This is a genomic window from Kribbella sp. VKM Ac-2566 (genome assembly GCF_004366005.1).
GTDB lineage: Bacteria > Actinomycetota > Actinomycetes > Propionibacteriales > Kribbellaceae > Kribbella > Kribbella pratensis.
Genome location: NZ_SODT01000015.1, coordinates 503,659 through 553,514 on the forward strand (window position 1 = coordinate 503,659; position 49,856 = coordinate 553,514).

Annotated in this window: 47 protein-coding genes and 1 riboswitch (1 of these 48 running past the window's edge); of the genes, 24 read left to right on the top strand and 23 right to left on the bottom strand. The window is 69.1% G+C overall.

From position 1 onward, the window contains the following. Positions 1-305, bottom strand: partial view of a TetR/AcrR family transcriptional regulator C-terminal domain-containing protein gene (locus EV647_RS39565; RefSeq protein ID WP_134012380.1) — the 5' portion only. Its footprint begins 400 nt before the window's first position; 305 of the gene's 705 nt are visible here — the first part of the coding sequence; it begins with the start codon at positions 303-305; the stop codon falls past the left edge of the window. Positions 306-611: 306 nt separating this feature from the next. On the opposite strand from EV647_RS39565, the gene EV647_RS39570 reads away from it, so the two are divergent. Together EV647_RS39570 and EV647_RS39575 are read left to right on the top strand one after the other, a co-directional pair. After that, positions 612-1,577: a hypothetical protein gene (locus tag EV647_RS39570; protein WP_134012381.1), complete on the top strand. Its 966-nt coding sequence runs from the start codon at positions 612-614 to the stop codon at positions 1,575-1,577. Positions 1,578-1,623: 46 nt separating this feature from the next. Continuing rightward, entirely contained in the window at positions 1,624-2,313 is a 690-nt protein-coding gene (locus tag EV647_RS39575; protein WP_238177623.1) for a class F sortase, read from the top strand. Positions 2,314-2,330: 17 nt separating this feature from the next. Here the strand turns inward: EV647_RS39575 and EV647_RS39580 are convergent, their stop codons facing one another. Then, positions 2,331-3,515 (bottom strand): MFS transporter, encoded by a 1,185-nt coding sequence (locus EV647_RS39580; RefSeq protein WP_134012383.1) that lies wholly within the window; start codon positions 3,513-3,515, stop codon positions 2,331-2,333. A gap of 117 nt (positions 3,516-3,632) precedes the next feature. Between EV647_RS39580 and EV647_RS39585 the strand changes: the two genes are divergently transcribed. Both EV647_RS39585 and EV647_RS39590 read left to right on the top strand, forming a co-directional pair. Beyond that, positions 3,633-4,082: a MarR family winged helix-turn-helix transcriptional regulator gene (locus EV647_RS39585; RefSeq protein WP_133785872.1), complete on the top strand. Its 450-nt coding sequence runs from the start codon at positions 3,633-3,635 to the stop codon at positions 4,080-4,082. Between the two features lies 1 nt (position 4,083). Next, positions 4,084-4,272 (top strand): DUF3099 domain-containing protein, encoded by a 189-nt coding sequence (locus tag EV647_RS39590; protein ID WP_134012385.1) that lies wholly within the window; start codon positions 4,084-4,086, stop codon positions 4,270-4,272. Here the strand turns inward: EV647_RS39590 and EV647_RS39595 are convergent. Together EV647_RS39595 and EV647_RS39600 are read right to left on the bottom strand one after the other, a co-directional pair. Beyond that, positions 4,257-5,189 carry a cation diffusion facilitator family transporter gene (locus EV647_RS39595; protein ID WP_134012387.1) on the bottom strand — a complete coding sequence of 311 codons (933 nt, stop codon included), beginning with the start codon at positions 5,187-5,189 and terminating at the stop codon, positions 4,257-4,259. The genes EV647_RS39590 and EV647_RS39595 overlap by 16 nt on opposite strands. After that, a complete protein-coding gene (locus tag EV647_RS39600) occupies positions 5,182-6,075 on the bottom strand; it encodes a LysR family transcriptional regulator (protein ID WP_134012389.1) in 894 nt (297 codons plus the stop codon). The genes EV647_RS39595 and EV647_RS39600 overlap by 8 nt, the downstream gene beginning before the upstream one ends. A 71-nt stretch (positions 6,076-6,146) precedes the next feature. Between EV647_RS39600 and EV647_RS39605 the strand changes: the two genes are divergently transcribed. After that, complete coding sequence (locus EV647_RS39605) at positions 6,147-7,199, top strand: SDR family oxidoreductase (RefSeq protein ID WP_134012391.1); 1,053 nt, start codon at positions 6,147-6,149, stop codon at positions 7,197-7,199. Here EV647_RS39605 and EV647_RS39610 read toward each other — a convergent pair whose 3' ends face one another. Then, positions 7,200-8,039, bottom strand: coding sequence for a hypothetical protein (locus tag EV647_RS39610; RefSeq protein WP_166680544.1), 840 nt, complete (start codon positions 8,037-8,039; stop codon positions 7,200-7,202). A gap of 114 nt (positions 8,040-8,153) precedes the next feature. On the opposite strand from EV647_RS39610, the gene EV647_RS39615 reads away from it, so the two are divergent. The 5 genes from EV647_RS39615 to EV647_RS39635 all read left to right on the top strand — a co-directional run bounded on the left by EV647_RS39615 (position 8,154) and on the right by EV647_RS39635 (position 13,831). Beyond that, a complete protein-coding gene (locus EV647_RS39615) occupies positions 8,154-8,759 on the top strand; it encodes a helix-turn-helix domain-containing protein (protein WP_134012395.1) in 606 nt (201 codons plus the stop codon). 110 nt (positions 8,760-8,869) lie between these two features. Continuing rightward, positions 8,870-10,030 (top strand): FAD-binding oxidoreductase, encoded by a 1,161-nt coding sequence (locus EV647_RS39620; RefSeq protein ID WP_134012397.1) that lies wholly within the window; start codon positions 8,870-8,872, stop codon positions 10,028-10,030. After that, entirely contained in the window at positions 10,027-11,934 is a 1,908-nt protein-coding gene (locus EV647_RS39625; protein WP_134012399.1) for a 2Fe-2S iron-sulfur cluster-binding protein, read from the top strand. Before EV647_RS39620 ends, EV647_RS39625 begins: the two co-directional genes overlap by 4 nt. Next, positions 11,931-12,833 carry a dihydrodipicolinate synthase family protein gene (locus tag EV647_RS39630; RefSeq protein WP_134012401.1) on the top strand — a complete coding sequence of 301 codons (903 nt, stop codon included), beginning with the start codon at positions 11,931-11,933 and terminating at the stop codon, positions 12,831-12,833. Before EV647_RS39625 ends, EV647_RS39630 begins: the two co-directional genes overlap by 4 nt. Continuing rightward, positions 12,830-13,831, top strand: a complete 1,002-nt coding sequence (locus EV647_RS39635; RefSeq protein ID WP_134012403.1) for a proline racemase family protein — start codon at positions 12,830-12,832, stop codon at positions 13,829-13,831. The genes EV647_RS39630 and EV647_RS39635 overlap by 4 nt, the downstream gene beginning before the upstream one ends. Positions 13,832-13,847: 16 nt before the next feature. Here the strand turns inward: EV647_RS39635 and EV647_RS39640 are convergent, their stop codons facing one another. Next, a complete protein-coding gene (locus tag EV647_RS39640) occupies positions 13,848-14,201 on the bottom strand; it encodes a UBP-type zinc finger domain-containing protein (RefSeq protein WP_134012405.1) in 354 nt (117 codons plus the stop codon). A gap of 49 nt (positions 14,202-14,250) precedes the next feature. After that, complete coding sequence (locus tag EV647_RS39645; protein ID WP_134012407.1) at positions 14,251-14,883, bottom strand: HD domain-containing protein; 633 nt, start codon at positions 14,881-14,883, stop codon at positions 14,251-14,253. A 70-nt stretch (positions 14,884-14,953) separates the two neighbouring features. Here EV647_RS39645 and EV647_RS39650 point away from each other — a divergent pair, with 70 nt between their 5' ends. After that, positions 14,954-15,931 (top strand): GlxA family transcriptional regulator, encoded by a 978-nt coding sequence (locus EV647_RS39650; protein WP_134012409.1) that lies wholly within the window; start codon positions 14,954-14,956, stop codon positions 15,929-15,931. A gap of 37 nt (positions 15,932-15,968) precedes the next feature. Continuing rightward, entirely contained in the window at positions 15,969-16,469 is a 501-nt protein-coding gene (locus EV647_RS39655; RefSeq protein WP_134012411.1) for a VOC family protein, read from the top strand. On the opposite strand, the gene EV647_RS39660 is transcribed toward EV647_RS39655, so the two are convergent. From EV647_RS39660 to EV647_RS39670, 3 genes are read right to left on the bottom strand one after another with little or no spacing between them, the layout of a single operon-like run. Next, positions 16,459-17,298, bottom strand: a complete 840-nt coding sequence (locus tag EV647_RS39660) for a biotin-dependent carboxyltransferase family protein (protein WP_134012413.1) — start codon at positions 17,296-17,298, stop codon at positions 16,459-16,461. The two genes, EV647_RS39655 and EV647_RS39660, sit on opposite strands and share 11 nt — an antisense overlap. Beyond that, positions 17,295-17,900, bottom strand: coding sequence for an allophanate hydrolase subunit 1 (locus EV647_RS39665; protein ID WP_134012415.1), 606 nt, complete (start codon positions 17,898-17,900; stop codon positions 17,295-17,297). Before EV647_RS39665 ends, EV647_RS39660 begins: the two co-directional genes overlap by 4 nt. Next, positions 17,900-18,652 (bottom strand): LamB/YcsF family protein, encoded by a 753-nt coding sequence (locus EV647_RS39670; protein WP_134012417.1) that lies wholly within the window; start codon positions 18,650-18,652, stop codon positions 17,900-17,902. The genes EV647_RS39665 and EV647_RS39670 overlap by 1 nt, the downstream gene beginning before the upstream one ends. Positions 18,653-18,743: 91 nt before the next feature. Here EV647_RS39670 and EV647_RS39675 point away from each other — a divergent pair, with 91 nt between their 5' ends. From EV647_RS39675 to EV647_RS39685, 3 genes are all read left to right on the top strand, one after another. Further along, positions 18,744-19,505 carry a GntR family transcriptional regulator gene (locus EV647_RS39675; RefSeq protein WP_134012419.1) on the top strand — a complete coding sequence of 254 codons (762 nt, stop codon included), beginning with the start codon at positions 18,744-18,746 and terminating at the stop codon, positions 19,503-19,505. A gap of 43 nt (positions 19,506-19,548) precedes the next feature. Then, the gene (locus tag EV647_RS39680; RefSeq protein ID WP_134012421.1) at positions 19,549-20,979 is read left to right on the top strand and encodes an aminopeptidase P family protein; all 1,431 of its coding nucleotides are present in this window, start codon (positions 19,549-19,551) and stop codon (positions 20,977-20,979) included. Positions 20,980-21,159: 180 nt separating this feature from the next. Beyond that, on the top strand, positions 21,160-21,387 hold the full coding sequence (locus EV647_RS39685; RefSeq protein WP_133785853.1) for a hypothetical protein: 228 nt from the start codon (positions 21,160-21,162) through the stop codon (positions 21,385-21,387). A gap of 4 nt (positions 21,388-21,391) precedes the next feature. On the opposite strand, the gene EV647_RS39690 is transcribed toward EV647_RS39685, so the two are convergent. Next, complete coding sequence (locus EV647_RS39690; protein WP_134012423.1) at positions 21,392-22,807, bottom strand: alpha/beta fold hydrolase; 1,416 nt, start codon at positions 22,805-22,807, stop codon at positions 21,392-21,394. A gap of 97 nt (positions 22,808-22,904) precedes the next feature. Here EV647_RS39690 and EV647_RS39695 point away from each other — a divergent pair, with 97 nt between their 5' ends. From EV647_RS39695 to EV647_RS39705, 3 genes are all read left to right on the top strand, one after another. Then, on the top strand, positions 22,905-23,258 hold the full coding sequence (locus EV647_RS39695; protein ID WP_134012425.1) for a DUF3817 domain-containing protein: 354 nt from the start codon (positions 22,905-22,907) through the stop codon (positions 23,256-23,258). Next, positions 23,256-23,348: riboswitch (glycine riboswitch) on the top strand. (Overlaps the previous gene by 3 nt.) Before the next feature lie 79 nt (positions 23,349-23,427). Next, positions 23,428-24,801, top strand: coding sequence for an L-serine ammonia-lyase (locus EV647_RS39700; protein ID WP_134012427.1), 1,374 nt, complete (start codon positions 23,428-23,430; stop codon positions 24,799-24,801). Between the two features lie 49 nt (positions 24,802-24,850). Next, positions 24,851-25,681: a helix-turn-helix transcriptional regulator gene (locus EV647_RS39705; RefSeq protein WP_134012429.1), complete on the top strand. Its 831-nt coding sequence runs from the start codon at positions 24,851-24,853 to the stop codon at positions 25,679-25,681. Here the strand turns inward: EV647_RS39705 and EV647_RS39710 are convergent. Continuing rightward, a complete protein-coding gene (locus EV647_RS39710) occupies positions 25,674-26,354 on the bottom strand; it encodes an alpha/beta fold hydrolase (RefSeq protein WP_134012431.1) in 681 nt (226 codons plus the stop codon). The genes EV647_RS39705 and EV647_RS39710 overlap by 8 nt on opposite strands. Before the next feature lie 188 nt (positions 26,355-26,542). Here EV647_RS39710 and EV647_RS39715 point away from each other — a divergent pair, with 188 nt between their 5' ends. Then, complete coding sequence (locus EV647_RS39715; protein ID WP_134012433.1) at positions 26,543-27,166, top strand: hypothetical protein; 624 nt, start codon at positions 26,543-26,545, stop codon at positions 27,164-27,166. On the opposite strand, the gene EV647_RS39720 is transcribed toward EV647_RS39715, so the two are convergent. Together EV647_RS39720 and lysX are read right to left on the bottom strand one after the other, a co-directional pair. Beyond that, positions 27,163-27,975 carry a hypothetical protein gene (locus tag EV647_RS39720; RefSeq protein WP_134012435.1) on the bottom strand — a complete coding sequence of 271 codons (813 nt, stop codon included), beginning with the start codon at positions 27,973-27,975 and terminating at the stop codon, positions 27,163-27,165. The genes EV647_RS39715 and EV647_RS39720 overlap by 4 nt on opposite strands. Positions 27,976-28,126: 151 nt before the next feature. Then, positions 28,127-31,483, bottom strand: coding sequence for a bifunctional lysylphosphatidylglycerol synthetase/lysine--tRNA ligase LysX (lysX, locus tag EV647_RS39725; RefSeq protein ID WP_134012437.1), 3,357 nt, complete (start codon positions 31,481-31,483; stop codon positions 28,127-28,129). Between the two features lie 109 nt (positions 31,484-31,592). Between lysX and EV647_RS39730 the strand changes: the two genes are divergently transcribed. From EV647_RS39730 to EV647_RS42365, 3 genes are all read left to right on the top strand, one after another. Next, positions 31,593-32,267 carry a DUF998 domain-containing protein gene (locus EV647_RS39730; protein ID WP_134012439.1) on the top strand — a complete coding sequence of 225 codons (675 nt, stop codon included), beginning with the start codon at positions 31,593-31,595 and terminating at the stop codon, positions 32,265-32,267. Further along, the gene (locus EV647_RS39735; RefSeq protein WP_134012441.1) at positions 32,264-33,013 is read left to right on the top strand and encodes an alpha/beta fold hydrolase; all 750 of its coding nucleotides are present in this window, start codon (positions 32,264-32,266) and stop codon (positions 33,011-33,013) included. The genes EV647_RS39730 and EV647_RS39735 overlap by 4 nt, the downstream gene beginning before the upstream one ends. 103 nt (positions 33,014-33,116) lie before the next feature. After that, positions 33,117-33,293, top strand: a complete 177-nt coding sequence (locus tag EV647_RS42365) for a hypothetical protein (protein ID WP_166680062.1) — start codon at positions 33,117-33,119, stop codon at positions 33,291-33,293. Here EV647_RS42365 and EV647_RS39740 read toward each other — a convergent pair. The 4 genes from EV647_RS39740 to EV647_RS39755 all read right to left on the bottom strand — a co-directional run bounded on the left by EV647_RS39740 (position 33,286) and on the right by EV647_RS39755 (position 40,863). Then, on the bottom strand, positions 33,286-34,515 hold the full coding sequence (locus EV647_RS39740; protein WP_238175675.1) for an ROK family transcriptional regulator: 1,230 nt from the start codon (positions 34,513-34,515) through the stop codon (positions 33,286-33,288). The two genes, EV647_RS42365 and EV647_RS39740, sit on opposite strands and share 8 nt — an antisense overlap. Positions 34,516-34,619: 104 nt before the next feature. After that, on the bottom strand, positions 34,620-37,544 hold the full coding sequence (locus tag EV647_RS39745; protein WP_134012445.1) for an AAA family ATPase: 2,925 nt from the start codon (positions 37,542-37,544) through the stop codon (positions 34,620-34,622). A gap of 126 nt (positions 37,545-37,670) precedes the next feature. Then, positions 37,671-37,880, bottom strand: a complete 210-nt coding sequence (locus EV647_RS39750; RefSeq protein WP_134012446.1) for a hypothetical protein — start codon at positions 37,878-37,880, stop codon at positions 37,671-37,673. Positions 37,881-37,893: 13 nt separating this feature from the next. Then, positions 37,894-40,863: a type 2 lanthipeptide synthetase LanM family protein gene (locus tag EV647_RS39755; RefSeq protein WP_134012448.1), complete on the bottom strand. Its 2,970-nt coding sequence runs from the start codon at positions 40,861-40,863 to the stop codon at positions 37,894-37,896. Positions 40,864-41,168: 305 nt separating this feature from the next. Between EV647_RS39755 and EV647_RS39760 the strand changes: the two genes are divergently transcribed. Together EV647_RS39760 and EV647_RS39765 are read left to right on the top strand one after the other, a co-directional pair. Beyond that, complete coding sequence (locus tag EV647_RS39760) at positions 41,169-42,197, top strand: MsnO8 family LLM class oxidoreductase (RefSeq protein WP_238177624.1); 1,029 nt, start codon at positions 41,169-41,171, stop codon at positions 42,195-42,197. A gap of 34 nt (positions 42,198-42,231) precedes the next feature. Beyond that, on the top strand, positions 42,232-43,692 hold the full coding sequence (locus tag EV647_RS39765) for an NAD-dependent succinate-semialdehyde dehydrogenase (RefSeq protein ID WP_134012451.1): 1,461 nt from the start codon (positions 42,232-42,234) through the stop codon (positions 43,690-43,692). Here the strand turns inward: EV647_RS39765 and EV647_RS39770 are convergent. The 5 genes from EV647_RS39770 to EV647_RS39790 form a co-directional block, all read right to left on the bottom strand. Next, the gene (locus tag EV647_RS39770; RefSeq protein WP_134012453.1) at positions 43,679-44,350 is read right to left on the bottom strand and encodes a polysaccharide deacetylase family protein; all 672 of its coding nucleotides are present in this window, start codon (positions 44,348-44,350) and stop codon (positions 43,679-43,681) included. The two genes, EV647_RS39765 and EV647_RS39770, sit on opposite strands and share 14 nt — an antisense overlap. Before the next feature lie 201 nt (positions 44,351-44,551). After that, complete coding sequence (locus EV647_RS39775) at positions 44,552-46,987, bottom strand: glycoside hydrolase family 2 protein (protein WP_134012455.1); 2,436 nt, start codon at positions 46,985-46,987, stop codon at positions 44,552-44,554. Between the two features lie 72 nt (positions 46,988-47,059). Beyond that, positions 47,060-47,680: an SGNH/GDSL hydrolase family protein gene (locus tag EV647_RS39780; RefSeq protein WP_134012457.1), complete on the bottom strand. Its 621-nt coding sequence runs from the start codon at positions 47,678-47,680 to the stop codon at positions 47,060-47,062. Beyond that, positions 47,677-48,774 (bottom strand): Gfo/Idh/MocA family protein, encoded by a 1,098-nt coding sequence (locus tag EV647_RS39785; RefSeq protein ID WP_134012459.1) that lies wholly within the window; start codon positions 48,772-48,774, stop codon positions 47,677-47,679. Before EV647_RS39785 ends, EV647_RS39780 begins: the two co-directional genes overlap by 4 nt. Continuing rightward, positions 48,771-49,520, bottom strand: a complete 750-nt coding sequence (locus EV647_RS39790; protein ID WP_134012461.1) for a sugar phosphate isomerase/epimerase — start codon at positions 49,518-49,520, stop codon at positions 48,771-48,773. Before EV647_RS39790 ends, EV647_RS39785 begins: the two co-directional genes overlap by 4 nt. Positions 49,521-49,856 lie beyond the last annotated feature (336 nt).

Below are 49,856 nucleotides of genomic sequence, written 5' to 3' on the forward strand. Positions count from 1 at the left end.
ACAGCAGTCACCTGCTCGCGCCAGTCGCCCTCCGCCGGGATCAGTGCTTCCCCGAGCACCGTGTCGACGACGAGCTCGAGCAGGTCGTTCTTGGTCGCGATCCGCCAGTACAGCGCGGACGTCGCGGCGGTCCCCAACTCGGTCGCCATCACCCGCATCGAGAACGTGTCCAGACCTTCGCGGTCCAGCACCTTGATCGCCGTCAGGACGATGTCCTCCCGGCTCAGCCGCGCCCGCGTCGGAGGTGGTTCCTCGCGCAGCCACACCGATCCCAGGGCGGTCTTCCGATCCGCTTCGCGCGCCATCCGGCGGAGCATAGCGAATACGCCGTATCAGATCCTAAAACGGTGTTTTAGTAGCGATCGGCAACTACTCCTCGTCCACAGCGGCCACGGTGCGTCGCGAAACGTAAGGAACACGGCGAGTCGTGGCGATGAGACTTGCGTGCGGTGATCCGAATCACCACAATCGCGAAGGTCGACTTCTGTCGGGGGACCGGTTCGACCGGATCGAGAACGACGACGGACCGCCTGATTCAGCCCTGGGGACAACGCCCGGGGTTACCGGCGCGCTGCTGGTCGCGAGAGACCGGCATCAACCTAGGGGAGACTGTGAAAGACACATCGGTAGGCGCCAACGGGCGCCTCAAGAACTCACGCGTGGTCGCATTGCTCGGCGGCGCCGGCGCAGTAGCGCTCGCCCTGGGTGGCGTCACCCTCGCCCTGGCCCCCTCGGCCTCGGCGGACGGCATCGTGAAGCCCGGCAACCCGACTTGCGCCGAACTTGTGCCGGGCTCGACCGAGATCAAGTTCGACCCGCCGAACTCGGGCGAGAAGACCGCTGACGGCGTAACGGTGAAGTGGCAAAAGCGCAATCTGGCGGTCGACGACCCCGCGCACGACGGGGACCAGACCGGTAATGAGGTTGCGGACTTCACCGCGACCGGCGGCACCGTGCTCGGTGTCATCGTCAAGGGTGGCAATCAAGGCGCCAACTTCTACGACTACGCTCCGGCCGGGACCGTGGCCGGCATCGGCCTCCACACGCCGGTCAACGAGAAGAACCAGAAGTTCCAGGACATCAGCCACATCACGTTCTGCGTGACCAAACTGGTGATCACGTCGACCCCCTCGGTGACGCCGTCTGAGACTCCGTCGACGACGCCTTCCGAGACGCCGTCCACGACACCGTCCGAGACGCCTTCGGAGACGCCCTCGACGACACCGTCCGAGACGCCTTCCGAGACCCCGTCGACGACGCCTTCGGAGACCCCCTCGGAGACTCCGTCGACGACGCCTTCTGAGACGCCGTCCACAACGCCGTCCGAGAGCCCGACTGTGACTGTGACGGCGACGCCGTCGGAGTCGCCGACCGTCAGCCCGACCAGCACGACCAGCAGCGCTCCGGTCGGGGTTCCGACCGATGTCGACGCTGGTCTGTCCGGTGGGATGAAGAACGCGTCCGCGACCACCAGCAGTCAGAGCGCCTGGGGTATCGCGTTGCTGACCCTCGGCGGTCTGCTCGTGTTCGCCGGTGTTCTGAAGGCTCGGCAGCGTCGCGGGCAGCACTCTGCCTGAGGTATCCGGCAAGCGCCGTCGCCAGGGTCGTGCCAGGTCGTCGTGGTTGACGATCTCGGCCCTGGCGGTCGGCGTCGTACTCCTCCTGGTCGGCGGTTACGTCCAGCTCAGGATGAACAACTCTGACGAGGGTCGGCAGCAAACCACTGCCGGCCCGACGCAGCGGCCCGGCACGACATCCGTCGTACCGGGCCGGACGTCGTCCGGTACCACCTCGCAGCAGGCCACAGAACCGACCACACAACCGACCACGCCGCAGGAAACACCTCCGGCGGAGGTCCTGAGCACGGCCCCGGTCCGGCCGGGGGACCCGATCTCGCTGTCGGTGCCCAGCCTCGGAGTGTCCGCGCGCGTGCTGGCGATCCGCGCCCGTGGTGGTTCGCTCATCCCGCCGTCGAACCCGCGGTTGGTTGGCTGGTGGTCCGACGGCGCCCGGCCTGGGGCGACCACAGGATCCGCGGTCATCACCGGTCACACAGTGCACACCGGTGGAGGAGCGTTCGACGATCTGGACCGGCTGGGCGCGGGCGACAAGGTCTCCGTGACGACTCGGCACGGGACGATCAAGTACGTCGTAACGTCGGTGGCCATCTATCGCAAGAAGACCCTGGCCAAGCGGGCCCAGCAGCTCTTCAGCCAGGGTGTCCCCGGGCGACTCGTACTCGTCACCTGCGAGGACTGGGACGGCACGGGCTACCTCAGCAACGCCGTAGTGATCGCAGTCCCCACAACGTAGCGAAACGGGATCCCGGATCAGTGGCTTCCTTCAAGTACTAGTGCGGGGGCCTGGCTGCTGTGGCGGCGGTCCAGTAGTCCGGAGGCGAGGGCGACGAGCAGACCGGCAACAGCCAGTGCAGCGCCGACCCAGTTGGGGGCGGTGTAGCCGAGGCCGTGCTCGATGGTGAGTCCACCGAGGTATGCGCCGGCAGCGTTGCCCAGGTTGAACGCGGCGATGTTGGCCGCGGACGCCAGCGCCGGAGCGCCCTTCGCCTTGTCCATCACCCGCTTCTGTAGCGGAGCGACCGTGGCGAACCCAGCAGCACCGAAGAGCGCGATCGTCACGGCAGAGCCGACCTTGGCGTGCGCCGTGAAGACGAAGACGACCAGTACGGCGGCCAGTAGCGCGAGGATCACGTACAGACTCGGCATCAGCGAGCGGTCCGCTGCTCTACCGCCCAGCAGGTTGCCCACTACGAGCCCACCGCCGAACAGCACGAGCAGCCAGGTCACCGCACCAGCGGAGAAGCCCGCGACCTCGGTCATCATCGGTGCGATGTAGGTGAACGACGCGAACACCCCAGCGAAGCCCAGTGCGGTCATCGCCAACGCCAGCCACACCTGCAGGCTCTTGAACACCGCCAGTTCGCTCCGCAGTCCAGGACCTTCCGCCGTGTCCTGCCGCGGCACCAGGAACACGATGCCGAGCAGTCCGATCACACCAAGCGCAGTCACCGCCCAGAACGTCGACCGCCAGCCGAACTGCTGACCGAGCGCGGTCCCACCCGGTACGCCGAGCACGTTGGCGACCGTCAGCCCGGTGAACATCAACGCGATCGCACTCGCCTGCTTCGCCTTCGGGACCAGCGAGGCCGCGACCACGGACCCGACGCCGAAGAACGCGCCGTGGGACAGCGCCGCCACGATCCGTCCGGTCATCAGAACGCCGTACGACGGAGCGACCGCGGAGACCAGGTTGCCGGCGATGAAGACGCCCATCAGCGCGATCAGCACCGTCTTGCGGGAGACCTTGGAGCCGATCGCGGTGAGCAGCGGGGCACCGACCACGACGCCCAGCGCGTAGCCGGAGATGAGCAGTCCCGCGGACGGGATGCTGACACCGAAGTCGGTGGCGACCTCGGGCAGCAGTCCCATGATGACGAACTCGGTGGTGCCGATCCCGAACGCACCGATCGCGAGTGCGAGCAGAGCCGCTGGCATAACGCTCCTTCGATGTAAGCTGAAGACTATTACCGGCGTGCGCGATAGTTGCACACGCGGACTATTGCACAAGCGCCATGATTGCGCATACAAGCGTGATGTTCAAGTGGAGGTGTCGTGGGACTACCGGATGACGCCGCGGAGGCGCGGGCTCAGGGGTGGCGAACTCTGGCGGCGCTGCACGCCCGGATCGAGGACGAGCTGGAGCGAGCGCTGCAGAAGCAGCACGGGCTGTCCGTGAGTGAGTACAGCGTCCTTGACGTGCTGGCCCGGCAGGACGACTACCACCTGCGGATGAACCAGCTGTCGAACGCGGTGGTGCTCAGCCAGTCCGCCACTACCCGTCTGGTGAACCGGTTGGAGGACCGCAAGCTGCTGCAGCGGTACCTGTGCCCGACGGACCGGCGTGGCATCTACACAGAGGTCACAGAGGCAGGCCGCGACCTGCTCGACCAGGCGCAGCCGACCCACGACGCCGTACTGACGTCTGCGTTGGAGCGTGCCGCTGAGCTACCTGAGCTGTCCCCGCTGGTCACCGCGCTGGGGAAGCTCCCGCTGACGGTGTGACATGGCCCGCCGGTACGACAATCGCAAGCTCTACTACTGGCTGATGGGCAGCTGCCTCGCCCTCATCGGCATGGCATGGTTCGTCGTGCGCCTGTTCTCGATCCCGGCAGCGGTCGGGATGAGCGCGGTCGCCGCCGTACTCCCTCCGATCGCCGTCATCGTCGCGAACTGGGGTCACGACAAACGTTGACGCACGTCCGCGGGGGTCGGGTCGAGATAGAGGTGCCGCACCATCGGGAACGCCTCGCGCACCTTCTTGTCGATCCGTTCGGCAAGCTGCTCGACGGCGGCACCGGTGGTCTCGGAATCATCCAGGTCGACGGTCGCGACCACCAGGACCTGCTCCGGTGCGAGCCGCAGGCTGAGCAGGTCGGGTACCTCGTCGATCCCAGGCTCGCCGGCGATGATCGCGCGGATCTCGCGCTGTACGTCGGGCGGTAGGGCGCGCCCGATCAGCATCGCCTTGTTGTCGCGGCCGAGGACGACTGCGACAACGATCAGCAGCAGGCCGATCGCGATCGACGCGGCGCCGTCCCAGAGGTGCTCGCCGGTGACGACTGCCATGGTCACCCCGATCGCGGCGATCAGCAGGCCGATCAGTGCGGCGGAGTCCTCGAGCGCCACGGTCTTGACGGCAGGTTCGGCGCCGCGGAACTGCTGCAGGAACGGTACGCCGGCCTCCCGGGCCTCGCGGCGGAGCTGGAGCATCGCGCGCAGCCAGGAGGCGCCTTCGAACAGGAACGAGACTCCGAGCACCGGGTAGATCACGGCGAGGGCCGCGATCGGCTCGGGGGAGAGGATCGAGCGCAGCCCTTCCGTGATCGAGAAGCCGGCGCCGAGCACGAGGATGCCGACCGCGGCGAGCAGCGACCAGAAGTAGCGCTCCATCCCGTAGCCGAAGGGATGCCGTGTATCGGCCGGCTTGCGGCTGCGATGCAGCGCGGTCAGCAGGAACGCCTGATTCAGCGTGTCGGCGACGGAGTGCGCCGCCTCGGCCAGCAGCGCGGTCGAGCCGGAGAGCAGTCCGGCGACGATCTTCGCGATCGCGATCGCGAGATTCGCCGTACCGGCCAGGAGGACTGTGGCGTCCGACTCTTCGTCAGGCATCACCTTCGCGTGCCCGGATGCCTGCGGATCGAAACAGTACGTCGATGAAGGTGGCGGCCAGCGGATCCGGTTCGCCGCGCGTGTACGCCGTGAGCGTCCGGCGTACTGCTGGTTCCGGGTGCAGGATGTGGCCGTCGAAGTCCTTCGGCAGAATGTTGTCGGGGACCAAGGCGGGGCCGAGACCTGCCGCGGCCAGCGCGGGCGCGGCGGCAGTCTGTTCCGTCCGTACGGCGATGCGCGGCTCGAATCCTGCTTGTGCACAAGCGTTGTCGAGGACGTCGGCGAGGCCGTGACCTGGTGCGTAGTGGACCCAGGAGCGGTCCGCCAGGTCCTGCAGTTTGACGTTGTCCCCGGCCGCGGCGGGATCGTCAGCGGCGACCACAACGACGAGTTCCTCGGTGCCCAGCACACGCGTGACGCCGGGCCAGTGCGGCGGCTCCGGGCCGACGGCGAGGTCTGCTTCGCCGGCGTTCATCGCGTCGACGAGCTCGTCGGTGTGCCGGTGCTCGAAGAGGCGGATGCCGACGTTCGGGCAAGTCCGTCGCCACTCGCGGAGCGCGGCAGGCAGCACGCCCAAGGTGATCGAGTAGAGCGTCGCGATCTGCAGCTCGCCGACCTCGAGTCCGGCGGCTTGCCGGGCGGCGCAGCGAGCCCGTTCCGCGTCGGCCAGGGCGGCGCGCGCGTGCGGAACCATCGCGCGACCGGTCGGCGTGAGGCGGACGGCGCGGGGGAGCCGCTCGAGCAGCGGTCCGCCGGCCGAACGCTCGAGGGTGCGGATCTGGTGGGAGAGCGCGGGCTGGGTGACGTGCAGGAGCTCGGCGGCCTTCGTGAACGAGCCCTGGTCGACCACGGTGACGAGGTACTCGAGCTGCCTGAGCGTTGCCATGTCCTCAGCTTATGGCTTCGGTGAAAACTATGCCTTGGTTTTATCTCCGCAGGTCAGCGAGGCTGTTGGGCATGGAGAACGTTGCGTTGGTCGTTGGTTCCCGAGGCGTCATCGGGACAAATCTGGTCGAGCATCTGGCGTCGCTGCACGACTGGCGGGTGATCGGGCTGTCGCGTCGCGGCGGTACGGACATCCCTGGGCGGGTTCGGCAGGTCGCCGTCGATCTGCTGGACCCGGACGACACCCGGGACAAGCTGTCCGGGCTGACCGACGTGACGCACGTCTTCTACGTCGCCTACCAGGACCGGCCGACCTGGGCGGAGCTCGTCGCGCCGAACCTCGCGATGCTGGTCAACGTCGTCGACGCGATCGAACCAGTCGCCCGCGGACTGCGGCATGTCAGCCTGATGCAGGGCTACAAGGTGTACGGCGCGCATCTCGGGCCGTTCAAGACACCCGCCCGGGAGGACGATCCGCCGCATCTGCCGCCGGAGTTCAACGTCGATCAGCAGCGCTTCCTGGAGGAACGTCAGCAGGGTAAGACGTGGACGTGGTCGGCGCTGCGGCCGTCCGTGGTAGGCGGGTCCGCGCTCGGCAACCCGATGAACCTCGCGGTCGCGATCGCCGTGTACGCGTCGATGTCGAAGGAACTCGGCGTACCGCTGCGCTTCCCCGGCAAGCCCGGTGCGTACCACTCGTTGCTCGAACTGACCGACGCCGGATTGTTGGCGAAGGCAACGGTCTGGGCGGCGACCGCGCCGGCTGCGGCGAACCAGGCGTTCAACATCACGAACGGCGACCTGTTCCGCTGGAGCGAGTTGTGGCCCAAGCTCGGCGCGTGGTTCGGGCTGGAGGTCGCGCCGCCGCTGCAGCTGTCACTGCAGGACGTGATGGCGGACAAGGAGCCGGTCTGGAAGCAGTTGCAAGTGGCGCACGGCCTGACCTCGACGTCGTTCGCCGAGGTGTCGTCCTGGCCGTTCGCCGACTTCGTGTTCGGGTGGGACTACGACTTCTTCGCCGACGCCTCGAAATCACGCCGGGCCGGCTTCCACGAGTACGTCGACACCGAGCAGATGTTCTACGGAATCTTCGCCGACCTCCGCAGCCGCCGCATCATCCCGTGATCACTCGCCGCGCAGATAGGTGCCGTGGGTGCGGAGGAAGTAGATCGGGTCCGTGTAGGTGCCGGGGAGCTTGCCCAGCAGTTTGATGACCGTCGACGGGCCGTTCGCGTGGCTCATGGCGTACAGATAGGCAGTGCCCGTGTCCTTGTCGATCGCTGTCAGGAGAGTGCTCACCTGCCCGCATCGCTGGGCGATCAGGTAATCGAACGCCTGCCAGGTCCGCGACCGGACCTGCTTGACGACCGGCGTCATCGTCCTGGTCAGTGGCAGCCGGATCGTGTACAGCGCGCCCCCACGGGTCGTGGCCAGGAACGTGTCGTACGTCGTGGACTGGCCGAGCAACGCCCACGTCTTGACGGCGCTGAAGCCACCGGTCTGCCCGGTTGGGGTCCACCCGAACGAGTTGATGACCCAGCGGCGCACCGTCCCGTTGCTGAGCCCGTAGAACTGGTTCCGCGCCGTACGACGGTCATCGTCGACGGAGAGCCCGATGGCCGAGTACCCGCCCCAGCCGGCGCTGATCTGGGTGAACGTCGGGTCCGCCGGCTCGGCGGTGTTGGAGTTGTACGACGCCTGTCCGATGACACCTGTGTTCTTGACCACGATGCCGGACTCCAGCGACGGCAGGTTGCTGCTCCAGTTCCAGATCGTGCTCAGGCGGGCCTCGCCGGGGCTGAAGACCTTGACCTGCCGCTGGACCGCGGAAACGGACAGGGGCTGGGTGGCGGTCACGGTGCGGTACTGGACGACGCCTTGGCTGGTCACGGAGCCGAGGTCCATCGTGCAGGCGGTCGCCGTCGGCGCGGCCGTCGCAGGGCCCGGAGTCACTAGGAGGGACAAGGGCAAAGCGAGCGCCGGGAGGCCTCGCAGAAGCTTCGGGTAAATCATCGTCACCATTCCTCTCACTGAGGGTTGATGCGCGCAACGGATCCGAAGTTACTGCCTCGATGTGGCATGCTCCGGGCTGTGACGGCGATGGGTGCGGGAAAACTTCTCGGGACGAACCTGCGGGCGCGGCGGGACGAACAGGGCATCTCGCTGTCCGAGCTCGCCCGGCGGTCCGGGATCGCGAAGGGCACGCTGTCGCAGCTCGAGTCCGGCGCGGGCAACCCGACGATCGAGACAGTGTTCAGTTTGTCGAACGCTCTCGGCGTGCCGGTGTCGGCGCTGCTGGCCGATACGCCGGCCTCCGACGTGGTGCTGGTGCGGTCCGCGGACGTCGACGTACTGTCCGGCGACGCGATCGACCTGCGGATGCTGCGGCGGCTGGAGCACCCGGGCGGGCTGTTCGAGATCTACAACCAGGAGATCCGGCCGGACGCGGTCCAGCAGTCCGACGGTCATCCGGGGACCGAGCACCACATCGTCCTGTCCGGATGCCTGCGGATCAACGCCCACGGGCAGATCGAGGAACTCGGTCCGGGTGACTACCTGGCGTTCCGGGCGGCCGGACCGCACTCGTACGAGGCCGTGGAGGGGCCGGTGCGGTCGGTGCTGCTGCTCGAGTACCCGCCGGACGTGTACCCGACGGCGGCGGGCGGGCCGCACCTGCCGGGATAGTTCCGGGAAAGGTCCGGATGAGGTCCGGTTGCGTGCATTGACCGGCCGCCGGGAGCACGCGTACGCTCGGTATCGTTCATTTTAGCGAACGCCTGCCGAGGAGGCCCGCCATGCACCGGTCCGCGACACCCGACGTGGTGGTGGTCGGCGCGGGCATGGTCGGGGCCGCGTGCGCGGAGGCGCTGTCGGCGGCCGGCGTGCGGGTGCTGGTGATCGACCGCGACGGCCCGGCCGCGGGCACGACGGCGTCCGGCGAGGGCAACGTGCTGGTGTCGGACAAGGAGCCGGGGCCGGAGCTGGAGCTCGCCGTCGCGTCCCGGGCCGAGTGGGAGACGGTCCGCGGCCGGCTGCCCGAGTGGGTCGCCGACGTGGAGTGGGAGGCGAAGGGCGGCGTCGTGGTCGCGACCGGTGACCCGGAGCCGTTGACCGCGTTCGCTGCAAAGCAGCGCGCGGCCGGGGTCATTGCGCGGGTGATCACGCCCGCGGAGGTCTTCGACCTCGAGCCGTTGGTGACGCCACGGGTCACGGTCGGGGTGCACTACCCGGATGACGCGCAGGTGCAGCCGGTGCTGGCGGCAACGGCGTTGCTGGCAGCAGTTCGCGAGCGCGGCGGCGAGGTGAGATCGGGGGTCACCGCGCTCGGGATCCGGCAGTCGCGTGGTCGCGTTGTCGGTGTGGACACCTCGGACGGCGACATCGCCTGCGGTGCGGTGCTCAACGCGTGCGGGCCGTGGGCCGGCGCGTTCAGTGCGGCGGCCGGTGCGCCGATCGAGGTGCTGCCGCGGCGCGGCATGATCCTCGTGACGGCGCCGCTGCCGGAGTGTGTGCGTCACAAGGTGTACGACGCGGACTACGTCGGCGCGGTCGGCAGCGGGGACGCCGACCTGCAGACATCCACCGTGGTCGAGTCGACGCGGGCCGGGACGGTGTTGATCGGATCGAGCCGGGAGCGGATCGGGTTCGACGAGGCTGTCCGCGTCCGGGTGCTGCGGGAGTTGGCGCGGAAGGCGGTCGGATTGTTTCCGTTCCTCGGCGACGTGCCGGTGATGCGGACGTACGGCGGGTTTCGCCCGTATGCACCGGATCACTTGCCGGTGATCGGCGCGGATCCGCGTGTGCTGGGGCTGTGGCACGCGACGGGACATGAGGGTGCGGGGATCGGTCTGGCTCCTTCGACCGGCCGTCTCATCACGGAACAGTTCCTGGGCCTCACGCCGCACGTTGACCCATCCCCGTTCCGCGTCGACCGGCGGGCGGTGATCGCCGCATGAGCGCATACCTTCGCCCGCGGGCGGATGATCCGGCGGAGGTCGGTACGCCGACGGCAGTGGACGTGACGGTCGACGGGCAGCCGGTCGTGGCTCAGGCGGGTCAGACGGTGGCCGCCGTACTGCTGGCCAACGGTCGTGACACCTGGCGGACCACCCGCGTGCACGACCGCCCCCGAGGCATCTTCTGCGGAATCGGCGCCTGCCAGGACTGCCTCGTCACAGTCAACGGCCTCCCCGACGTCCGCGCCTGCCAACGCACCATCACCCCCAACGACACGATCACAACCCAACCGGGCGCAGTCCTCCCCACTACCTCCTCCACCGCAGGCTCGGAGGATGCAGGAGCGGACGTTGTGCAGGATGCGGGGGCTGCGAGGGACGCTGGACCCGTGGCGGGGCGGGGGCGCCGGGTCGCGGAGGTTGTTGTGGTTGGCGGTGGGCCGGCCGGGGTTGCGGCTGCGCTAGCGGCGGGGGATGCGGGGGCGCAGGTGCTGGTCGTGGATAGCGGGCGGGCGGTTGGGGGGCAGTACAACCGGCAGTTGCCGGAGGAGTTTGCTGCTCGGCGGCCGGATCGGCTGCAGCATGAGTGGAAGGCGTTCGCCGAACAGCGGGACCGGCTCTCAAGCCATCCGCGGATCACGTATCTGCCGGACACCTCGGTGTGGGCAATCGAAGGCCTCCGGGTCTGGGCTCAGACCGGTCCGGCCGACGCCAGCGGGCGGCAACCGTTCGCCATCGACGCACGGTCTGTCGTGCTGGCCGCCGGTGCCTACGATCGCGTGCTTCCCTTTCCTGGTTGGGATCTCCCGGGCGTCTACACCGCCGGTGCCGCACAGGCGCTCGCCAAGGGGCAGCGGATCGCGGTCGGCCGTCGCGTCCTGGTCGCCGGCACAGGCCCGTTCCTGCTGCCGGTCGCCGAATCGTTGGTCGGCGTCGGTGCACATGTCGTCGCGCTCCTCGAAGCCAACACACTGACGACCGTCCGCAAGGGCTGGTCCAGTGATCCATTGGTTGCCCCGAGCAAGCTCCGCGAGGCCGTCGGGTACGGCGCGTTGCTCGCCCGTCATCGCATCCCGCTCCGCCACGGGTGGACCGTGATCGCCGCGCACGGCTCCGACCACATCGAGGCAGCCACGATCGCGCGCCTGGACAGTGATTGGCGTCCGATCCGTGGCAGCGAACGCCGGGTGGACGTCGACGCCATCTGCGTTGGCTTCGGTTTCACCGCGAACCTCGAGCTCGCCGTCTCCGCCGGCTGCACGATCACCACCGGCCCCGACGGCGGCCCAGCTGTCGCCGTCGACGCCAACCAGCAGACCAGCACCCCCGGTGTCTTCGCAGCCGGGGAACTCACCGGCATCGGCGGCGCCGCCCTCTCCACCGCCGAAGGGACCCTCGCCGGCACGACCGCAGCCCACCACGCCCTCACCACGGCAGCCGACCAGACCCTCGAGACGGTGCCCCATCGCGCCCCTACTGGATCTGGAGTGGATGGGGTTGCCGGTGTTCGGCGGGCAGTTGAGCGGGGGCGGCGGTTTGCGGTGGCGTTGGGGCGGGCTTATCCCGTGCGGGACGGGTGGAAGAGTTGGAGCAGTGCGGACACGCTCGTCTGCCGCTGTGAGGAAGTGACCCGCGGACAGATCGAAGCCGCCGCGCAGCAGCGTGGGCTCGACGACGGGCGGGCGATGAAGCTGAGCAGCCGCGCAGGGCTCGGGATGTGCCAGGGGCGGGTGTGTTCGCGCACCGTCGCAGCCTTGCTGGCCGCGCCGGGCGACGTACCGGAACCAAGCATGAAACGACCGATCGCCGTACCAGTGAGGCTGCGGGATCTGGCGGACGCCGAGGTCGCGGAATCACCAGAAACCGTGCCGGACACCATGCCGGACACCATGGAGGAACAATGAGCGAGAAGCTGGACGGCGTGATCGTCGCGACCGCGCTGCCGTACGCCGAGGACGCGTCGGCGCCGGCGGGATTGCGCCCCGACCTGGACAAGTACGCCGAGCACTGCCGCTGGCTGGTCGACAACGGCTGCCGTGGCGTCGGGCCGAACGGGTCGCTCGGTGAGTACTCGTCGCTCTCCGACGACGAGCGCCGCGCCGTCGCGAAGACCGCGATCGAGGCTGTCGGTGACGACGGTGTCGTGGTCGTCGGTGTTCACGGGGTCGGCTCCCACCAGGCCCGCGCCTGGGCGGAGAAGGCGGCCGAGGACGGCGCGGACGGTGTCCTCTGCCTGCCGCCGACCATGTACCGCGCGAACCGCGGCGAGGTGATCGCGCACTTCACCGAGGTCGCGAAGGCCGGCCTGCCCGTGATGGTCTACAACAACCCGCTCGACACGAAGGTCGACCTGACCCCGGACCTGCTCGCGGAGATCGCGCAGATCGAGAACATCGTCGCGGTGAAGGAGTTCTCCGGCGACGTACGGCGGATCCTGGAGATCCGCGAACTGGCGCCGGATCTGGCCGTGATCGCCGGCGCCGACGACCTGACCCTCGAAGCGCTGCTGATGGGTGCGACCGGCTGGTTCGCCGGCTTCCCGAACGTGTTCCCGAAGGAATCCGTTCGGTTGTTCGAGCTCGCCACGCAGGGCAAGCTGGAGGAGGCCCGCGCGTTGTACGAGCCGTTGGTCGCCGCGTTCCGGTGGGACTCGCGGACCGAGTTCGTCCAGGCGATCAAGTACGGCATGGACTACGTCGGGCGGTTCGGTGGACCGTGCCGGCCGCCGCGCGGACCGCTGGTTCCCGAGCACGTCGCGCAGCTGGAGCAGGACATGAAGAAAGCAGTGGAGTCACTGGTATGAGGTCCGTCCGGACGATCAGTGCCATCGATTCGCACACCGAGGGTATGCCGACCCGCGTCGTCACCGGCGGGGTCGGTGTGGTCCCCGGTGCGACGATGGCCGAGCGGCGCGAGTACTTCATCAAGCACCTGGACGATCTGCGGTTGTTCCTGATGAACGAGCCGCGCGGTCATGCGGCGATGAGCGGCGCGATCCTGCAGCCGCCGACGCGGGCCGACGCGGACTGGGGCGTGCTGTACATCGAGGTCTCCGGCCTGCTGCCGATGTGCGGGCACGGCACGATCGGGGTCGCGACCGTGCTGGTCGAGTCCGGCATGGTCGAGGTGACCGAGCCGGTGACCGAGGTCCGGCTGGACACGCCGGCCGGCCTCGTCGTCGTGGACGTTGCCGTGAGCAACGGTCGCGCCGAGCACGTGACGTTGCGCAACGTTCCGGCGTACTCGCATGCTCTGGACGCGTCGGTCGAGGTGCCCGGGCTGGGCCGCGTCACCTATGACATGGCCTACGGCGGGAACTTCTACGCGATCCTGCCGCTGGAGCAGCTCGGGATCCCGTTCGATCGGGCCGAGAAGGATCGCATCCTGAAGGCCGGGCTGGACATCATGGACGCGATCAACGCCACCGACCGTCCGGTGCATCCGCTCGATCCCGGCATCAACGGCTGCAAGCACGTGCAGTTCACCGCACCCGGTCTCGACGGTGCCGATTCCCGGAACGCGATGGCGATCCACCCCGGCTGGTTCGACCGTTCGCCGTGCGGCACCGGTACGTCGGCACGGATGGCGCAGCTCCACGCCCGCGGCGAGCTCGCCCTCGACACTGACTTCGTCAACGAGTCCTTCATCGGCACCCGCTTCACCGGTCGCCTGATCGAAGAAACCACAGTCGGCCCCCACGCGGCCGTGGTCCCCACAGTCACCGGCCGAGCCTGGATCACCGGCACCGCCAACTACCTCCTCGACCCCGACGACCCCTTCCCCACCGGCTTCGTCCTCTAGGCCCAGCTCGCGCGGGTCAGCGGTGGAGTTGGGATTGCCAGTTGGTGGGGACGTTGCCGCCGGGGACGGGCTGGGATTCGGGGCGGGAGAGTGGTGGGGCGAGGGTGGGGCCGTCGTAGTACTGGGACTCGCCGTAGTGCCAGAACCAGTCCTCGCCGGGCTCGAAGCTGCGAACGATCTGGTGGCCCGTCTCGCTCGCGTGGGCGGAGGCGTGCTGGGCGGGTGACGAGTCGCAGCAGCCGATGTGACCGCACTGCGCGCACCGGCGGAGGTGGAACCACCAGCCGTCGGCCTGCAGACACTCAACGCATCCGGTGCCGCTCGGGGGAACTGTGCTGTCGATGCCTGGCGTTCCAGAACTCTCCGTCATACCGCCCATCCTGTCCCGTCCCCGGGCCCTTGGACAAGGAGCCCGCCGGCTACTCGGGCCAGGACGAGTTCTTGATGACGTCCACGAAATCGGTGCGGTGGAAGCCGGGGACGAAGTGCTCCAGCACGTCCGCCTTGACGTTGCCGAAGGTCGTCGCCGGGCGGTCCTGGATACCCTCGGTGAACGCCGCGAGGATGCGGTTCTTGAAGTCGGGCCGTGGGTGGGCGGCGGTTACGGCGGTGCGTTGCGCTTCGGTGACGGCGTCGTACCCGATGCCGAGTACGTCGAGTTCGACGCCGCGGGTGACGAGGGCGATCTCGGCGGGCAGGTGCAGCGGGATCTCCGGGGTGGTGTGCAGCGCGATGGCCGTCCACACGCGGTCGGCGGCGTCGCCGGTGATGCCGTGCCGCTGCAGGAACCGGCGGGCCTCGTCGGCGCCGTCGATCTCGAAGCGCTGGTCGGTACGGCGGTAGCGCTCGGTCAGACCGAGGTCGTGGAACATCGCGCCGACGTACAGCAACTCAGCGTCGTACGCGAGTCCTTGGCCGCGGAGGGATCCGAACAAGAAGACGCGGCGGGAGTGGTCGAAGAGCAGCGGTGACGCGGCCTCGCGGACGAGCTCGGTCGCCTCGCGGGCGAGTGTGCTGTCGGGGATCCGGATGCCGGCAATCTCCTCGGTCATGGTGGTCCTTTCACATCGGCAACGGTGGGATCAGTGGTCTCAGGTTCGCCGGGATCGCTATGCTGACGCCATGTCCTTATCGCCACATGAACCACAGATTCGGACACGCCAGGTCGCGTTCGTCGTGTACGACGGCGTGACGCTGCTCGACGTCACCGGGCCCGTGGAGGTGCTCCACCAGGCAAACCAGGTCGGGAGCGGGCAGTACGAGACGGTGCTTGTATCTGCGGCGGGTGGGCAGGTGACTGCTGCGTCGGGGCTGGTGCTGGCGGGCACGATCACTCCCAACGAGGCAGGGACGGTTGACACGGTGGTCGTGGCTGGGGCCGATCACTTGGTCGATGGGGTGCCGAGCGAGGTGCTGAACGTGACGGCGGCGTTGGCGGCGAACGCCCCGCGGGTGGCGTCGGTCTGTAGTGGCGCGTTCGTCCTGGCGGCGCTCGGTTTGCTGGACGGGCGGCGAGCGACGACGCACTGGCGGCACGCGGCGGCGATGGCTCGGCAGTACCCGAAGGTGGAGGTCGTGCCGGACGCGTTGCACATCACCGACGGGCGGTACGTGACCTCGGCCGGGATCAGCGCCGGCATCGACCTCACACTCGCCCTCGTCGAAGCGGACCACGGCGCCGACACCGCCAGGGCTGTCGCGCGCGAGCTCGTGGTGTTCATGCAACGACCGGGCGGCCAGTCACAGTTCTCGACCGCGATGGCGACCCCGCCGGCGCGGACCGAACTGATGCGCACGATCACCGACACAGTCGTCGCAGACCCAGCCGGCGATCACACTCTGCCGAAGCTTGCTGCCACGGCCGCCGTCAGCCCGCGTCACCTGACCCGCCTGTTCCAGAACGAGTTCCGCATCACGCCGGGCCGCTGGGTCGAACGCGTACGGCTGGACCGTGCGCAGCAGCTCCTGCTCGACGGGCACAGCATCACCACGGCCGCCCGTCTCAGCGGGCTCGGAAGCGACGAGACCCTGCGCCGCGCGTTCGCCCGTCACCTCGGCGCGACGCCAACGGAGTACCTTCGCCGGTTCAAAACCATATAGGACAGAACCTGTCCGCTACCTCGTCCAGACTGAAAGCATGACAACACAGCAGATCCCCGGCGGTAAGTCGACCATCACGCCGTACGTCGCGGTGAAGGGCGCCGACAAGTTCCTCGACTTCGTGGAGCAGACGTTCGAGGTCCGGACGAGTGGACGGTTCCCGAACCAGGACGGCACGATCGGCCACGCCGAGATCACCGTCGGCGAATCGGTCCTGATGACGTTCGACGCGGCACCGGACTGGCCGGACACCCCGAGCTTCCTGAGCGTGTACGTCGACGACGTGGAGCGGACCTACCAGCGGGCAATCGACGCCGGCGCGGCCGTCGTGACCGAGCTGATGTACTCCGGGATCACCGGCGACCGCGGTTGCCGGGTGAGGGATCCGCTGGGCAACATCTGGTGGCTGCAGACCCACGTCGAAGACGTCGACCCGAGCACGATCCCGGCCCTGTTCGCGGACCCCGAAGAGGCCGCCAAGATGCGCCACGCCCAGGACACTTTCGCCGACGAGATGCGCAGGCGCATCAAGAACTGAGCAGTCGCACCGGCTGGCCGGGGCGGACCTGGGCGCACGCGTCGAGGTCCGCCGAGGCGACGTACGCGATGACCGGGTACCCGCCGGTCACGGGATGGTCCGCGAGGAAGACGACCGGCGTGCCGGACGGTGGGATCTGGATGGCGCCGCGTGCCATGCCTTCGCTGGCGAGTTCGCCAGTGCGGGCGCGTTCGAGTGGTTCCCCGTCGAGCCGAACGCCGACGCGGTTGCTGTTGCTGCTCACCTCATAAACCTGCGACACGAGCGACGCCCACCCGGCGTCGGTGAACCAATCGCGGCGCGGTCCCGGCGTAACCCGCAGTACGACGGTCCCGTCGGCCGGATGCGCGACGGGAGCGAGGTCCACACCGGGCATCGGTTCGACCGATGACCCGACCGGCAGCGTCTGATTCGCGACGAGCGGCGCCGGCCCGAGACCGGACAACAAGTCGGTGGAGCGGGAGCCGAGCACTGCGGGTACGTCGATCCCGCCGCGGACGGCGACGTACGTCCGTAGTCCGCTCGCCGGTGCTCCAAGACGCAGTACCTGACCCGCGCGCAGCATGGTCGGAGCGTTGAGCGGTACGCCGGTGCATGGCGCGCCGGTGATCGCGACAACAAGATCCCCATCCGCATGCAGCACCAGACCGCCGTACGTCACCTCGACAGCGGCTGCACCGACCGGGTTGCCGACGAGCCGGTTGGCCAGCGAGTAAGAGGCTCGGTCGCAGGCTCCAGACGCCGGTACGCCGAGCGCCGCCTGGCCGGATCGTCCGCGGTCCTGGATCGTTGCCAAGGGCCCCGGTTCGAGAACGGTCAGGCTGCTCATCCACGACCCGCGTCGACGAACCGGACCCGGCGCCCGGGGTGGAACAGCGCGGCGGGTTCGCGCGAGGAGTCGAAGATCCGCACCGACGTCCGGCCGATCAACTGCCACCCGCCCGGCGACTCACGGGGATACACACCGCTGAATTCTCCCGCAAGCGCGACGGCGCCCGTCGGCACCTTCGTCCGCGGCGACTCCCGCCGCGGGATGTCCCACGAGCCGGCAGACGTCAGGTAACCGAACCCCGGCGCGAACCCGCAGAACGCCACCGTCCACTCGTCCCCGGTATGACGCTCGACAACCTCGGCCGTCGAGCACCCGAGCACCTCCGCCACGTCCGGCAGGTCCTCGCCGTCGTAGACGACCGGGATCTCGATCAGGTCCCCCGCCGTCCGCGCCCCGGCGATCGGGGTGACCGCGCGCAGAGTTCGTGACAGTACGTCGAGACTGCCCGACGTCGTGACCAGCACGGTGCGCGCGGCCGGTACGACGTCGACGACATCCGCCGGCGGATCCGCGGTCAGTGCGGTGTAGTACCCGAGCACCTCGTCGAGATCGTCGAGCTCGACCAGCAACGCCCGATCACCCGACGGGAGTAGACGCATCAGCCGGTGAACGGGCGCAGCGTCACGCCCGCTCCCTCCACCGCGGCACGCACCCGGCGGGCGATCTCCACAGCTCCCGGAGTGTCGCCGTGTACACAGATCGACGCCGCGTCGACCACCAGCGAGCCACCCTCGATGTCACGGATCGGCTCCCCGGTCGCCATCGCCGTACACCGCAAGGCGATCTCGTCCGCGTCGTGCAGAACCGCACCGGACGAGCGTCGCGACACCAAGGTGCCGGCCGGCGTGTATGCGCGATCAGCAAAGGCCTCATGTACTGGGGTCAGACCGGCCTCCGCAGCGAGCCGGAGCCACTCTGAGCCAGGAGGTCCCAGCACCGGAAGGGTCTTGTCGTACTCCGCAACAGCCGCGACGACTGCGGCGGCCTGCTCCGTGTGGTGGCCGATCGTGTTGTACAGCGCCCCATGCGGCTTCACGTATCTGACCCGATCGCCCGCGATCCTGGCGAACGCGTCCAGCGCACCGATCTGGTACACCACCTCGTCGCGCAGCGCGGCCGGCTCGATGTCCACGAACCGGCGCCCGAAGCCGGCCTTGTCGGCGTACCCGACATGCGCGCCGATCGCGACGCCGCGCTCGACCGCCTCGGCCGTCACCTGGCGCATGATCGACGGGTCGCCGGCGTGGAAGCCGCAGGCCACGTTCGCACTCGTCACGACGTCGAGCAGCGCCGAGTCGTCACCCATCGACCAGGAGCCGAATCCTTCACCCATGTCCGCGTTGAGGTCCATCTGCCACCTCCTGGCCCCGAGCGTAGGGATTGTTGAACAATCCTGCAAGAGGCTTGTTCCACTTTTCCGTGCCACCTGGGATGATGCGGGCATGAGTACGGGTGGGGCCGAGGGGACGGCATCGGACACTGGTCGGCAGGCGTGGTTGCGGACCGTCGCCGCCGACGTCGCGCGGCTGGACCGGAGCAGTTCGGCCGAGCGCGCCGCGGACATCCTGCGCCGCAGTATTACCGAAGGTGCGCTGCCGCCCGGCGCCCAGCTCTCCGAGGTCGAGCTGACCGAGGTCCTGGAGGTCAGCCGGAACACGCTGCGCGAGGCGTTCCGGCTGCTGACCCACGAGGGCCTGCTCGTCTACAAACTGCACCGTGGTGTCTTCGTGCCGGAGCTGGACGAGCACGACGTGATCGACCTGTACCGGCTCCGGCGGGTCCTCGAAGTGGACGTCGTACGCGGCCTGGCTGACCGTGATCCGGAGCTCCCCGCCGGCCGGCTCGAGCCGTTGCACGACGATGTCGAAGCTGCCGAGGCGGCCGCGAGCGCGGACCGCTGGCCGGCTGTCGGTACGGCGAACATGCGCTTCCACGAGCACCTCATCGGGCTCGCCGACAGCGCGCGGATGGACGCGATGACCGGCCGCCTGCTCGCGGAGCTGCGGCTCCTTTTCCACGTGATCGCGACCCCGCGCGAGTTGCACGAGCCGTACATCGCGCGCAACCGCGGACTGTTCGAACTGCTCGAGGCCCGCAAGTACGAGCAGGCCGCGGCGGACCTGCACCAGTACCTGCTCGACTCCGAACAGGGCATCCTCGCCGCGTTCCGGGATAAGGGCTTGCGCCCGCCCGCGACAACCTGAGTTGATGAACTGACAACGACAGCTGCAAAGGGGAGCTCAGCTCATGACCGATGACGACCGGACCGACGAGACGCCGAAGTCCTACCGCCCGATCGACGCCAAGGGATTCCGGGACTTCATCTCGCGTGGCTGGGGGCCGGTCGACCGCTCGGTGTCGGTTCCGGAAGGGCTCGCGGAGGCGGCCGCGGAGCATCGGCGCAAGCTCGCCGCCGCGCTGCCGGGGCGCCGGATCGCGCTCGCCGCCGGTCGTGCGCCGGTCCGGTCGAACGACACCGACTACCAGTTCCGCGCCGACAGCGATTTCGTCTGGCTCACCGGTTGCCAGGCCGAGGGCTCCGTACTGGTGATCTCGGCGGACGGCGACGCGACGCTCTACCTTCGCGAGACGGCCGGTCCGGACGAGGCGGACTTCTTCTCGAACGCGCGAGACGGCGAGCTGTGGATCGGTCCGGTGCCCGGGCTGAAGGACTGGTCGGACGCGCTGCAGATCGCCTGCCGCCCGATCGAGGAGCTGCCGGCCGCGGTCCGTGGCGCGGTCCCGTTCATGCTGTCGGTGCCCGGTGTCGAGCCGATGCTGGACGCCTTGGTACGGACGTCGCCCACGGACGGCAACGCGCTGCGCCAGACGCTGGCCGAGCTGCGCCGGATCAAGGACGACTGGGAGCTCGACCAGCTGCGTGAGGCGGTCGCGGCGAGTGTGCTCGCGTTCGGCGACGTGGCGCGGGAGCTGCCGGAGGCGATCCGCGGCGGCGGTGAGCGCTGGCTGCAGGGCACCTTCGACCGGCGCGCGCGGACCGCGGGCAACGGTGTCGGGTATGCGTCGATCGTTGCAGCCGGCAACCATGCGCCGGTCCTGCACTGGGTCCGCAACGACGGCGCCGTGAACGAAGGCGACGTGATCCTGCTGGACGCCGGCGTCGAGACCCGCACGCTCTACACCGCCGACGTGACCCGGACCTTCCCGGCCAGCGGTGAGTACACCGCGGCGCAGCGGCAGGTGCACGACCTGGTGCACAAGGCACAGCTCGCCTCACTGGACGCTGTCAAGGTGGGAGCGCCGTACCGCGCCTTCCAGTACGAAGCGCTGCGAGTGCTCGCCGAAGGGCTGCGGGACTGGGGCGTGCTCGACGTCTCGCTCGACGAGCTGCTCGGCCCGGACGGGCAGCAGCACCGTCGGTACATCGTCTGCGGGACCGGTCACTACATCGGCCTCGACGTGCACGACTGCGACGCGTCCCGGCCGGAGGCGTACTTCGCCGGCACCATCGAGGCCGGTATGGCGCTCGCGGTCGAGCCGGGGCTCTACTTCCACCCGAACGACGAGACCGTCCCGCCGGAGCTGCGCGGTATCGGCATCCGGATCGAGGACAACGTCGTGGTCCACCAGGACCGGCTGGAGATCCTCACCGAGGACCTCCCGATCACCACCGACGGCCTCGAGCAGTGGACCCGGTCGCACCTCAGCGCCCGGTAATCAAAATTACTCGTCACGAACAGTAACGTTCGTCGCCGCCCCACGATGTACAGGGCGGGGGAGGGTCGACTCGGCCCGGCGCGTGGCAGTGGGGGGCCGCGGATCACGCGCCCGGCCGAGTCGGCCTCGAAACTGGGTCCAGGGGGGACCCGGCATCCCCGGCTACGGGGGGTAGTCAGCATGAACCTACGAGTGCGAGTCATGAACTACGGCAGCCGGCACTGGTACGCCGACATCGACGACGCCGACGATCCGCAACCGGACGACCCGTTCTGGTTCGTCGACAACTGCCGGACCCAGACGCAGGCGCTGGAGAGCGCCTGCGCCGAGCTCCGGCTGATGGCGGGCCGGCTGGTTCGAGGTGATCACCTCGACCGTGTTCTCGAAGTGACCGGCGTACCGGTCTGACCCGTCAGCCAGCGGGCTGTACGGCCGCACAGCTGCTGCCGCGCTCCGGTACGTCCCGCGCGATCAGGTAGTCGTCGATCGTGCTCTGCATGCACGGGCTCTTCGAGTAGCTCCCGTGTCCCCAGCCCTCGTACGTCAGCAGTACGCCGTACCGTCCGAGCTGCCGCTCCACGCTCTGCGCCCAGGCGTAGCCAGTGGCCGGATCGTGGATCGCGTTGGCGAGCAGTACGGGCGTCTTGAGCCCACGGACCTTCAGCAGGTGCTGTGGGTTGTTCGCGAGCGGTGAGCCGAGACAGATGGACACAGCCATGAGCTGACCGGGGTAGCGCAGGTCCTGGTTGTTCCGTGCGAGCCGCTGGAGATGGCCCTCGTACTCGCGGTAGCTGCGGACCGGCAGGTTCCAGTCCTGACAGAAGACCGCCAGCGGGTACGGCGCGACTCCCGTCTGCACCGGCTTCGGGGGAGTGCCGCCTGCCTTGAGCATCTCGGCCAGTGCGGACCACTTCGGTTCGTAGAGCGCCCGGAACACGGAGAAGCTCAGCGTGAACGGGTCAGGCGACTTCGCCAGCAGATCCGCCCAAAGAGCGTGGATGTCGCGACCGTGCAGCGCACACGTCGTTGTGGCGTCGCACCACTTCACGAACTCGTCGAACGAGTCCTGGCCGGCGGCCGCCTGGTCGTCGAGAAAGTCACGTGTCGTGGACGAGCTGTGGTCGCTCACGCTCTCCAGCACCATCGCGCGGACCCGGTGTGGGTACGTCTCGGCGTACTGCGCTCCGAGCAGCGTCCCGTACGAGCTGCCGTGGAAGGAGATCGTGGACTCGCCGAGCGCTCGCCGTACGGCGTCGACGTCGCGCACCGTCTGCCAGGTGTCGATGTGGTCGTACAGCGGGCCGGTGTGCTCGCGGCAGTCCGTGGCGAGCTGCCGGTTGTAGCTGATCGTGGAGGTGAACTCGGCCGCGCTCTTGATGATCGGCGACGGCTGCTTGTTGAGGAGTTCCGCCGAGCAGCGCACCGGGTTGCTGCGCGCCACACCGCGCGGGTCGAAGCTCACGATGTCGAAGCGGTCCTGGAGATCGGTGCTGAACCGGTCGATGCCGGTCTTGATCCGGTCGACCCCCGAGTCGCCGGGCCCGCCTGGACCGAACACCAGGACGCCGACGCGTTCGCTCGGCACCTTCGCCGTACGGCGGGCGATCGCGAGCTCGAACGTGGCGCCGGCGGGGTCGCGCCAGTCGACCGGCAACCTGAGCGTCGCGCACTGCGAACCGCGAACCTCGGCCGGATCGTCCTTGCCTTCGGGCTTGCAGTCGGCCCACTGCACCCCGGTCGTAGTGGCTGCTGTGGGAAGTGCTGTCAGCCCGGCGACCGCGACGCCGAGCAGTACCGCGCCGGTGACGGCGCGCTGGGTGAACGTCATGCGCCGATCCTTCGGCAATCGCTTGCTGAGGGCATCAGGGAGCCGCCCTCGTGCGACCCGGAGCGCGGCTTGGGGGACTTGTTAGGGTCGGGCGTTGATGAGTACCAAACATGCGGCGTGGTTCCGGACGGTGGCGATCGCCGAGGCGATCTCGTGGACCGGACTGCTGGTCGGGATGCTGTTCAAGTACGTGCTGTCCGACAACGAGATCGGGGTCAAGATCTTCGGACCGATCCACGGCGGCATCTTCATCGCCTACGTGGTCACCGTGCTGGCCGTGCGCGGCCCGTTGCGGTGGTCCTGGCCGGTGACGTTGGTCGCACTGGCGGCCAGCATTCCTCCGTTGTTCACCTGGTTCTTCGAGATCTGGGCAGTCCGCACGGGCCGGATTGACGCCGTACAGCAGACCGCCGTACCGTCCACCACAGAAGTCAATTCAACAGCCGCATGAACCCGTGCGGGAGAGCCCCGGCCACGAACCGGGCGCCGTAGGAGCAACTCTCCCCAAGAATCTCTCAGGCACCTTCACCGCGCGGGCGAGGCACCTCTGGAAGGCATCCGCCTGACAGAGCGGGGAGGACACCAAACGGTCAACGACGACCGGAAGGAACCTCCACACGATGGCGATCAGCGTCTTCGACCTGTTCAGTATCGGGATCGGCCCGTCGAGCTCCCACACCGTGGGACCGATGCGCGCGGCCCGCACCTTCGCACGCGGTCTCGCCGACGACGGCCTGCTGGCCGCGACGACGAGCGTCCAGGCCCAGCTCTTCGGCTCGCTCGGCGCCACCGGCCACGGGCACGGCAGTAACAAGGCCGTCCTGCTCGGCCTCGAGGGCGCCGACCCGGAGACCGTCGTCACGCACTCGGTCGACGCCCGCGTCGAGACGATCCGCGAACGCGGCCGGATCCTGCTGGCCGGCAGCCGCGAGATCGCGTTCGACGAGAACACCGACCTGCTCATGCACCGCCGCAAGGCGCTCCCGTACCACCCGAACGGGATGATCTTCGTCGCCCGCGACGCGGACAACGCAGTACTGCGGGAACGCACCTACTACTCGGTCGGCGGCGGCTTCGTCGTCGACGAGACTGCTGCCGCGGGTGATCGGATCGTTCCGGACACGACCCCGTTGAAGTACCCGTTCACCACCGGCGCGGAGCTGCTCGACCGGTGCCGCGAGTCGCAGCTGTCGATCAGCGAGGTGATGCTCGCGAACGAGCTCGCCTGGCGGACCGAGGACGAGGTCCGCGACGGGCTGCTGCACATCTGGCAGGTGATGCAGGACTGCGTCCGCGAGGGCTGCGAGACCGAGGGCATCCTGCCCGGCGGCCTCAAGGTGCCGCGGCGGGCCCACGCCCTGCACAAGAAGCTCAGCCAGGACCCGTGGTCGGTCGATCCGCTCAAGGTGATGGACTGGGTGAACCTGTTCGCGCTCGCGGTCAACGAGCAGAACGCGTCCGGCGGCCGGATCGTCACCGCCCCGACGAACGGTGCCGCCGGCATCATTCCCGCCGTACTGCACTACTACCGGCGCTTCGTGCCGGGGGCGACCGAGGACGGCGTGGTCCGGTTCCTGCTGGCCGCCGGGGCGATCGGCGTGCTCTACAAGGAGAACGCGTCGATCTCCGGCGCCGAGGTGGGCTGCCAGGGCGAGGTCGGGTCGGCCTGCTCGATGGCCGCCGCCGGGCTGTGCGAGGTGTCCGGCGGTACGCCGGAACAGGTGGAGAACGCCGCCGAGATCGCGATGGAGCACAACCTCGGCCTGACCTGCGACCCGGTCGGCGGCCTGGTGCAGATCCCGTGCATCGAACGGAACGCGATGGCGTCGGTGAAGGCGATCAACGCGACCCGGATGGCGATGCACGGCGACGGCGTCCACGTGGTCACCCTCGACAAGGTCATCAAGACCATGCGGGAGACCGGCGCCGACATGAAGATCAAGTACAAGGAGACGTCCCGCGGCGGCCTCGCCGTCAACGTCATCGAATGCTAGTAACAGCAGTACCAGGCTGACATGCGTGCCGCCCGTAATACTGGGGAGCATGGGTGAGCTCGGGCGGACGTTGCACGCGTGGCGTGATCGGGTGACGCCTTCGGAGGTCGGGCTTCCCGCCGGCGGGAAGCGGCGGGCGCCCGGGCTGCGGCGCGAGGAGCTGGCGCACCTCGCCGGGCTGTCGGTCGACTACATCGTCCGGCTGGAGCAAGGGCGGTCGGACTCGCCGTCGGTCCAGGTACTGACCGCACTGGCCCGCGCGCTGCGGTTGTCCGATGCCGAGCGCAACCATCTGTTCGTGCTCGCGGGCGAGGTCGAGCCGTCGTCCGGGCGACTGCCCGCGCACATCCCGCCGGGCGTGCAGCGGATCGTCGACCAGTTGGAGGGCGCGCCGCTGTGCGTCACCGACGCCGCCTGGACGATGATCGCCTGGAACCCGATGTTCGCCGCGCTGATCGGCGACCCCTCGCCGTTGCAGGGGCGGTGGCGGAACATCGTCTACCGGCATTTCGTCGAGCCTGGCGACCGCGTCGTCATGACGCCGGAGCAGCAACAGAACTTCCGGAACGCGATGGTCACCGACCTGCGCGCGTCCCTCGCCCGGTACCCGCGCGACGCGGACCTCAGGGCGCTGATCGAGGAGCTTCGCGCCGGGTACGACGACTTCGCGCAACGGTGGGACCAGCCGGTCGTCGGCTTCCACCAGTCCGAGCGGAAGACGATCCGGCACCCGGAGGTCGGCACCTTCGACATCGACTGCGACATCCTCGCGGTCCCGGGCAGCGACCTGCGCATGGTCGTCTACACCGCCGCCCCGAACACCGAAGCCGCGGAGAAACTCCGCCTGCTGTCGGTGATCGGCCTGCAGGCACTCACCTGAGCAGTTCGGCAACCGCCGCAGGATCCTCGACCTGAGCGTTGTGCCCGAGTCCGGGCAGCGCCACGACTTGGTGGTGCAGGGCATGCAACTCGGCGTCGGTATTCATCGGATCCCGCTCGCCGCGCGCGAGCATCACATCGGCCTGACTCGCCGCGATCACCGCGGGCATGTCAGGTGCGCCGACGCCGAAGGTCCCGGGATCCATGGCCAGACGCCAGCGCCCGTCCTGCTCGAGCACGCCGTGGTCCACGACGGCGGCGGCAGGATCCACAAGTCCCTGGAGGCCGGAAACCTTGAGGAATCTCGCGGCTGCCTCGTCACGGGTGCCGAACCAGGCGACCGGTTTCTGGGCGAGCGCGTTCGCTCGCCCCAGGTCGTCCGCGGTCCAGCTCACCTTCACTCCGAGCGCGACGGCCCGGCTCACGGTGACGTCGTACCGTCCGCTCGCCAACTCGAGGGCGATCACACCGCCCAGCGAGTGACCGAGCACGACGAGGTCGCGACGTACCGGAAGCTCGGCCGCGACTGCCTCGGCCATGGCAGCGAAGGTGTACGTCGAGAGCGGGGCAGCCGAGCCGTGGCCCGGGAGGTCCGGAGCGTAGTTGGCGTGCGGCCAGGTGTCCCACACGCGGGCGTTGGCTCCGAGACCGTGCAGCAGCACCAGATTCGCCATGAGAGCAGGTTGGCAGAGGACCGCGGACGCTGCTGGACAGGTCGGCGCGTTGTCAGCTAACGCACTGCATTCCTACGGTCGCGTAAGTGGTACAGAATTCCCGGAACATTTCTGTTTGGCGTGGAATTTGTTCCAAGGGGTGTTTGAAACGACTCAGCAACCGATACTCTGCGGGACTTGTGAATCCGATGTCTGCCACGGCTTCCCGCCGCCCGCCCTGGCAGAACCCGCGGCGTCGCCGCCAGGCTGCCGCCGGCGCCGGCATCCTGTTGTTCGGCTACCTCGTGCTGATCTTGATCGCCCTGTTCGGCGGCCCGCGGATCGGCGCCGGGTTCCTGCCACTGCCCGGTGGCGGGCCGAAGCCGGCCGCCCCGGTCGCCGGCCCGCAGCCCGGCGAGCCGACACAGAACGTCGCCGTACTCCCGCCCAACACCATCACCCCGACGCCGTCGGCGGCGACCCCCGGCGCCACAACCAGCCCGTTCGCAACGCCGTTGCCGACAGCAACCAAGCCTGATGAGCCTCAGTTCCCGGTGGGTGGCACCAGTACGCCGTACCCGACGCTCGTCCCCGGGACGCCGACGCCGCAGATCGTCGAGACCACCGAACCCACGGTCCCGCCCGCAACCAAGCGACCCCCGCCCGTGCTGCCCACAAACCCGACCACCGCGCCAACAAGCCGCCCCACAACCACCCCAACCGCGCCCCCCACCACCACCCCGAGCACCCCGCCGACAACCCCCAACGACCCGGACCACCGCGGAGGCCTAGGCGGCATCCTCGGCCACCTCCTGGACAAGCTGGGCCTCTAGTAGGCCTCGACTTCGGTGGTGGCGGCGTTGCCGCCTGGGCGGGGTTGCAGGTCGATCTGCCAGGCCTGGTTCTTGCCGAAGGTCTGGTCGAACTTCTTGAACGAGCAGTCCGACCGGAACTTGCGGTGGTCGGCGTCCCAGTCCGTGCCGCTCTTGAAGTAGAGGCGGTAGGCGCCGCCGATCCGGTTGACGGTCGCGGACTGGGTCGCCCGGAGATACAGCATCACCTGTGGAGTACCCGGTGGCTTGCCGTCGCTGACGATCGAGATCGCGACGTCCTTCGTCGTACCGTTGGTGATCTTGAGCCGTCCCATCCCCTCGAGATCACGCCGTACCAGGACCTCGCCGTTGTCGGGTCGCGCCTGCTCCGGCGCAGGCCCGGGATCGGGCAGCGTCCGGGCGAACGTCAGCTTGATCCGCTGCAGCTGCACGAGCGCCGTGCTGAGGTCGGCACGCAACTGCCGCTGCACCTTCTGCGAGGTGTACGCCGTACCACCGCAGCGCGCGTCCTCCTCGGTCTTCTCCGCCGAGCTCGTCAGCCGCGTCGCCGCCACCCCGATGCGCTCCTGCAGCAGCGTGTGTACGCCGGTCAGCCGGGACGTCACCGTCAGCGCGGACAGGCGGATCGCGATCGTGTTGAGCGCCTCCGCGAGCGTGCTCACCGCCTCGCTCAGTCCCTCGGCCGTCCGGACCCGGGTCAGCGCCCGCCCCGGCCCGGCCAGCACCTGGTCGATCCGGGTCAGCTCGGCCTGATAGCCCGCCGTACTCAACGGTCCCGCAGCCGGCGCCGATGACGTGGGAGCCGGCACCGCAGTACTCGAAGAAGTCGCGACAGGACTCGGCGCAGGCTCCCCACCGCAACCCGCCACCAGACCGACCGCAGCGCAGAGCGCAACCCAGCGCCTCATCCCCACCCCCACGCCTCAGGTTCCCCAACCTGTGAGCTGTAAGGGTAGAGCATCAGTCCCGTGGTGCGGGACGGACGAACGGGAACGCCAGCGTGCTGCGGATGTTCTGGCCGGTGAGCATCATCATGACCCGGTCGACGCCGATGCCGAGGCCGCCGGTCGGAGGCATCGCGTACTCGAGCGCCGACAGGAAGTCCTCGTCCAGCGACATCGCCTCGGGGTCGCCGGCGGCGGCCTTCAGGGACTGTTCGGTCAGCCGGCGGCGCTGCTCGATCGGGTCGACGAGCTCGGAGTACGCCGTGCCGATCTCGGCCCCGAACGCGACCAGGTCCCAGCGCTCGGCGAGCCGTGGATTCGTGCGGTGGTTGCGGGTCAACGGGGACGTCTCGAGCGGGAAGTCGGTGTAGAACGTCGGCAGCATGGTCTTCGGCTCGACGAGCTCGTCGTACAGCTCGAGGACGAGTTCGCCGGCCGACATCTCGAACGTCGTGTGGACGCCGTGCTCCGCGCACAACGCCCGGAGCTGGTCCGCGGGCGTCTCCGAGTCGATCGCCGTACCGGCCGCCTGGCCGACCGCGTCGTGGACGGTGACGACCGGCCAGTCGCCCGAGATGTCGAGCTCCTCGCCGTCCCGGCGTACGACGGGCTTGCCGTAGACCGCGGTCGCGGCCTCGATCAGCAGCTCCCGGGTGAGTTCGCGCATCACGTGGTAGTCGGCGTACGGCTGGTAGGCCTCGACCGAGGTGAACTCCGGGTTGTGGGTCGCGTCGGCGCCCTCGTTGCGGAAGTTCCGGTTCAGCTCGAAGACCTTGCCCATCCCGCCGACGCTCAGCCGCTTCAGGAACAGCTCCGGTGCGATCCGCAGGAACAGCTCGGTGTCGTAGGCGTTGATGTGCGTGACGAACGGCCGCGCGTTCGCGCCGCCGTGCACCGCCTGCAGCATCGGCGTCTCGACCTCGATGAACCCACGGGTCTCGAAACCGTTGCGCAGGGCCCGTACTGCGGCACTGCGCTGCTGCATCATCCGCAGCGAGTCCGGGTTCATCACGAGGTCCAGGTGGCGCTGCCGGACGCGGGCCTCGGGGTCGGTGAAACCCTTCCGCTTGTCGGGCAGCGGGTGCAGGCACTTCGCCGCCATCACCCACGACGTCGCGGCGATCGACAGCTCACCCCGGCGGCTCGTGACGACCTCGCCGGTGACGCTGACATGGTCGCCGATGTCGACAAGCCGCTGCCACTGGTCCAGCGGTACGTCGCCGCAGGACTCGGCCGTCAGCATCACCTGCAGCTGCGTGAGCCCGTCCTGCAACTGAGCGAACGCGAGTCCGCCGTGGCTCCGCATCCTCAGCACCCGGCCGGTCACGGACGCCGTGTGCCCGGTGTGGTGGTCCGGCGGAAGGTTCGGGTACTGCTCCCGGACCCGTTCCAGCGGCACCGTCCGCGGCACCTCGACCGGATACGGGTCGATGCCTGCGGCAACAAGTTCGGCGAGTTTGGTACGCCGGATCTGCTCCTGCTCGGTGAGCTTGCGCGTCGGCAACGCCGGCCGCAGCAACTCCACTTCCTGCTCGTGTACGGCGGTTGCGAACGCGCGCCCGTCCGCGGCCATGATCGCGTGCCGCTCCGCCGCCTCGACACTGTCGACGCGGGTCCACGGCCGGGGTGCCGGCAGGAAGCCTTCCGCGGTACCGGCTGCCAGCACCACCTGCGCGAGCGACGCGCCCCGCGAGTAGCACATCAACCGCGGCGACCAGCGCGGCAAGTACTTCTCGTTCGACTGGTACAGACTCTCCAGCTGCCAGAACCGTGATCCCGCGGTCAGCAACGCGTTCGTGAGCCGCAGTACCGGTCCCGCGCCGACCCGCTCGGCGTCGCTGAAGATCTCCCGGAACATCGCGAAGTTCAGCGAGATCCGGTGTACGCCGAGATCGCGGGAGGCGTCGATCAGCGAGGTCACCATGAACTCCATCAACCCGTTCACGGACTCGGGATCGCGCCGCATCAGGTCCAGCGACACCCCCCGGACACCCCACGGGGCGAACGACAGCAGCCCGCGGACGACGCCGTCGGCGTCCCGCGCGATCACCATCACGCAGCGCGCGTCGGCCGGATCGCCGAGCCGTCCGAGCGCCATCGAGAACCCGCGCTCGGTCCGCGCCCCACGCCACTTCTCGGCAAGGTGGACGTACTGCGCCAACGTCTCCGGTGAAAGGTCTCCGTGCCGCACGACCTCCGCGTGGTACCCGGCCCGCTGGACCCGGGTCACGGCCTGGCGCACCGGTCGCATCGTGCGGCCTTCGAGGGTGAAGTCCGCGACGTCGATGATCGCCTCGTCACCCATCGACAGGGCGCGCAGACCGGCGTCGACGTACGCCCGCGCCGCCTCCTCGCTCGCCGACAGGACCGCCGGCGACCAGCCGTACCGGCGGGCTTCGGCGAGCCAGCGCTGGATCGCGGCGGGCCAGGCGACCGGGTCGCCGAGCGGGTCGCCACTGGCCAGGCTGACGCCGTTCACCACCCGGTACGCGATCGCGGCGTCGTTGCCCGGTGCGAACACGACCGCCTTGTCCCGGCGGGTGGCGAAGTACCCCAGCGAGTCCCGCTCGCCGTGCAGCAGAAGCAGCCGCCGTACCTCGAGCTCCTCGGGCTGGGTGAGGTACCGGACGCGCTGCACCGAGCGGAGGAAGATCCAGAACGCCAGCACCAGCGAGGCCGCCGAGATCGCGCCGACGGTCAGGCCGACCCAGCCGTGGCCCTCGTGACCGCCCATCTTGCTGCGCGACTGGCCGAGCGCGGCGATCACGGCCCAGCCGATCTTCTGCCGCTGGCCGCTGAGCGTGCGCGGGAAGATCTGGGTCAGCGTGATGCTGACCGCGATCGAGATCAGCATGCCGAACACCAGCGTGCCGATCGCAAGCCGTCGGCTACCGGGTGCGAGCCGGGCCGGGAAGGCGCCGCGGATCGTCCACAACAGCGCGACGATCGCGGCGACCACGACGGCCTGGACGATGCCCCACTCGAGGTCCTGCACGCTGGCCGGGCCGAAGTCGCGGAGCAGGTCCGCGTCCGTCGGGTTCGCCAGTCGGACGCTGGTGAAGGCGATCCCGGCGACCTGCGCGAGGAGCCAGAGCGCCTCGAAGACCCACAGCACCCAGAGCAGCGCCGCTCGCTTACCGCGCAGCAACGCGCTGCCGACCACCGCGAGGTAGACGGCGGAGAAGATCGTGTGCCCGGCCGGGATGCCGACGAAGTCGAACGCGAAGTCGACGTGCTTGACCAGCTTCGGCGCGCCCACGTGCAACGGGATGGCGATGAACGACCACACCGACGCGAGCACGACGACGCGGCCCACCCAGACCGCGGCCCGGTGCTGCCACGCCGGGATCATTGCTGCTTGTTCCGACGGCACCAGCCGATCATCCCACTAGTTCGCTGCGACTTCGGTCGACCTAGCACTACCTCGACAGTACAGCTGACGCCACAGTCAAGACTTTGGTTGACATGCCACGGTGTTGTGTATGGCCGCCGTCCCTTACCGCCTCATCCGCAACCTGATGCTCGCCGCAGGGGTGCTCTACTGCAGCCTGCTGCTCGAGGCAGCGGCCGGCTTTCCACTGGACGTCCACAGTTCGTTCCTGAGTGAGCTGGGGGCGCGGGACCAGTCCACGAGTCTCTACGCGCGCGGGATGGACCTGGCCACGGGCGTGTTGCTGCTGGTCGCCGTACTCCTGGCCAGACCCGCCGCGCGGAGGCAGCGGGAGCTGACCGGTCTGCTGATCAGTACGGCGGTGTTCGGCCTCGGCACGTTGTTCGACTCGTTCTTGCCGATGGACTGCGCACCGTCGGCCAGTGCGACCTGCCGAGCGGCAGAGGCGAACGGCCAGGTCGGGGTGGCGCTGGTGCTCCATGAGGTGACCTCGACCCTCGCAGGTCTCGGCAGCATCGCCATGGGCGTCTTCGCGGTTCTCGTACTGCGCAAGAGCGGCTGGGGTGGTCCGTGGGGCAAGGCAGTCGCCGTACTCGCCGGAGCGGTCGCAGTAACGCAGACGTGGCTCGGTCTCCAGACCGGGAGCGACGTCCTCACCGGCAACGAACTGGATGCTCCAGGCATCCTGCAGCGCGTCTCGGTCGCACTTGTCTGCTTAATGCTGGGGACAGTGTTACCAGGTCTGAGGCACGCTGTATCTCGATGACGGTGACGTGGATCCTGGTGCCTGGGCTGGCTGAGACTCCGGAGGAGTTCGGCCGGCTTGTCGAGTTGCTCCCGGACGAGGATGTTCGCCTCATCGATCCGTGGCGTACGCCGATCACGTCGGACGTGGACGCGTTGCGGGCGGCGGTCGGCGTACGGCCCGATGTGGAGATCGGACTGATCGGGCACTCGATCGGTGGACTGGCTGCACTGCGCTGGGCACTGACACGGCCGCACGAGGTGACCCGGTTGGTGCTGGTCGACACCAGCCTCACGTCCGAGACGGGCCTGCGTGCGTTCTATCCCGGGAAGCGCGGCGACCGAGTGGTTCGCGCGGTGGCGCGGTTCCTCGGGCGGGTCGGCGTACCGCAGCTGTTGGGGCCTGCAGTACGACGGTTGATCGTGCGGCTCGGCAGCACGTCGAACCACGACCTGTTGTCGAAAGCAACGGCCAAGGCGCGGTACGGCGGGGACAGGTCGTGGCTGCTGTTCTGGGACGAGCTAGCGGGCAGCTGGGAGCTGGCCGCAGAGGTGGCCAAGCTGGTCGCCGGTCCGGTCGGTGCAATCGCTCCGACGTCTCTCCTGGTCGCGACCGGCGGTACGTCGCGCTTCACCGCCAGCGGCTGGCTGGCCGGCCAGCAACGCCTGGCCGACACCTTGGGCGGAACAGTCGAGGTCCTGTCCGACTCCGCTCACCTGGTCCATCTCGACCGCCCCGACGCCATCGCCGCGGCAGTCCGCCGATAACCCCTTCTACTCACCGGCCGGAGTGCTTTACGCTCATTCTACTGAAACAGTCGTGGCAGTAATTTTCTGTAGTGGATGTGCACAATGAGTCAGGAGGTCGCAGATGATCGTCATCACCTGCTCGGTGTGCGACCGACGCATGCTGCTGCCGATGAGCATGGTGACGGGCCTGGACCGCCGCGTCGATCTGGCGGGACAGGTGCTCTACGAGCTCACTTACACGTGCTGGTGTGGTGCGCCCGGTGCGAAGGTCGTGAAGGGACCTGTGGTGGCTAGGTAGTGCTCGTCATCGCCGGGGTCGGCAGCTTGCGTTGCCAGACCTCGTCGAGGGCCATGCGCATCGCACCGGTGACCACGGCGTCCTCGGCCAAGGCGGAGAGCTCCAGCTTCGGGTGGTTGAGCGTCAGCAGGCGCAGCTGGTCCGAGATGGCGTCCAGCAGTACGGCGCCGGCGCGGGCGACACCGCCTCCGATCACCACCGCAGTGGGGTCCAGCACGAGCACAGACGGCGCCAACGCGCGCGCGAACGTCCGGGCGACCTGCTGTACGACGGCCTGCGCGACTGGGTCACGCTCTGCCGCAGCGGCGAACACGTCCGCGGTGTCCAGTTGCTCTCCACCCAGCTCGGCCAGCCGCGACTGCGGGTTGTCCAGTGCGGCCTGACGACCCAGCGCCGCGATCGCCTCCGAGCCGACCGCACGCTCCAGGGGGCCGCGGCTGTCCTCCGGGTTGATGACGTCGTCCGTGTCGGTGGCGATGAATCCGATCTCACCGGCCGCGCCGGTGCCACGGTGCAACCGGCCGTCGATGACGATGCCCGCACCGAGCCGCTCACCCCACTGCACCGCCAGCAACGTGCCGGTCCCGCCGCGCGCGGCGGCGATCGCCAGCGCGGCCAGGTTGGCGTCGTTGTCCAGCATGACCGGGCAGTCGAGCAGACCGCGGACGTGCTTGATCAGGTCGATCGCCGACCAGCCCGGCACACTCGGGACCAGCTGGACCCGGCCGGTGTGCTCGTCGACGATACCCGGGCTCGCGGCGACCACGGCCGCGATGTCCTCGGCAGGTACCTCGGCCTCGGAAAGAGCCTCGTTGATGACCTCACCGATGACGCCGAGCAGCTCCTGCGCGGTCCATCCGGGTCCGGAGCGCCGTACCAGCGACAGCTTGCGGCCGGCCAGGTCCGAGACGCCGACGGTGACCCGGTGCGGGCCGACGTCGAGGCCGAGCACAGGTGCGGCGCGGCCGCGCAGCGAGACGCGGATGGCCGGGCGACCGAGCGAGCGGTCCGCGGAGTCGGGGCCGTGTTGCTGCAGCCAGCCGGCGTCGAGCAGCTCGTCGACGGCCTGGGCGACGGTCGGCCTGGCCAGGCCGGTGCGCTCGACCAGTTCGGCGACGCGCAACGGTGCGGGCGCGGAGCGGCGTACCGCGTCCAGGACCGCGGCTACGTTGATCCGCCGCAGCATCGTCGTACCGCCGCCGCCGACCGTTCCCTTGCTCATGTCCGACCCCTTGCCTGCCACTCGCACAGTATAGATAGCGAGCGTTCGTAAATACTGTCCATTGACCGACCGAACTGGCGGATATCGGTGCGTGAGTCGACAACCTAGTCCTGAAGCACGGTCCGGGCGAAACTGCTCAGTGCCTCCCGATCCGGTTGTTGCGTCTTGGACATCAGGCTGGCGACGTGCTTCTCGACGGTGCGCGGCGAGATGTGCAGCCGGGAGGCGATCGACTTGTTCCCGATCCGGTCCACCAGCAGCTGGCACACCTCGTACTCACGGGTGGTGATGCCCAGCTGTCTCAGGTACGCCGGAACCTGCTCGGAGCCGATCCGCCGCTGTGACACTGTCGCACCGAGTTGCCGCATCAGGCTGCGACACGCACTCGCGACTGCTGGAATGTCGGCATTGTGGAAGTAGTCCTCGGCCTGCCGCAGCCAGGCGACCGGTTCACCCCACCCGTCCGCGTGAGCGGGCTCAGCGACGAGCCGTAGCCCGAGATTACGCGCCAGCGGGTACAGCGACGCGGTATCCATCGCCTCCACCACCTTGGCGTTGGCCGCTTCCACCTGACCGTCCCGTCCGAGCAGTACGGCGTGCGCGAGCTGGACGAACTGGTTGTTCCAGCGCATGCCGCTCGCGGCCGTCGCGGTGACCACCTCGAAGTGCGCCCACCCATTCCGTCCGGACAGTACGCCGAGCAGCAGCCCCAGACCGTTCTTGCCCGTCAGGTGCAGTGTGGTCGGGTTCTGAGCGTCGTACGCGAGCGCCTGCGCGAGCTCGGAGTCGGCCAGCTCGCGGTTCTCCTCCAGGAGCGCGCAGAACGTCCTGGCCAGCCCGTAGGAGTACGGCAGCTCGTACGACGCCCGCTCGCCGCCCCAGTTCGCGACCTCGGTCAGGGTCGCCTCCATGGCGGCCCGGCGTCCCTGGTGGGCCTCCAGGATCGCCTTGATCACCAGGAAGTAGGTCGCGGCCCGGCCCATCCGCAGCCGCCGAGTGACCTCGAGACACTCGGCGATGATCTCGGCGGCCCGCTCGTACTCGGACCGCAGGATCGCCTGCTGGCCGAGGATGCCGTCCACCTCGTACATCAACGGGATGGCGCCGATCCGCAGCGCCTGCTGCCGGGCCCGCTCGAGCTCGACGATGCTGCCGTTCGCGAGCACGATGGTGCCTGCCTGGAAGAAGTGTGAGCCGACCCGCTGGTACGTCATCCCGTGGTCCTCGGCGAGCTGCCGGGCCCGATGGAAGTAGTCGATCGACAGGTCGAGGTCGTGCTCGCGGGCCAGGATCCCCAGCAGTTGCAGGGCTTCGCAGGCCACCTCGGGCAGGTCCGCGCGTTCGGCCGCGGCGGCCGCGCGGGTGGCCAGCTCGGTCGCGGCCTTGAGCCGGCCGGGACTCGTGCGGGCCAGCTCGAGGTTCGCCGCGATCGCGTCGACCGGGGCGAGGTCGGCGTCACTGGCATCGCTGCCGAGCAGGGACCGGGCGGTCGCGACATGGGCCAGCGCGGCCGACCAGCGGCCGGCCATCATCTCGGCGTTCGCGAGCTGGACGTGCAGCGCCGCCACCTTGCGGCTGTCGAGGTTGCGGTCCGCCAGCTCGTCGACGGTCGCGGCATGCGCGGCGATGTGCTCGAAGCGGCCGGTCGCGCTCAGTGCGAGCAACAGCGAACCGAGGACGTCGGCCCGGTGTCCGATGTCGGGATCGGCGCTGAGCAGGGTGTTCGCGCGCTCGAGCAGATTGGCGGCCGACCCGGTCGAGCCGTCGTCGAACGACCGGCGCCCGGCCAGTGCGAACAGCCGCCCGGCGCGAATGCTGTCGCCACCGGTTTCGGCGAGCTCGGCGACCATCGGGCACCACTCGCCCGGCAGACCGGGATGCAGTTCCTCGACGGCGTCCGCGCAGCGACTGGCCAAGGCCGATCGTTCGGTCGGCGTCAGGCCGGCCAGCAGCGATTCGGCGGTCAGCGGATGCCGGAACGCGTACCAGTCCGGGGCCGGCTCGTCCGGACCGACCAGCTGAGCGGCGAGGCCGGCCCGCAGCGTTGCCAGCAGCAAACGTTCGTCCGTCCCCGTCGCCTCGCGTACGACGCTCAGCGGGAACCGGTGCCCGATCACCGCCGCCAGCACGAGGATGTCCCGTGACTGCGGCCCGAGCTGCGCCGTACGGCTGCTGATGCTGCGCACCACCGCGGGCGGGACGCTCGTCTGCAGGTTGTCGACCACCTGCACGCTGCCGTCCGGCCCGGACACCAGCTGCCCGCTGCGGTTCGCCTCCTGCAGCAGTTCCTCAACGATGAAAGGGATTCCGGCGCTGTCGCTCCACAACTGATCCGCCAGTTGTTCGGGCACGCCGCTGACCGAAACCTCCAGACAGCCCGCGGCGAGCTCCGCCACTTCGCCGCGGTCCAGTGGGTGGAGTTCGATCAGTTCGGCCGCACCGCGCTGTGCCGACAACTGTGCCAGTTCGTACGCCGCGCAGGTCTCGGACCGCATCGTCGCGACCAGCGCGATCGGTTGCTCGTCCAGGTTGTCGAGCAGATACTCGATCACGGCCAGCGTCTCCGGGTCGGAGCCATGCAGGTCCTCGAGCACCAGCAGACAACCTCGGTCCCGGCCCACCAGGGTGAGCAGCCGCAGCACTGCCTCTCCGAGCACGACCGGTGACGCGGCGGTGTCGTGCGCGGTGCCGTCGTCCCAGTCCGGCACCAGCCGGCCAAGAACCTGCCGGTACGGGCCGAGGCTCTCCGTCGTGGGCATCTCGCCGCGCCGGATCAACGAAAGCAGCGCCTCGGTGAACGGGCGGAACGCGACCATCGTCCCGATCGCGCCGACGCGTCCGCGCAGCATCGTCATACCGGCGTCGAGGGCCTGCGTGGTGGCGGTCGCGGCCAGGCGGCTCTTACCGATGCCGGGCTCACCGACCAGGAAGATCGCTCCGCCGTGACCGTCGCGGGCTCCGGCCAGCAGGCGGTGAAGGGTATCGATCTCCCGGTCTCTGCCGACCACCGTAGGCGAACGGGTCTGCATGATTGCCAACTGTAACGACTGATGGTTGTCACCGCAGGCAGTTCGACCGGTGGCCGGCCACTCCCGGACGGGGCGGCCGGCCACTGCGTCGAACGCTTGCTGGTGTCGTCCAGCAGGTCGTCCGGCCTAGGTCGTCCCGAACGGGAGGCCGTCGGGGACCACGACGGCGGCCGCCGCGGCGCTCAGGCCGACGATTCCGACCAGGGCCATCGCCCGGGCGCCGACCTTGTGCCGCGTCGGCAACGTGATCGGGCCGAGCGGGTCGGTGCGGTCCGGCGCCGCGGACGGCTCGTCGGCCGGATGGTGGTGCTGAACATCGTGGTGCTGGGCGGTCATGCTGTTCCCCTTGTCACACTGTGGGCTCTGGTGCTGTGCCACACCGCGGCCCGGCGGTTGGTTCGAGCAGCAGCACGGACGGAACCCTCTCGGGGAACGCAAGTCGGAGCAGTCCGTAACCGATTCCTGCCAGACCGGTCAGCAGGCCTGGAGACGGTATGGCACGGGGTGTCCCGCATTGCGGTCCGTACTGCTGTACTGCCGCGAGCACCAACCCGGCACGACGTCGCCGTGCCGCCTCTGCAGTTGGGTACTCACGTGCGGCGAGCCACACGAGTGACTCCACCGCGCCGAGCTCGCCGTGGCACAGACTCAGGTCGGCGAGCACCGGTCGTTGTGTTGCGGCCCTCAGGTAGGCGTCGAGGTCCGCGGGTACTCCGGTCGCGGCCCGCGCCAGAGCGGTTCCCGCGTCACCAGAGCACCAGCCAGGTCCACCCGGACCGCTGTGGCGATCCAGGTCGGCCGCTGTGCGAGCTGCGTCCAGGTACCGGTCGCCGGGTACGCCGTACTGGCCGAGCGACCACGCGATTCCCTGGAAGCCGCGAGCGAAGCCGTGGTCCGCTGCTACTCGGCCACGGAGTCCGCTCTCGACGGTTGTCACCAGGTGATTCGCGTAGCGCTCGGCCAGTCGGCCGGCGGCCGGAAAGCCTTGCACTGCTTGCATCGCGGCCAGCCCACCCGCCGCGCCTTCGGCGTACGACGGGAATTCGGTGGGATCGGTTTCGAGCCGTTCGCTGAGCTCCAGCGCCGCGGCCAGCCAGTTGGCGAGGTCGGGGTCGCCGAGGAGCGCGGACAGCCGGTTGAGCCCGTAGCTGATGCCCCCGAGGCCGTGGAAGCCCGGGCCGACCAGAGCTGCGGACTCCGGGTCGCAGGCCAGGGCCTCGAGCAGCTGGGGGAGCGGACGGATCGCGTCCCGGGCCAACTCGCAGTACTTGTCCGCTCCGGTCAGTACGCCGACCTGCGCGAGGAAGAGCGCCGTACCCGTGTAGCCGTTGGACAGGCCGGCGCCCATCTGACGGACAGCCCAGTGATGGTCGTCGATCAGTTCGAGGCCGAGCCAGTTGGCCGCACCGCCCGGGTCGCTGACCACCTGCGCCATGACCTCGTCGGCGATGTCCACGGCCGCGGCCAGTAGCTGGTCGGGGTCCGGTACGGTCGCTCCCACGTGTGCCCGGATGCCCGTGGTGGCGTGCGTGATCGGCTCCGGGCGGGTGGCGAGCGATGCGGAGATCAGCCACGTCTGGCGGTGCTCGTCGATGTCGCCGAGGCTCGCGACCTTCGCCTGGACCGCGGTCAGGCCATCGGTGGCGAGAACATCGGCAACCCGCGTGCCGTCGGAGGCCCACACGTCCCGGCTGTCCGGGCGAGCCGTGAACAGCGGTACGTCGCCCGCCCACAGGTCGGCCAGCTCGAAGGGGACGATCGCCTGCAGCGACTCGTCCGCGTCCCACAGCAGATCGAGCAGCTGACTCCGGCCGGCCGCGTCCCGCAGGGCGTCCGGATGGGTCGACTCGTCCAGCAGGCTCGTGTACAGGCTGGTGCTGCGGGGCACGAATCGCATCTGGTCAGCAGCACAGGCCGCCAGCAAGCCGTCCGGCCCCAAGAATTCGTCACGGTGCCAGGCGATCGCCTCATACGCGGCCTGGAACCCGGTGATCAGGGCGGTTTCGTGATCCCGCGGATCCATCAGCTGTCCGTCGAGCGTCGGACGGTTGGCGGCGCTCCGCCGCTGCCCAGGTCGCCGTACCAGGTGCATCGAGTCCAGACCGGCGTCGGCCCAGTCGACCACACTGGCGGGTGTCACCGAGCCCGCGTGCCCGCCGAGCCCGGACAGGTCCGAGACGCCGTGCTCACCCGGCACGAGCAGCGGCAGCAGCGCCGTGCGGAACACCGATCCGACGAGCGAACGGTGCGCCGGATCGAGGGTCAGCGCGGACACCGGCACCGGACTGGGGTGGAACAGCGTTTCGATGTCCACCAGTACGGGCTGGTCGCCCGCGGCGATCAGGTTCTCGAAGTGCATGTCCGTGCCGTCGAGCACGTAGAGCAACGCCAGCAAGGCGCCCTGCCGCTGGTAGAACCGCCGTACGCCGGCCGGGTCGGTACACGGCTCGTGGACGACGTACTCCTGCCAGCCGTAGCCGTCGCGGGGAAGCAGCCGGACCGTGCGGATGCCCAGCGTGGAGCGCGTGTTCAACCAGTCCACGAAGGTGTTGAAGTGCCCGTGCAGCTCGAGCGACCGCGGCTTGTAGACCACCCGCTGACCGTCCGCGAAGGTGAGGATCGCGGTGCAGCGTCCGCCGCGGTGCGGATCGCCGCTGGGCTCGATCGCGGTCACGGCACCGGGGTCCCGGCCGCCCAGTAGTCCGGTGACCAGTGACTCGCGGTCCTCAGCGAGTCGTGCCACCAGCTCGAGGTGTCCCTCGACGCCCTGTCGGCACGACTCGCTCAGGACCCGGGCCAGCACCGGGTAAGCGGCCAGGAACTCCGCCAGCTCGCTCCCTCCGACGAGCCGGCGGGTGAAGTCCAGGAAGCGTTCGGCCGGGGTGTCACCGGCCAGCTCGCCGCGGTCCCGGGCCCGGGCGAGCTCCAGGACCAGCGTCCGCGCGGCCAGCTTCACCAGCCGGAGGCCGAGCCGATGCAAGAACTCCTCGGCGACGGCTCCGGTGTGGCCGGCCGCGGCCAGGTCCTGGCGGGCCGAGTCCAGCAGGGGTGCCAGACAATGCATGAGCGCCTGCCGCCAGTCCGTGCCGGACCCATCCGCTGTCGCGGCCGCCCCACCTGAAGTGTGGCCGCCGGGAACACCGGTCCCTGCAGGGTCTCGACCGGCGGCAGGCGCGCTCGGTGGGAGGGAAGTACTGCGTTCCACGTACGCGGCCCAGGCCGGTGCGGACCGGGTGCGCGCGTGGGTCAGCTCGTGCGGCCGCAGGCCCGCGGACCACCAGATGTCTGGCTGGCCGGTGCGGATCGCGGAGTTGAGCACGCGCTCAGGCTGCCACCGCCCCCTGGGCCCGGGCATGGGTAGTCGGCCCCCATATTTTCGCTGTAATCAGCACCTCGACGGCCTGTGGTGGCAGCAGGCGGGTAGACCGGAACGATGCCTGCGCGGTACCTGCCGGAACAAGAGCCCCGAACACCCAAATTCACCCTGCGGAAACCCGCCGTGCGGATGGGGGCAGGCGGCGCGGAAGTTGGGGGCCGAACCCCCATGTGGATCGGGCCCGGCGCTGGGACCGTGGGCTGGTGCTCACTCCACCCGTTCCCGGTTTGACTGTCTCGGCTCACTCTGTGCTGGACGTCGTACCGCAGCTGCCCGGTCAGTCGGCTGCGGCCGCGCTCCGGGAGACGGCGGAGGTGGCACTGGCCGCTGATGACCTCGGGTACCGCCGGTTCTGGATAGGCGAGCAGCATGGTGTCCGAGGCGTCGGCGGTGCAGCGCCGGCGGTGCTGGCAGCCGTCCTGGCTGCACGAACCGACCGCATCCGGCTGGGAGCCGGCGGGCTCCTTCTGACCAACCATCAGCCGCTGGTGGTCGCTGAGCAGTTCGCAGCGCTCGCTGCGGCGTACCCGGGTCGGATCGACCTCGGTGTGGCCGAACAAAGCAGCGTTGCGTCCAGTACTGCGGCTGCACTTGCAGGCGGTGCGCGAGACACGTTTCCGCAGCGGCTGGACGAGCTGTGCGGCTTCCTGCGCGACGGAACGCCGGGACGGGCGCCGATCGGCGACGTACGGCTGTCGCTGGCCGGACAGCCGCCACCTGTGTTCGTGCTGGCCGATCGCCCGGCTGCTGCGATGACGGCCGCCGCACGTGGGCTGCCGGTCTTCCTCACGCATCACTGCGCGGCGGCAACGACACCTGCTGCGATGGCGGCGTACCGCGAGCACTTCGAGCCGACCGGGCCGCAGACGCGCCCGTACATCGCAGCCACGGTCGGAGTGGTGGCAGCGGACTCGGACGAGGAGGCGCTGGTCCGGTTCGCCGAATACGTCCGGGTGCAGACACGCCTGGCCGCTGCAGGACCGCGCGTGACGTCGGGCGAGCTGATGGCATTGCTGGAACCCCCGCTGACCGGACGCGAGCGCGGGCGAGCCGAACGGCTGCTGGACTATCCCGGACACATCGTCGGCTCCCGTACGACGGTGGCGGCTGCGCTGGGCCGGCTGGTCGCCGAGACCACCGCCGACGAGATCATGATCGTCCCGCTGGCCTTCGACGGGCTGATCCGCTCGTCCATCCTGCGCAACGTCGCGGCCGCGCTGACCAGGATCGTCCGCACGGTCCCGAGGTCCGCACCCCCGCTCATAGCCACGGCTTAATCTGGGTACTGCCCCCTAGTCGAGAGGCAGACTCATGTCACGAGAGCGCGAAATCGTCGAGGCGTGTCCGACCGAGTTGTTCATCGGCGGCAAGTGGGTGGCGGCCGGCAGCGGCAAGACCCTCGCCGTCGAGGACCCGGCCACCGGTACGACGCTCTGCGACGTGGCCGACGCAAGCCCGGCGGACGGCATGGCTGCGCTGGACGCCGCGGTCGCCGCACAGGCCGAGTGGGCCGCGACCGCACCGCGGGAACGTGGCGAGATCCTCCGCCGTACCTATGAGCTGATGACCGAGCGGGCCGACGACCTCGCGCTGCTGATGACGCTCGAGATGGGCAAGCCGGTCGCCGAGTCCAAGGGCGAGATCGCCTATGCGGCCGAGTTCTTCCGCTGGTTCGCCGAGGAAGCGGTCCGGATCGACGGCGGCTACCAGATCGCACCGAACGGTGCGAGCCGCTTCCTGGTGATGCGCCAGCCGGTCGGACCGTGCCTGCTGATCACACCGTGGAACTTCCCCGCGGCGATGGGCGCCCGCAAGATCGGCCCGGCGGTCGCGGCCGGCTGCACGATGGTGATCAAGCCGGCCTCGCAGACGCCGCTGTCGATGCTCAAGCTGGCCGAGCTGATGACCGAGGCCGGACTCCCGGCCGGCGTGCTCAACGTGGTCACCACACACGACTCGGGCGGCGTGATGGAGCCGCTGATCCGTGACGGCCGCGCCCGCAAGCTCTCCTTCACCGGCTCGACCCCGGTCGGCCGCAAGCTGCTCGAGCAGGCGTCGGAGCAGGTACTGCGGACCAGCATGGAGCTCGGCGGGAACGCGCCGCTGCTGGTGTTCGAGGACGCGGACCTGGACAAGGCCGTCGAAGGCACGATGCTGGCCAAGATGCGCAACGGTGGCGAGGCCTGTACGGCGGCCAACCGGATCTACGTGCAGTCGTCGGTGATGGCCGAGTTCGCGACCCGGCTGACCGAGCGGATGTCCGGGCTGAAGGTCGGCCGCGGCACCGAGGACGGTGTCGATGTCGGCCCGCTGATCGACGGGAAGCAGCGGGACAAGGTCGCCGACCTGGTCGCTGACGCGATCGCGCAGGGCGCCCGCGCGCTGACCGGCGGGGCGATTGCCGAGGGCAACGGGTACTTCTTCCAGCCGACGGTGCTGGCCGACGTACCGCAGAGTGCCCGGCTGCAGAAGGAGGAGATCTTCGGACCGGTCGCCCCGCTGACGGCGTTCGACACCGAGGACGAGGCCGTGCGGATGGCCAACGACACCGAGTTCGGCCTGGTGTCCTACCTGTTCACCAAGGACCTGAGCCGCGCGCTCCGGGTGTCCGAACGGCTCGAGGCCGGGATGATCGGCCTCAACCAGGGCATCGTCTCCAACCCCGCCGCACCGTTCGGCGGCGTGAAACAGTCCGGCCTCGGCCGCGAGGGCGGCAGCGTCGGCATCGAGGAATACCTGGAAGTCAAGTACGTCGCCGTCAACGTCGACTGACCAACCGAGTCACGGTGACCAGCTCGTAGCCGCGGGCGCGTAGCTCGCGCACGATCGGGCCGACCGCCTGTGCTGTGTACGGCGCATTGTCGCCGCCGTGCATGTGGAGTACGACGATCGACCCGTTCTGCACGTGGTCGAGGACTTGCTTGACGATCGGCTGCGCTGACTTGGCGAACCCATCCGCACCTGGCACATCTAGCCCGACTGCGGTGACACCGGCCGGTGCCAGCTTGTGCAGTGCGGTGGCGTCGTAGCACCCGCCGGGGAAGCGGAACCACCTGGTGGCGTGCGGATCCAGCTGGTCCAGTTGCACGACGGCCCGCCGTACATCGGCGAGCATCTCGCCGGGCGGCACTGTCCCGAGGGTGTAACAGTGCTTGGCGAAACCGCGGTGGTCGTAGGTGTGCGTCCCCAGCTCGAACAGCGGGTCGTTGGCGAGCTCCCGAACCACCTGCGGGTACTGCTCCATCCACATGCCCGTCAGGAACATGGTCGCCGGCACATGCATCGCTCCAAGCTCGTCGACCAGAGCCTTGTTGTAGTACGACTTGACCTTCCCGGAGACCAGCCGCTTCCGCATCAGCGCAGTGAGGTCAGCGTCGAATGTCAACGCGATCTGCTTCTTGTTCCGCGGCCCGTGATCCAGCACTGGCATCGGCTTCGTGTTGCTGGAGGCACCTGGTCTGACCTGTACAGGCACAAGGGTCGGCCGAACTGTACGCACCGGCGCGACCGGAGCGCGAGTCTGAGGTGTCTCAGTCACCACTCCGGCCGTCGGCTTCGTATCACCGCACCCAACAACGGTCAGCAGGAACAGCCCGACCGCAACCCGCTTCCCCCAGGTCACCCACTCACCCTAGGCCAGCAGGTCGTTGACCGACCGCAGGACGGGTACGGCGACCTGCTCGGGAGCGGATGCTCCGGTGACGTGGAAGGTGTGGCTCTCGCCTGCGGACAGGGTGATGAGGCACGAGTCCACGCGTGCCGCTGCGTCCAGCCGGTCCGGGAACAGCGCGAGGTCCTTCGCCAGTGCGGTCGCGGTGACGGTCACGTCGTACCCGCCCTCCGTCGGCGTGACCGTGGAGGTGTAGGCGTCGCCCGCGAGCTGCAGCTCGGTGTCCTCGACGAAGTACCAGTACGCCGTGACGCCGTCGGCGCCACGCACGTCCAGGTATTCGGCGCGCGGGTTCGACGCAATCGCAACCGACTCCGGAAGCTCGCTGACGATCGCCGAGCGGGCTGCGATCTCGATCGCGAACGTCTCCCGGGCCAGCACCTCATCGCCTGTCGTCGAACGCCGTGTGACGGTCACCTCGGTCGACCAGGTCGCGTCGGTGTCGTTGTGTGCGGCAACGACCAGCTGGCCCTCCCGCGGTTGAACGGTCAGCAACCTGTCGGCGTACACGCGCTTCAACGCGTACCACAACGGCTTCCGGATCCCGTGCCCGTCGACGGCCGCCCACGAGACCACCGGCCAGTTGTCGTTCAGCTGCCAGACGACCGCGCCGGTGTTCAACGGGAACAGGCTGCGGAAGTGCTCGATGCCGTAGGCAATCGCCCGGGCCTGGTTCAGCTGCGTCGTCCAGTGCCAGTCGTCGATGTCCTTCCAGATCGGCAGGTGATCGCCGAGCCCTCGCTCAAGCTTGAGGTTGCCCTCGAACGCCTTCTGGTGCACCAGCATCTGCGAACCGTACGGATCCAGCGGCGAGTCGTGCACGACCGACGTCAGCGTCGACCACGCCGGCGGCCCCTGGAACCCGAACTCCGACACGAACCGCGGCTTGTACTTGCGGTACGTCGTGTAGTCCACCTGGTTCCAGACGTCCCAGATGTGCATCGTCCCGTGCCGGTCGTCGTTCGGGTGGATGAACTGGTCGAACGAGTACGGGCTACCGGCCGAGTACGGCGTCCGCGGGTCGAGCTCCGCGACGATCTTCGGCAGCAGGTCGAGGTAGTAACCCGCGCCCCACGGCCGTCCGGCGAGCGGGACCCGCCAGCCCCACTCGACGTACCCCCAGATGTTCTCGTTGTTGCCGTTCCACACCGCGAGGCTGGCGTGCCGGCTCAGCCGGGTGACGGCCTCGCGGGCCTCGGCCTCGACCTCGCTCCAGAGCGGCTCCTCCTCGGAGTACGCCGCACACGCGAACAGGAAGTCCTGCCAGACCAGGATTCCCAGCTCGTCGCAGACGTCGTAGAAGTCCTCGCTCTCGTAGATCCCGCCGCCCCACACCCGCAGCAGGTTCATGCCGGCGTCGACCGCGTCCTCGATGCTCGTCCGGTACGTGTCGGCGTTCAGGCGGGTGACGAACGCGTCGTCGGGGATCCAGTTCGCGCCGCGGACGTAGATCGGCTTGCCGTTCACGGACAGCACGAACGGCGTACCGTCGTTGTCCGGGGCAACGTTCAGGCTGATGTCCCGGAAGCCGACCCGCCCGGTCCACGTGTCGTCGGCCAGCGTCACCGTCACGTCGTACAACGGTTGTTCGCCGTACCCGCGCGGCCACCAGAGATCCACCGCGGGGACCCTGTTGGTGACGACGACGGTGTCGGTGCCGGGCTTGACGCTCGCGGACTGCGTCGTACCGCCGACCTCCACGGTGACGGTGGCGTACTCGGCGGCGGTGTCGGTCCAGACCAGCGAGACAAAGGTGTTCAGAACGCCATCGGCGCCCGCCAGCGGGCGGACCGAGTCGATGCGTACGCCGGACCAGGACTCGATCCGGATCGGCCGCCAGATCCCTGCGGTCGCGACGTCCGGTCCCCAGTCCCAGCCGAAGTTCGAGGCCATCTTCCGCAGCTCGTTGTACGGGTGCAGGTTGGTGTGCGGCCAGCTGCCGACCTTCGCCCGCTCCGCCTCGGCCGCCGCCACCGGACCCTCGAACTCGATCACCAGCTCGTTGTCCCCGGCAACCAGTACGCCGGTGACGTCGAACCGGTACGAGCGGTGCTGGTTCGCGGTCCGGCCGAGCTCCTGGCCGTTCAGGGTGACCGTCGCAACCGTGTCCAGGCCCTCGGCCACCAGCTCCTGCCGCTCGTTGCCGTCGGCAACCCAGCTGAACGTGGTCCGGAAACTCCAGCGGGTGCGGCCGATCCAGTGCAGCGCCGACTCGTTGTCGCCGTCGAACGGGTCGGGGATCTCGCCGGCGGCGAGCAGGTCGGTGTGCACCTCGCCCGGCACGGTCGCGGCCACGGCTCGGCCGATCAGGCCGTCAGGGGCCGGACCTTCGACCGCTTGCACGGTCCAGGCAGCACCGCCGTCGGTGGTCAGGTCGAAGGTCTTGAGTGATGTCACAGTCGGACTCCAGGGATGAACCGGTTTAGTAGAACAGCACCGCTCCCCGCGACATCCGGGGAGCGGTGAACGTCAGGCGTCCAGGACGTACCGTCGCCACAGATCGGCGAGGGCACGATGTCCGGCGGCGGACGGGTGTACGCCGTCGCCGGCCAGCGCCGCCGGCCCGACGGATATTGCTTGCTTGGTCAGCTCGACGTCGGTGGGAACCAGGATGGCGCCGTACTCGACGGCCAGTTTCCGGACCACGTCGAGCTTCGGGTCCAGGTCCTCGCGCCACTCCTCCTGCCCGTCCTTCACCGGCAGCAGGAACGGCTCCATCAGGACCACGGGACACGACAGCGGGTCGAGCAGTGACCGGTACGACGCCTCGAAGTCCTCAGGTGTCGTCGGGTCGTCCTCGTCGTACCGCCGCCAGGTGTCGTTGATCCCGATCAGGATCGACACCAGCGACGGGTTGTGCGCCAGTACGTCGTCGGCCCACCGGGCGGCCAGATCGACCGCCCGGTTGCCGCTGATGCCGGCGTTGACGATCGCGGGCCGGCGATCGCGGAGTTCGCCGGACAGGTCGTCGTACAGGTTGCGGACATAGCCGTCGCCGAGCCCGTCGGGGTCGGTACGGCGGCCGCAGTCGGTCACCGAGTCCCCGGCGAACACGACGGTCCGCCGGGGATCGAGGAGGATGTTGGTCATAGCGTTGCTGCGGTGACGTCCCAGTCGTCGGGCAGGATCGGCGCGACCTCGACGGTGCTGTTCACGTCCACGAACGTGCCGGTGTCGATCGAGTCGGTGATGGAGGCCATCACGTCGACGATGTGGAACGCCAGCGCCCCGGTCGCCCGGTGCGGCCGGTCGGCCCGGATGGCGCGCGCCATCTCGAGGACGCCGGTACCGCGCTGCGCGACCGCCTTGGTCTCCGCGATGGTCTCCCAGTCGTCGGCACCGCGACGACGGATCTTGATCTCACCGTCGAACCCGTTCGGATCCGGCACGGCCAGCGTCGCCTCCGACCCGGTGATCTCGACGAACCCGGCCCGCGGCAGCGGCGAGTCGAAGCTGAAGATGCTCTGCGACGACTGACCCGACTCGAACCTCGCGATCGCGCTGACGTGCGTCGGCACGGTCACGTCGAAGTCGGTCCCCGCCAGCGGACCGGAGCCGATGGTGCGCTTGTCCCGCGACTTCGAGCCCAGCCCCGCGACCGCGGCCACCGGACCGAACAGCTGGACCAGCGTGGTCAGGTAGTACGGGCCGATGTCCCACAACGGACCCGCGCCTTCCTGGAACAAAAACGCCGGATTCGGATGCCACGACTCCGGGCCGGGCGACTGCATCAGGGTGAGCGCGGTCAACGGCGTACCGATGTCACCGCGCTCGATGATCCGCCGCGACTCCTGCAGACCCGGCCCCAGGATCGTGTCCGGAGCACAACCCAACCTCACGCCCGCGTCCTGTGCCGTCGCCAGCAGCTTCAGACCGCTGTCCTGGTCCAGCGAGAACGGCTTCTCGCTCCACACATGCTTACCGGCCGCCACCGCAGCAAGCGCCACCTCGACGTGCGCGACCGGGATCGTCAGGTTGACCACGATCTCGACGTCCGGGTTACTCAGCACCGCCTCGGGACCCCCGTGGGTCTCGATACCGTACTGCTCGGCCTTCTCCTTGGCAGCCTCCGGCCGCAGATCACCGATCGCGACGACCTTCAGATCCGGAAAGCTCTGCATACTCTTGATGTAAGCGTCCGAGATCACCCCGGCGCCGACAACACCCACACCGACGGCGCTCATTCAGGTGCACCCTCTCCGGTGAGGAACGCGTAGCTGCCCGCGACCGCGTCGAGGATCTCGCCGGAGAAGTCGTCCAGCTCGACCACGCGGAGCGCCTGCGGCGCCGCGGCCAGGATGTCCCGGACCGCGATGACTCCGTCGCCGACCGCGACCTGCGCCTTGTTGTCCAGGGTGCCGTCGCCGTCCTTGACGTGGATCGCGGTGACCCGGTCGCCGAACTTCTTCAGCAGCGCCGGTACGTCGGCGCCGCCGACGGCGGCCCAGTACGTGTCCACCTCGAGGATCACGTCGTCGGACAGGTTGTCCACCAGGATCTCCAGCCCGTGCGCACCCCCGATCTTCGACTCCAGCTCGAACTGGTGGTTGTGGTAGCCGACCGTGATGCCGTGGTCGGCGGCCTCGACGGCGGCCTTGTTCAGCCCGTCCGCGATGACCTTGATCTCCTCGGCCGACTGCCAGCGCGCCGGGTCGGTGTGCGGGTCGATGACCGTGGTGATGCCGAGCCGCTTCGCGGCCGCGTAGATCGGGGCGCTGTCCTCGCGGAGCAGGCCGGCGTGCGTTGTCGGGGCCGAGAGTCCGTGCTTGGGCAGCGCCTCGGCCAGACGATCCGCGTAGGCGGTCACACCGAAGGGCTCGACCTTGGTGTAGCCGATCTCCGCGATCCGGGCCAGGGTGCCGTCGAAGTCCTCTTCGAGCTTGCCCCGGACCGTGTAGAGCTGGAGGGACAGGTGGTCCTTTGCGACCATGGTTTCTCCTTGTCGGCGGCGCCTCTACCCGCTGCCCTGGGGTCGACGCCGATTGATAAGCCGAACCGGTTAAGTAACGAAGGAAACCGTATCCCACCCCGACCCGTCCACACCACCCTCCGCCCAACGACTGGGCGGTCACCTGATGCTCCCCCACCGACCACACAGCCGGGGATATCCCCTCGTCTTGGGGGTTATCCGGTGGTGTACGAGGGGAGAACCCAGAACGGGAGGGGATTATCCGGGTCTCCTGTCTGATGTGTGGGTCAGGTGCGGCCTGGGAGGGGTGGTCGGTAGCCGCCGAGGGTGAGCATGGTCAAGGCGATGAGGGCTTGT

Bases quoted from the DNA above. Each gene is read 5' to 3' on its own strand.
- EV647_RS39730 (WP_134012439.1), top strand. From the start codon at position 31,593: ATGGCCGCCGTCCCTTACCGCCTCATCCGCAACCTGATGCTCGCCGCA.
- EV647_RS39715 (WP_134012433.1), top strand. From the start codon at position 26,543: ATGTCTGCCACGGCTTCCCGCCGCCCGCCCTGGCAGAACCCGCGGCGT.
- EV647_RS42365 (WP_166680062.1), top strand. From the start codon at position 33,117: ATGATCGTCATCACCTGCTCGGTGTGCGACCGACGCATGCTGCTGCCG.
- EV647_RS39685 (WP_133785853.1), top strand. From the start codon at position 21,160: ATGAACCTACGAGTGCGAGTCATGAACTACGGCAGCCGGCACTGGTAC.
- EV647_RS39740 (WP_238175675.1), bottom strand. From the start codon at position 34,515: ATGAGCAAGGGAACGGTCGGCGGCGGCGGTACGACGATGCTGCGGCGG.
- EV647_RS39695 (WP_134012425.1), top strand. From the start codon at position 22,905: ATGAGTACCAAACATGCGGCGTGGTTCCGGACGGTGGCGATCGCCGAG.
- EV647_RS39670 (WP_134012417.1), bottom strand. From the start codon at position 18,652: ATGGACCTCAACGCGGACATGGGTGAAGGATTCGGCTCCTGGTCGATG.
- EV647_RS39780 (WP_134012457.1), bottom strand. From the start codon at position 47,680: ATGACCAACATCCTCCTCGATCCCCGGCGGACCGTCGTGTTCGCCGGG.
- EV647_RS39595 (WP_134012387.1), bottom strand. From the start codon at position 5,189: ATGCCTGACGAAGAGTCGGACGCCACAGTCCTCCTGGCCGGTACGGCG.
- EV647_RS39620 (WP_134012397.1), top strand. From the start codon at position 8,870: ATGCACCGGTCCGCGACACCCGACGTGGTGGTGGTCGGCGCGGGCATG.
- EV647_RS39580 (WP_134012383.1), bottom strand. From the start codon at position 3,515: ATGCCAGCGGCTCTGCTCGCACTCGCGATCGGTGCGTTCGGGATCGGC.
- EV647_RS39655 (WP_134012411.1), top strand. From the start codon at position 15,969: ATGACAACACAGCAGATCCCCGGCGGTAAGTCGACCATCACGCCGTAC.
- EV647_RS39770 (WP_134012453.1), bottom strand. From the start codon at position 44,350: ATGCCAGTGCTGGATCACGGGCCGCGGAACAAGAAGCAGATCGCGTTG.
- EV647_RS39735 (WP_134012441.1), top strand. From the start codon at position 32,264: ATGACGGTGACGTGGATCCTGGTGCCTGGGCTGGCTGAGACTCCGGAG.
- EV647_RS39690 (WP_134012423.1), bottom strand. From the start codon at position 22,807: ATGACGTTCACCCAGCGCGCCGTCACCGGCGCGGTACTGCTCGGCGTC.
- EV647_RS39680 (WP_134012421.1), top strand. From the start codon at position 19,549: ATGACCGATGACGACCGGACCGACGAGACGCCGAAGTCCTACCGCCCG.
- EV647_RS39700 (WP_134012427.1), top strand. From the start codon at position 23,428: ATGGCGATCAGCGTCTTCGACCTGTTCAGTATCGGGATCGGCCCGTCG.
- EV647_RS39605 (WP_134012391.1), top strand. From the start codon at position 6,147: ATGGAGAACGTTGCGTTGGTCGTTGGTTCCCGAGGCGTCATCGGGACA.
- EV647_RS39750 (WP_134012446.1), bottom strand. From the start codon at position 37,880: ATGACCGCCCAGCACCACGATGTTCAGCACCACCATCCGGCCGACGAG.
- EV647_RS39660 (WP_134012413.1), bottom strand. From the start codon at position 17,298: ATGAGCAGCCTGACCGTTCTCGAACCGGGGCCCTTGGCAACGATCCAG.
- EV647_RS39765 (WP_134012451.1), top strand. From the start codon at position 42,232: ATGTCACGAGAGCGCGAAATCGTCGAGGCGTGTCCGACCGAGTTGTTC.
- EV647_RS39615 (WP_134012395.1), top strand. From the start codon at position 8,154: ATGCTCCGGGCTGTGACGGCGATGGGTGCGGGAAAACTTCTCGGGACG.
- EV647_RS39675 (WP_134012419.1), top strand. From the start codon at position 18,744: ATGAGTACGGGTGGGGCCGAGGGGACGGCATCGGACACTGGTCGGCAG.
- EV647_RS39710 (WP_134012431.1), bottom strand. From the start codon at position 26,354: ATGGCGAATCTGGTGCTGCTGCACGGTCTCGGAGCCAACGCCCGCGTG.
- EV647_RS39650 (WP_134012409.1), top strand. From the start codon at position 14,954: ATGTCCTTATCGCCACATGAACCACAGATTCGGACACGCCAGGTCGCG.
- EV647_RS39625 (WP_134012399.1), top strand. From the start codon at position 10,027: ATGAGCGCATACCTTCGCCCGCGGGCGGATGATCCGGCGGAGGTCGGT.
- EV647_RS39635 (WP_134012403.1), top strand. From the start codon at position 12,830: ATGAGGTCCGTCCGGACGATCAGTGCCATCGATTCGCACACCGAGGGT.
- EV647_RS39745 (WP_134012445.1), bottom strand. From the start codon at position 37,544: ATGCAGACCCGTTCGCCTACGGTGGTCGGCAGAGACCGGGAGATCGAT.
- EV647_RS39790 (WP_134012461.1), bottom strand. From the start codon at position 49,520: ATGGTCGCAAAGGACCACCTGTCCCTCCAGCTCTACACGGTCCGGGGC.
- EV647_RS39630 (WP_134012401.1), top strand. From the start codon at position 11,931: ATGAGCGAGAAGCTGGACGGCGTGATCGTCGCGACCGCGCTGCCGTAC.
- EV647_RS39590 (WP_134012385.1), top strand. From the start codon at position 4,084: ATGGCCCGCCGGTACGACAATCGCAAGCTCTACTACTGGCTGATGGGC.
- EV647_RS39665 (WP_134012415.1), bottom strand. From the start codon at position 17,900: ATGCGTCTACTCCCGTCGGGTGATCGGGCGTTGCTGGTCGAGCTCGAC.
- EV647_RS39645 (WP_134012407.1), bottom strand. From the start codon at position 14,883: ATGACCGAGGAGATTGCCGGCATCCGGATCCCCGACAGCACACTCGCC.
- EV647_RS39600 (WP_134012389.1), bottom strand. From the start codon at position 6,075: ATGGCAACGCTCAGGCAGCTCGAGTACCTCGTCACCGTGGTCGACCAG.
- EV647_RS39705 (WP_134012429.1), top strand. From the start codon at position 24,851: ATGGGTGAGCTCGGGCGGACGTTGCACGCGTGGCGTGATCGGGTGACG.
- EV647_RS39785 (WP_134012459.1), bottom strand. From the start codon at position 48,774: ATGAGCGCCGTCGGTGTGGGTGTTGTCGGCGCCGGGGTGATCTCGGAC.
- EV647_RS39640 (WP_134012405.1), bottom strand. From the start codon at position 14,201: ATGACGGAGAGTTCTGGAACGCCAGGCATCGACAGCACAGTTCCCCCG.